The following is a 57,671-nucleotide window of genomic DNA, read 5'->3' on the forward strand; positions in this document are numbered from 1 at the left end:
GTCACGGTTTTGCCTAAGGCCGACTTGATGGTCGCCGTCGGGGCAGCCGACGGGCCGCTGCCGACGGTTGTCACCGCGATATTCCAGCGCGCGCCTGTCGGCGTAAGCGTCAGGGTGGCGGTGCCAAGGTTCACCGTGCCGGTTGTGGTCGTGGCGGTCGCCGTGATGCTATTGCCCGTGCCACGGGAGGTGGTGCCGGACAGGACCCAATACCAGCGGCTGCTGCTGCGGGCGGTGACGGTGGCGCTGGTAACGATCAGGTTCTCGACGACCCCTGCCGAGACCGCCACGGACACCGTCGCCGGTGGCGATTCCGCGTTCCTGGCATCGCTGGCCCTATAGGAGAAGGTCGCGGTGAACGGCGCGGGGACCGTGGCCGGTGGTGTGTAGATCACGCGCAGACCGTCGGTGCTGACCACGCCCTTGCCGGAGTCCGGTTGCTCCAGTCCCACCACTTTGAGTGGCACGTTACCGTCAGGGTCGGTGTCGTTGGCCAGCACGTTGATGATCACCGGTTGGCCGGTGTTACTGATGGCGCTGTCGGGGTTGGCAATCGGTTTTTGGTTATCGCCGTCCTCTTCACGTCTATCGCCAGTGCGGAAGGTCGGCAGCGCAGCGGAATTGACGTAGGTGACGCCGTCCCATCCGGGCAGGGGGGTTGGCATCAACTGGAACTGGCCGGGGTGCTCGACATCCCAGCGCAGCAGCATGGAGGTGTCCTCGTGCTGGGTGTTGTGGCAGTGCTCCAGGTAGGTCCCGGCAAACTCGCGGAAGCGGATCGCAATGTCCACGGCCTCCGTACTGTCGATGCCTTCGCCGATGAGATAGACGTCCTTGCGCGCCCATTTTTCCCATTCCGGCGGCGCCTTGCCGTCACGGTTAAGAATGACGCCTTCTTCGAAATGCACGTGCACCGGGTGGCTCCAGCCGTTGCCGCCGTTCCTGATTTTCCACACTTCCAGGGTGCCGTCGCCGGAGAATCCGGCAGGGGTCGGACCGGTGGCCAGTTGCGGAGCGGCGCTGATGATCCGAGGGTCCATCTGGAAGCCCAGACCGCCGTCGGTCTTGATGGTCCAGGGTTCTTCGTCGGTACCGTCGGAACGGCCGAAGATGAACTCGCGATGCCGCGCGGCGTTGAGCTTGGCCTGCACCACCGGGTCGTCACGGTTGAGGGGCAGCGGGATCATGCTTTTACCCGCCGGCTTGCCCGGCTTGGTGGGTTCGAAGTCGGCGGGGTTCATGCTCACGTCCTGGCCGGCATAAGGCTGGACCACCATCTGCATGAACTTGCCCACCGCCGGGTCGCCGTTCTCCCATTGCAAGCCGTTACTGCCCAGCTTGAGCACCGCCTTGTACTTGCCGGACAGGACATCGGCCAGGCTCAGCGGCAGACTTTCCGGCCCCTTGCCGTCGTGGTGCTCCATCAGGTTGACGAAGTACAGCTTGTCGCCAGTCCTGATCCCGTATTTCGAGAAGTTGACGATGATGTCGAAACGTTCGGCGATACCCATGGAGGGCAGGATGGCGTTGTGGTCCTGCAGGTCGCCGTCAGCGTCCAGATCCATGCTGCCGTCGAACGGCACGGCATGTTCCATGAGGTTGCCGTCGTTGGCGATCAAGTGGAACGGCACGCGGGTGTAAGACAGGCCGGAACCTGTGGGGCCAGGGAATTCGCCACCGGTGCCGATGATTTCACGCACCAGTGCGATCCTGAAGAAACGTGACACCGAGCCGTTGAGGATGCGGAAGCGATAGCTGCGCGCCCGCACGTTCAGGCGCGGCTGGTACTGCCAGTTGACCAGCATCTGGTCACCGAGAAAACCATCGGTGTTGAAGGGGTTGAACCACAGTTGGCCGTTCTGATCCCAGGCCTTGTCGGCCACAACCAGGTTCACATCGTAGTCGCGGTTGCCCCAGGGCAAGGCCGAGCCGCTGGGCAGGCGCAGATTGACGCCGTCTACAAACGCTTCGTTACCGCGATCCAGGGCGCTGTAGTAGTTCATCATCGTCGCGCTGCCCTTGTAGACGTTCTGCGCGGTGAAATCGAGCATGTGGTCGTGGAACCAGTGGGTGCTCATGGTTTCGCGCCAGTCGCCACGAATCTTGATGGTGCCGTTGTTGCAGGTCTTGAGGCCCGGCGTGGCATCGTTGACATACAGGGTTTCCCCCGGGGAACAGGGGAACGCCGCGCGGGGATCCTGGGCGCTGGTATTGATGCTGTCGTAACCAGCCAACTGGATCGGCCAGCGATAGTCGTAGTACTGCCCCGGAAAGAAAAACGCATTGGCAAAGCCGTCGCTTTCGGCGGGGGAGTGGCCGTTGTGTTCGTGGGTACTGAGGGTGTGCAGGCCAAACCCCATGTTGGCCGATGGATCGATCGGCAGGGCGTTATAGTGACGCATCAGCACCGCTTGGCCGTAGCGCACCATCAACAGTTTTGGCGGAAAGGTACCGTCGAAGGTCCAGAGCGCCTTGTGATTCTGGATCGGCATGTTGGGATGAAAGCGCGTGTCGATGCCTTTGGTGGTGCCCGCGATGATCGGGTTGTCCGAGGTCTGGTTGTAGAGTCCGCCTGGCCCGAACTCACCGACCGCATAGTTGTGCAATTGCCGACGGTCGCGCATGCCGCCGTTGAGCTTGGCGCCTGCTTGGGCGGTCTTGAAGGCGACCTGTGGGTAGAACTCGTTCCAGCGCTGGTGCGACCAGCCTTTTCCTGGCGGACGCCCCTCGGCCGGCGAGCCGACCGGATGGCGGTTGAGGAAGGCTTCGATCTGCGCTTTCCACGGGTTGCGGTCCAGCACGTTGGAAAACTGCGACGGAAACGGGTACAGCCCGGGCTGGCGCATGAAGGCTTCGAGCGCCGCGGCCGAAGGACCACTGCGGGCGATATTGTTCGGATCCTGCTGGGGCGCCGGACCGACGATCGGTACCGGGAAGGTCAGGGTAGGCGGCGGCAGCGTGGGGTCGAGTTTTTCCGTGCCGAACTCTTCGAACAGCAGCAATTGCTGAGTGTACGGCTGCGCCCCGAACAACGGGCTGGGCTTGCCGTTGGTGGGGATTTTGAACGAGGTCTGCAGGTTTGGCGGCAGTACGTTGTCGACCGTTGGCGTGGTGCGAGTGCCAAAAACGCCATTGGGCAGGGCAAAGGCGCCCGTGTTGGCGGGTGGCATGGCCTCTATGGCTTCCAGCGCGGCCTTGGGGTCGGCCGGTGGGTTGGTAAACGCCGAGGGGTCTGTCGGTGGTGGCGGGCCGAAATCATCCAGCGGCGCGGCTTCTGCCATGGCCAGGGTAAGGAACATCGCACAAGGCAGGCTTGATTTGCGCAGTAAGCCGAAGGAATCGCAAGGTGGAGTCGCGCGTTTCATTTTTCACCCCTCGCGTGATGTCCCGTCGTTTCAATGGCCGGGACGAACTGTTGCGGGTATCAGGGGGTGTGCAACTAATGAGCCACTACCTTGGGATAAAGAAAAAGTTCAATGCAATTAACAGGCAGTTTTTGTGTGTTTTCAAGCCAGAGAAGGGGAGTGGGGAATATTCCTCAGGTTTGGTGGTAAACGCCCGGCTGGGTGGGTGTAGTGCCCCATTTATGGCGGTAGCAGGGGCCCGGTTTCCCTTAAAATAGCCTGGTGATTTCATTCAGGATCCGATCCTGGGTTTGAGTACTTGGCCTGTGGCGATAAGCTACTGCGAGAAAAGCAACGCCTTCGTAGTCGCAGCGAATCGCAAAAGTCATGCCTTCACGCAACCCATAGACTGATCTGTCTCCGGCTTCAACAAAATACCTCGCTTTTGTAAGCGCCGCTCTGGCGTGCTGAAGGCAACCCGTTTGGCTAAGTGAGTGTTGCAGCCAACTGGTTGTGATTCGCACAGACGACGTCTCGCTGTCATCGACAGGTGGTCGAGTAATTTCTTTGGTCGCTGCAGTCATGTTCTCGTCGCTGGTGCAAGCGGTCAGCCCCATTGAGATAACACCCAGTAAAAAACCAGAACGAACTCTTGAATGCTTGAGTGGATTTCGCATGGTGGGGCGTACCTGTGATGATCTGCAATGAATGAAGTGTCAGGCCGCATTTGCCGGTTTCAGTGCTGCCCTCAGGACTGCGGGTCGAACCCGAAGACGCGCAGTTCCTGGTCGCCCAAGGATGGCCGCCCATTGCAACCGCGCCGTCAGCAGAGACGAGTATGGGCGGTACGTCGTCGATTCCGCCGCCGAAGACGTAGAGACCGGCGTTTTTCGCTTCATCAATCACAGCGCGTTTAAAGGCTAGCGCATTGGGCCACCGCAAGGCTGCCGCTTGTCGGCGACAGCGCCTGGCCGAAAGCTGCCCGTTGCGAAGGGCTGTTCGGCATGCCTCCCGATGTGGTCTGGCAATGGCTCGAAGCTAAAAATGAAAATTACGTCAATATTGAAATATTCATCAATATTGCATACCTTGACCCTGCCTGACGATGAGACCTGTGCGCCTCACGACTTCAATCACAACAAGGGCTCGAGATGAACAACAACAAGAAAGTTTGCGAATTGCCTTCCTCCACCGTCGATGTACTGATCGTCGGTAACGGTCCGGTAGGGGCGACAATCGCGGCGCTGCTCGGCCGCTACGGGGTTACGACCCTGGTGCTGGACAAGCTCCATGAAATCGTCCTGATGCCTCGTGCCATTGCTCTGGACAATGAGGCCCTGCGCATCCTGCAACTCGCCGGATTGTCGGAGGACGCTTTCGAGAAGATCGCTATCCCTGAAGTGAGGATGCACTCTCCGGTCCTCGGGCAATTCGGTCGAGCCGATACTCAAGGGTGCATCGATGGCCATCCCAAGCTTGTGACGTTCTATCAACCCGACCTCGAACGAGCGATGCGTGGCCAGGTTGCCCGACTCAAATCAGTGACCAGCCTGGGTGGTTTCGAGCTGGAGAGTCTGGTTGAGGAAGCGGACGGCGTGGTCGCCACCGTACGGGATGAAAATGGGCAGTCGCATGCCGTTCGCGCCCAGTACCTGATCGGAGCGGATGGTGCCAGCTCCAGGGTCAGGGCTCTGATCGGCCAGGAGTTCGAAGGGCAAACCTATGCAGAGGATTGGCTGATTGTCGATGCCAGGAACCGGCATCAGTCAGCCATCGATCACATCGAGTTTATCTGTGATCCACGACGGCCCACGCCGCACATGCCCGCCCCCGGTGGCAGGGAGCGCTGGGAATTCATGCTGCAGCCCGGCGAATCCCGGGAGGAGCTGGAAAGCCCGGAAAGCATCGCGCGGCTCATTGCGCCGTGGGTCGATCCGCAGGAACTGGAAATCGAGCGCCAGGCGGTCTATCGATTCCACGCGCGTTGCTGCAATAGATTCAGCAAGGGACGTACTTTCCTGGTCGGCGACGCCGCACACATCACCCCTCCTTTTGTGGGACAAGGTCTCGTAGCGGGCCTTCGTGACGGCGCCAACCTTGCCTGGAAACTGGCTTGGGTTCTTCGTGGCCATGCCGCGCCTGCGATACTCGATACCTATGATGCAGAGCGCCGCCCGCATGCCCGGGCCATGATCGATCTGGCAAAGCTCATGGGCCGCCTGGTGATGCCAAAGAACAGGATCGCCGCATTCTTCATCCACGGCCTGATGCGCACGCTGGCGTTGACCCCCGCTACCAGAAGGTACTTCGAGCAGTTGGACATCAAGCCGAAAAACATCTTCAAGCACGGCCTGTTCGTGCAGCATCGCAGGGGTGACAAGTTGGTCCGTGGCAGCCTGTTTCCCCAGGCTTGGGTTCGCACCCTGCAAAAGCAGATCAAGCTGAGCGACGATGCACTGGGAGACAACCTGACCCTGGTTGGATTCGGTGTTGACCCGTTGTCGCTGCTCACCACTGATCAGATCGTTTCCTGGGAAAAGATGGGGGGGCACTTCCTGGCGGTCAGACCCCGTGGTCAACGCTCCGGCGGCCGTTGTGACTTCATCGAAGACATGAACCATGACATCCTGCCGCTGGCTGCAAAAGGAACGCTGGTCGCCGTTCGCCCTGACCGTATCATCATGCATCACGTCCCTGGCACAGAGGCCAGTAGACTCCTAGGAGACTGTTGGGGTCTGCTGATGAGCGATGACGCCACGCCTGACCGCGTTTCCATTACTATCAATGAGCCCACCCGCTTGCGAGCTTGATCATGCCTTCCCCCACACTTTCTTTAGAAGATGCCGCGCCCCAACCTCTTACCAGGGGCTACAAGAAGCGTGAGCGCACCCGTCGCGGCCTGGTGGACGCGGCGTTGCGTCTGGTTGCACGCAAAGAGGTGGGGGAGATCGCACTGTTGGAGGTGGCCGCGGAAGCGGAGGTATCCAACGGGACCATCTACAACTATTTCCGCACGCGCGACGAAGTACTGGAGGCGGTGGGCATCGCCATGGCCGCCGAGTTCTCCGATGCCATTTCCGTGTTGACCTCGGACGTGCAGTGCGGCGCGCAGCGGCTTTCGATTGGTGTTCGCATGTTTATCTGTCGGGCCGCTACCGACCATCAATGGGCAAATGCGCTGCTGCGCATCATCCATTTCGATCAGGCAATGCGCTCGCGCCTGGCCACCCATGTCCTTGACGATTTGCGCGAGGGGCTGCGTGCGGGCACTTTCGCCTACGTGGACGAAGGCGTTGCCCTGGACATGGTCTTGTCATGCACCACTGGAGCAATGCGCGCGGTTGTCGAGGGCCGTGCAGCGCTGGAGCACGATCTGCGGGTCAGCGAAATGATTCTCCAGGCGCTGGGCGCAACACCTGCCAGAGCCAGGAGAATTGCCAGCAAACCGCTTCCCGCCTGATCGGATGTCATCCCGACGTTGCCAGTGACTATCAGGTCGAAGCCACTGCCCGAAAATGCTGAACATGCATGTTCATTTGCCTGCTGTGCGAAGAGCTCACTTTGAGCCTTTTATGGCTTCGTACACCCTGTTTTCAAGAGTTATAACGCTTTTCATGGGGATTGACGGATTTAATTCAAAAACCACTGTTGACGCCAATTGAACACGCGTGTTCAATTGGCGTCATAAAGGTAATCCTGGAGAGAGAACCGTGGAATCCCTGAATCCAACGCAACGCCGCCTTCATCAAGCCGCTTTTCGCCTGTTCGCGGAACGAGGTACCTCGCAAGTGAACATCCTGGACCTTGCACAAGAGGCCGGCGTGGCTCGCGGAACGGTCTATAGCAACATCGACAATATGGAAAGCCTGTTCGAGGCAGTTGCCGGGCAGCTTGCGGCGGAGATGCATGAGCGCGTCAGCAAGAGCTTCAACTCCCTGTCCGACCCCGCTCAGCGCCTTGCCAATGGCATCCGGTTCTTCATCCGTCGAGCGCATGAGGACTCCCAATGGGGGGCCTTTATCCATAAGTTCGCCATGAGCAACCCGGCATTGCGTGAAATGTTCAGCGGCCAGGCGACTACCGATCTTCTGAACGGACTTTCCAGTGGGCGTTACACCTTTCGCCAGGAGCAATTGCTCTCGATACTCACGCTGATATCGAGCAGCGTCCTCGGCTCGATTTTCCTGGTGCTGGAAGGGCATAGAACGTGGCGCGAAGCGGGCTCTGACACGGCCGAGCTGGTGCTGCGGGCATTAGGCATTCCACCGCAAGAGGCTCGTGCGCTGGCAACCTCGGAGTTGCCGGTACTGCCGTCTCCAGACTGATCACGTAACCCACTCGACCCGATAACACCCCCTGATTTTTCAGGGGGCGGGATAGCTTTGCCCTAAAAAACCGGGAAACAAAAACAATGACCCACAAGAAAGAACCGCACCGGCTGGCGACACCGCAACCGGCCCGGCATCCACAGCCGACAGTGAAGGCGCAGGATCTGACGCACCTGATCTTTCAACGGCCGGACCTGAACCAGGCGGCGTGCTTCCTGACGGACTTCGGCCTGACGGTCGGTCAGCAGGACGCCGACACGCTCTATCTACGCGCTACTGAAGCGAGTTCCTACTGCTACCGCGTCCAGCGTGCCGAGCAGGCACGGTTTGTCGGGTTCGGTCTGGCTGTCGAGTCTCTCGACGATCTGGAAAAGCTGACTCAAATCCCGGGTGCGTCATCGATCGAGAAGTCGGACCATCCTGGTGGCGGGTATTGCGTCCATCTGAAGGATCCTTCCGGTTTCATCGTGGAGGCTGTTTGCGACCGGACGCCAGCCAGACCTTTGAAACATCGGGCGCCTCTATCCTGGAACCTGGCGCAGCAGCAACCGCGAATCAACGCCACACAACGCCCGCCGATCGCTCCGCCTGAGGTACTCAAGCTCGGTCATATCGTTATTGAAGTGGCCGACTACCAGTCGACCTGTGCCTGGTACACCCGGCATTTCGGATTTATTCCCAGTGATGTGCAGGTACTGCCCGACGGCTCGCCTATCGTCGCCTTCATGCGCCTTGACCTCGGCGAAACGCCCGCCGCCCATCATACGCTCGCGATAGCGCAGGGGTTCATGGCTGCCTATAGCCATAGTGCCTTTGAGGTCGTCGATGCAGATGCGGTGGGCATGGGGCAGCGCGTCCTGCGGGAGCAGGGGTGGGAACACTCATGGGGGATCGGTCGGCACATTCTGGGCAGTCAGATCTTCGATTACTGGCAAGACCCATGGGGCGACAAGCACGAGCATTACTGCGACGGGGATGTGTTCACGGCCACTCGGCCTACGGGCATCCATCCCGTGAGCCCGGAAGCAATGGCGCAGTGGGGGCAGCGCATGCCCAAGCGTTTTACCAAACCCAAGATGAGCTTTAGCAACATGCGAGCGCTGGTCCGCAACCTGCGACGCAGCCCGGACTTGACGATTCGCAAGTTGATCACGCTGATGCGGATGTTCGGGTAGAGCGGCCGCCATGTCGGGCATCGCTACCCGGTATAGCCGGCGAGACCTACTCAAAGCCGGAGCCTTGATCGCCAGCGGCTCGTTGATCTACCGCGTCGCCAGCCCACTCTCAGAACAACACCACAGTTCTCGCGCCGTCGAGCGCGGGACAAACGCTGCCCCAGGAGTACCTTCAATGTCCGCTGTACACGTCGTCCGCTTTGAGTTTGAGAACGGTATCCACTGGGGCGTGCTGCGCCAAGACCGTATCACGATTGTCCCGGGCACTTTTGAGACCACGGGTGACTTCATCTGCCAGAACAGTATCGACGACCTCGCTCAACTCGAAGGTAAGCAGTTGGAGGCGCACGAAGTGAAGCTGCTGTCGCCGGTGACCCGCAACCAACAGTTCGTCTGCCAGGGAGCCAACTACCGGCAGCACATGATCGAGTCGGGCATGGACCCGGATGCGAAGAAATACAACATGATGTTCACCAAGGCGACCAGTTGCCTGGTGGCCGCAGACAGCGTTCTGATCAAGCCGCGCACCGTGCGTTTCCTTGACTATGAGATCGAACTCGGGCTGGTGATGAAACGCACAATCAGCGGCGCAGTGACCGTCAATGACGCCAACCTGCATGAGTTCGTTGCGGGTGTGGTCATTGTCAACGACTACTCGGCACGCGACATCCAGATCCCTCAGATGCAGTTCTACAAGGGCAAGAGCTTCCGTACTTTCGGCCCGGTCGGTCCGTATCTCTGCCTGCTGGATGCCCAGGACATGCATTACCTGAAAGCCTTGCAGTTGCGCCTGACGGTCAACGGCGAAGTCCGACAAAGCGACAGCACGGCCAACCTGGTGTATGGCCCCGCTGAAACCCTGACCGAACTCTCCACCGTCCAGGATCTCGCCCCCGGCGACCTGATCGCCACCGGTACGCCTGCGGGATGCGCACTGACCATCCCTTCGCCGGCCAAACAGCGCATTGCCGCCCTGATGCCCGAAGCCACCAAGTGGAAGCTATTCCTCAAGGCGCAGGAAGGACGGACGCAGTATCTCAAGGCAGGCGACGTGGTCGAGGCGCGCATTCGCAGTGCCGATGGCGTGATCGACCTGGGTGTGCAACGCAACCGAGTCGTAGAGGAGGCCTGAAAATGATGGTGCGATCTCTGGGCGACATTGAACGTATTGAGCAGGTCCCGCTGGCAGAGCGTGGCCTGGCTTCAAGCACTTATGAAGCACTGACCCGGACAGCCGGGCTTGGCCCCAACGCGCCGGCACTGAGTTTCTTCGCCGACGCTACCCGTTTCAGGAACACCCACCACTGGAGCTATGCCGAACTCGTCAAAGACATCACTCGCGCGGCGAATGCCTTCCACGACCTGGGCATTACCCCGGGTGAAGTGCTGGCCTTCATCCTGCCCAACCTGCCGGAAACCCACTTCACCATCTGGGGGGGTGAAGCGGCCGGTATCGTCATGGCGATCAATCCGCTGCAAGAGGCCAAACAGATAGCGACCTTGCTGCGGGCCGCGAACGCCAGCGTGGTGGTAACGCTCGCGCCGACTCCGGGCAGTGACCTGTGGCCCAAGCTGGCCTCAGAGCTTGATCAACTTCCCCAGATCAAGCACGTCGTGTGGGTTGGCATGGGGCCTTACGTTGATGCAGCTCAGCGTGAATCCCTTGAATCCCTGGCAGAAAAAGAACGTGAGTTGCACAAGGGCGCCACGATTCACGAACTACGCACGCTGATGGACGCTCAGCCAGGCACGCACTTGAAGAGTGCCCGGCTGTTCAGTCCGGAGGATCGTTCCTCTTACTTCTGCACCGGCGGCACCACCGGCCTGCCCAAGATAGCGATGCGTACCCATGGGGCGGAGGTGTTCAACGCGTGGGCCATGGACACGCACATGCAGCCACACGGGAGTGGCCAGGTCATTTTCTGTGGGTTGCCGCTGTTCCATGTCAATGCACAGCTGGTGACAGGCCTGATGCCTTGGAGCCAAGGTGATCATGTCATCCTCGGCACGCCGCAGGGTTATCGCGGTGAGGGTGTGATGCCACGCTTCTGGGAGATGGTTGAGTACTTCGGCATCAACTTCTTCTCCGGTGTTCCAACCGTCTATTGCGCACTGTTGCAAAACGAGCTGGAAGGCCGCGACCTGTCCAGCCTTCGTTATGCCATGTGTGGTGCCGCGCCGATGCCGGTCGAACTTTTCCGGGCGTTCGAAGGCCGGACCGGGGTGAAGATCCTCGAAGGTTATGGACTCACGGAGGGCGCGTGCGTGTCCTCGGTCAACCCGGCCCATGGCGAACGCTACATCGGCTCCATCGGGTTACGGATTGCCTATCAGGACATGCGCACAGTCATGCTCGATGACGCTGGAGAGTATCTGCGCGACGCTGACCCCAACGAAATTGGCGTGATCACCATCACGGGTCCGAACCTGTTCGAGGGCTACGTTGAGGAAAGCCATAACCGGGGTCTGTGGATTGAGATCAATGGTCAGCGCTGGCTGAACACGGGCGATCTGGGGCGCCAGGATGAAAATGGCTACTTCTGGCTGACCGGGCGTAAAAAGGAGCTGATTATCCGCGGCGGCCACAATATCGATCCCAAGCAAATCGAAGAGGCGCTGCAAGCCCACCCAGCGGTGGCGTTGGCGGCGGCCATCGGCAGCCCGGACGCCTATTCGGGCGAAGTGCCGGTCGCCTACGTGCAACTGCGACCAGGCCACGTCTGCAATATCGAAGAACTTGAGCAATTTGCTCAGCACCACATCAGTGAGCGGGCGGCCATTCCCAAGCGGATCGAAATCCTCGAAGCACTGCCATTGACGGCCGTTGGCAAAATCTTCAAGCCCGCCTTGCAGCAGCGCGAAATAACCCGAGTCGTTCGGCAGGAAGTGCAACGCATGTGTCTGAAGGACATTGCGGTCGAGGTCATCCAGCATGAACAACGTGGGTTAGTCGCATGCATCCGCGCCGGAACAGATCAAGCGTCTTTGGCCCTTCTTCTAGGTCGCTATAGCTTTCAGGTGGAGTGGCTCAAATGATCCCGGCTTCGTAAGTCCGGCGTCTCGGCCCTGGTAGTTGTCAGCCAGGGCCTTTCACAACTTCGATCAACGCCTGCCGGCACTGCCAAGTGCACCGGAAGGCGAAGCTTTGCCTGCACACCAATCAATAAAAACAATTCGAGGTGGGAAATGAAACTGAGCAAGCGTGCAACCCCGTGTCTCTCAGCTGTGCAAGAAGTGTCTTCCTGGATCAGATTCACAGGTGCCGCGGTAATACTCAGCGTTTCAACAAGCGCAAGCGCCAATGGCATTGCCCTTAACGAACAAAGTGCAAGCAGTGCGGGAACTGCTTATGCGGGACGGTCATCTTCCGCGCTGGACGCCAGCACCATCTTTGGCAACCCAGCGGGCTTGACCAAACTGAAGCGCAGTGAGATTTCCGGCGGAGCCGCGGTTGTCTCGGTGAGCGATGACATCAGCGATGCGCAGAGCAGTGCTCCGGGAACGAACAAAGGGGACTCGGTACCGTTGGGCGTTGTGCCCTTCGCCTATATGTCGACGCCGCTGGATGATCGATTTTCGATTGGACTGGGTCTCTATGCTCCGAGTGGTCTGATCAATGATTACGAGAGCAGTTTTCAGGGCCGCTACCATGGCTCCTATAGCACGACCAGGGAAATAACCCTGCAGCCCACCATTGCCTGGCGGATCAATGATTACCTATCCATTGGTGGTGGACCGACCATCAACCGTTTCAATGCAAAACTTCAGAACTACCTGGCCACCGGCGCCCTGAACAACGGCGAGGACACACGGGTCACCATCAAAGGCGATGACACGGCACTTGGGTACAACGTCGGCCTCCTGGTTGACTTTACCGAGGCTACCCGTTGGGGGATTAACTATCACTCGAAGGTGGACTATGAACTCGAAGGGCATACTGAGATTTCCGGCTCCCCGAGCGTTGTCCCGCTGGACGGAAAGTATGACAACAAGATAGACCTCACGATGCCCGAATCCGTGGACACCTCTATCACCCATCATTTCAACAGTCGCTGGACGGGCTACCTGGGGACCACCTGGAAACGTTGGAGCCGGATCAAGAAGGTCGAGGCCGTCAACAGCGGTCTTACCCCCTTGGGCCAGGCGGCTGGCCTGGGGCATGTGATCGAAGAAATGAACTGGCGGGACACCTGGAGCACCGCCGTTGGCGCCTCGTATCAATTGAACCAACAATGGCTGCTGCGCGCGGGCTACGCCTATGATCCTTCGCCCATCAGAAATGCCGATCGCAGCGTGCGCGTTCCGGTTGGCAATCGCCAGGCCGTGACCCTGGGAGGTGCTTATTCGCCGAGTCCGGATCTGACGATAGACTTTGCTTATGGTTATCTCTGGGATTCCAAAGTCTCGGTGAGGCAGTCGAACAACTCCGGTCTTCAACCGCAATACAGTGCCAACTACCGCAATAGTGCGAATGGCATTTCAGTGCAGGCAACCTATCGGTACTAAGCGACACCAGGTTCCTTGCTGTCGGTGCACTCCGGTCATTCGGGGGGCAGGGCGGAGCGTTCGATTTCCCCTTGCAGCAACGCCAGGGCCCGATCGAAGTCGAAGCGCTCAAGCTGCTGCGCTACCCGGCTCAGACGCCTGGCCAATGCATCACCGAGAGACAGCCGCCGTAACTCATCAAGCGCCTCAATGGCTGCGGTGTCACTCTCGGCCAATAATTGCCCGAGCCGGGTGAGCCGGTCACTGAGCTCCGCCTCGGGCTGCGGCGGCTGCGCCCCTGAAGCCGTTTGCTCCTCGGGCAAAAGCGCCAGCGCGCTCAACACGGGTTTCAAACACCGCCTGACTTCGGTCAAGTGAGCTTGCACGCCATCGCTCGGCTCGCCAACCCGGCACGCTTGCTCCAGCCGTGCTGCAGCCTGTGCCAGCGCCCTGGCGCCGATGTTCCCCGCGTTACCACGCAACGTGTGAGCCATGCGAACAGCCGCCGTCGGATCGGCATCGGTGATTGCCGTTTTGAACTGTTCGACAAAGTTATTCTGGGTCGCATGGAATGTGCGCAACAGTCGCAAGTAAAGGGTCGTCTTGCCCGAACAGGCAGCCAGACCGGCGACCTGATCGATACCTGCAAGCTCGGCGGGCAACTGTCCGGATGTCTTGGCAACGGTCACCTCCCGCGCCCGGCCCCCGCGCCCGGGCCGTGGCTTGATCCACCTGGCCAGCGTGGCGAACATGCCGTCTACGTCCAATGGCTTGGACAGGTGGTCATTCATGCCGCAGGCCAGGGCGCGTTCGCGGTCCCCGGCCATGGCGTCGGCGGTCATGGCGATGATCGGCAACGCCGCGAGGTTCGATTGCTGGCGAATCCTGCGGGTCGCGGTATAGCCGTCCATCACCGGCATCTGGCAGTCCATCAGCACACCGTCGAAATCGCTGTCCCGGGCCAACCTGTCCAGTGCCTGTTGGCCATCATCTGCCAGCTCGAGCTCGATGCCTGCCTCTTGCAACAAGTCGCACGCCAGCTCCCTGTTCAGTTCGTTGTCCTCCACCAGCAACAGGCGCGCCCCCTTCAGGCGTGCCATGTTGTCAGCGCTCTGCTCGTTGCGCTCATGGGCGCGGGTACCGGTTTGCGGCACTTTGCCGAACACTGTGCCTATGGCTTCCAGCAAGGTGGACGGAGTGACCGGCTTGGTCAGCACCACCGGCAGATGGACGTCCTGGTGCCTGGCCTGTTCAAGTAACTCCTCGCGATCAAGGGCGGTGACCATGATGACTGACGGTGTGCGGGCCAGGTTGGCGCAGCGCATCTGGCGGACCGTCTCCACCCCATCCATGCCCGGCATCCGCCAGTCCATCAGGACCAGGTCGAAAGGCAGTGAATCTTTCTCGGCCTGCGCCAGCATGCGCAAGGCCATGCGACCACTTTCGGCGACGTCCACTTCGACACCGAAGCTGTGCGCCATGCCCGAAAGAATTTCCCGGGCACTGGCGTTGTCATCGACCACCAGCACGCGGATGCCCAGCAGCTCATCGGCGGTGAACATGCGTCGCGCAGGAGCATCTGCCTGCATGTCCAGACTCACGCAAAAGTGAAACGTCGAACCACTTCCCAGCACACTTTTGACCCAGATGCGGCCTCCCATCATCTCCACCAGGCGCTTGGAGATCGCCAGTCCCAGGCCGGTCCCTCCGTACTTGCGAGTGGTGGAACTATCGGCCTGGATGAACGACTGAAAAATTCTCTGGCATTGCTCTTCGCTCATGCCGATGCCCGTGTCGCGCACCCAGAAATGCAGCTCGGCCTTGCCCTCGTCACTCCCGAGGCGCTCGATACCCAGCACGATTTCACCCTGTTCGGTGAACTTCGTCGCGTTGTTGCCCAGGTTGGCCAGGACCTGGCCCAGCCGCAGCGGGTCGCCAATCAGTGCGGTCGGCAGATCGGCAACCGTGCTGTAGAGCAGCTCCAGGCCTTTATCCTCGGCCCTCAGGCCTACCACATTGGTGAAGTTCTCCAGCACGTCTTCCAGGCGGAACGGAATACGCTCCAGGTCCATCCTGCCGGCTTCGATCTTGGAGAAATCGAGGATGTCGTTGATGATCCCCAGCAGGTTCTCCGCCGAGCGATGCACTTTCACAATGTAGTTGCGTTGCCGGTTATCGAGGTGGGTGCGCAGCGCCAGGTGACTCATGCCGATAATGGCATTCATCGGCGTGCGGATTTCATGGCTCATGTTGGCGAGGAATTCGCTTTTGGCCCGTGTCGCCTCTTCGGCGATCTCCCGGGCGTGCTGTACTAGCGCCTCGGCGGCCTTGCGGTCGGTGAAGTCGTAATACCAACTGGCGCTGATGTTGCGCTCACCGAGTGTCAGGGGGACGGCCGAGAGCAAGACCTCGAAACGCTTTCCACCATCGCGCTGCAGGCTGGCCTCGAAGTTTAAAACCGCGCCCTTGGCGGCCGCGTCCAGGAAGCGGCCGCGCGCTTGTGCATCGCACCAGAAGCGACTCTCGTCCATCTCGCCAAGTTGCTCGCGGCTGACGCCGAACAGGCCCTCCAGCTCCGGGTTGCAGTAGCTCAGGCGGCCATCATCGCCACGGATCAGCATGGCCACCGGACTGCTGTCCAATACTGCACGCAACTGCGTTTCGCTGGATTTGAGTGCCGCTTGCATCTGCCGTCGCTCGCTGACATCGCGAACCGAAGCGCAGATACAGGTGCCTCGCCCCTCCAGAAGCGGCAAGTGCGACAGGCCGATCTCTACGGAAAACTGGCTGCCATCCTTGCGAAGGCCTTTGAGGTCGTCCAGTTTCGCGCCCATCTGCCGGGTGCTGCCATGGGCGATGAAACCATTGCGCAACGTCACATGCCGACCGCGCGCCGCATCAGGCACCAGCCGCTCGATGGTCTCGCCCACCAACTCACCCGTGGCATAACCGAACAGCGTGTCCAGTTGCGGGTTGGTCATCAGGATTTCGCCCTCGGCATTGATGACGATCATGCCGTCCGGTGCCGCCTCGAGGATCGCGCGATACCAGGCCTTGGTGGCACGCAACGCAGTCTGTTGTGCCTCCAGTTCCTTCGATTGCAGCTCAAGCCGCAAGGCCTGCTGACCCATTTCGTCGGCCTGGCGCCGGGTCTCGATCAGCAAGGATTGCACCGCCAGATGACGCTCCATCACCGCCAAGGCCCCGGCCAGGCGTGGCATGGCCTCCTGCAACAGCGACTGTTCACGGGCCCCCAGCGGTTGATGACCCGCCAGTTCGAGCACGCCGAGCAGACGTTCACCACGCAATACCGGCTGCACCAGCAGATAGCTGGCCGGCACTTCACCCAACTGCGAATGCAACCGTCCGAGCGACTGCGTCAGCCCCTGCAATTCACGGGGCGCACGATCCAGGGCGCATTGCCCTAGAAGGCCGGCTCCCAGAGCCACCGTCGGCGCTGGCGGGTAATCAGGATCGGTCGCGTAACCGCCAATCAGTTGCAGGCTTTCATCTTGCTCTTGCACGCTATAGAGCACGCCTCGGCAGATGCCGAGCATGCTCGCCATATGGCGCAAAAAGACCTGGGCCAGCTCCCGTGGCGTTTCCGCTTGTGGCAAGTCAGCCTGGAGTTGCTCGGTTTGCGCCTTGACCCAGCGTTGGCGTTCCAATTGTTGCGACTCGGTCTGCAGCGTCGCGATGGCACGCGCCAGATCACCGGTTTCATTTTGCAGATCGGTATGGGGAATCGTCCCGTCCAGTCGGCCGGCGGTCAGCTCGTCAACGGCGGCGCGAACCCGGTAAAGGGGCAGGCGAATCGAACGGCTGATCAACCAGCCCATCAACCACGCCAGTGCCAGGCCACCGAGCAGTAATTGATAAGTGAGCCGGGTGCTGCGCCCGGCAAATTCTGCGATCTGTTTGGCCGTGTCATGAATGGACGCCTGTTTGATTTGCGCCATCTGCTTGAGCAAGTTGTCCCCTCGCTCATCCACCCCCTGGAACCCGACGCTATTGATCAGCCGCAAGGCTTGCGCTTGCTCCCCTTCATCGGCCAGTTCCAGAGCTGTCTCACCGTCGTGCAGCAAACGCTTCAACAAAACCTCGAAGGTGGCGAATCGCTCTTGATTCTCCTCGCGCCAGAGGGTCGGTTGTGTTTGCAGCAACGCTTCTTGAAGATGTTGTCGAGCCTCACGAAATTGCTCGACGCCCTTGCTACGATCATCTTCGCTGTTGCTGCCGACGGCATGCTGCAATCCCTGCATGAGATGCGACATCTGCACCCGTGCTTCCTGCAAGGGTTCGATGCCCGCCAACTCATGCTCGTACAGCCTCTGCATGTCCGCTTTCAACAAATCCTGGGTACGCAGGCTCTGCACGCCGAGCACCAGAACCAGCGCCCCTGATGTCGCAAAACCGAGGATCAGCTTGATACGAAGAGGCAGACGTTCCAGCAGAGCGAGCACTCGGGTCATGGCCATTCCCGTTGATGAAAAACCGGCGTGTTGAACGTTCAGGGTTTCTGGGTAGTGCGATGCAGGTCGACCAGCCTGGCCATGTCCTGATCGCTGTCCGCAAAGCGCTCGGCAATGAGATGGAATTGCTCGGCATTGGCCAGGAACACATCACAGACGTCTGGATCGAAATGGCTCGCGCGCCCCTGCCGAATGATCTGCACGGCCTGGTCGTGCGGCATTCCTGCCTTGTACACACGACGACTGATCAGCGCGTCATAGACATCCGCCACCGCCATCAATCGGGCGCTCATGGGGATTTCTTCGCCAACCAGTCCCTGCGGGTAGCCGCTGCCATCCCACTTTTCCTGGTGGCTGTAGGCGATTTCCTTGGCCATGCGCAGAAAGTCCACCGAAAGGCCCAACTGATCCTCGGCACGCTGAATGGCATCGCGTCCCAGGGTGGTGTGGGTCTTCATGATTTCAAATTCTTCCGGGGTGAATCGCCCCGGTTTAAGCAGGATGTGATCAGGAATGCCGATCTTGCCGATATCGTGCAGCGGTGCCGACCTGAACAGCTGGCGGATGCTGTCATCGTTCAGAAATTGACTGAAACGCGGATGATCACGCAGCAGTTCGGCCAGCAGCCTGACGTAATGTTGGGTGCGACGGATATGGTTGCCCGTCTCGTTGTCGCGGGTTTCGGCCAGTGAAGCCATGGCCTGGATCGTGACGTCCTGAATGGCGATGACCTCACGGGTGCGGCGCTGGACTTCCTGTTCAAGGAAGTCGTTCTGATCGCGAAGGAAGTCAGCCGCGGCCTTGATCTTCAGTTGGGTCTGCACCCGGGCCAGAACCAGTGGCGGACTGATCGGCTTGGTGATGTAGTCGACCGCGCCCAGCTCCAGGCCCTGGATTTCGTTTTCCATTGACGCCAGTGCAGTGAGAAAAATGATCGGAATTTGGCGGGTGCGCGGATCTTGCTGCAGCAGCCGGGCGACGTCATGACCCGACAACCCCGGCATCATGATGTCGAGCAGGATCAGATCCGGCAGTGGATTGTTTTGCAGCACGCGCAACGCCGTTTCGCCGCTGTTGGCGGCCTTGACCCTATACCTGTCCTTGAGCAGGTCGGTCATCAGCATCAAGTTGTCTGGCGTGTCATCGACCACCAGAACGGTGGCCGCAGGATAAACATCCTGTTCAATTCCCATGTCTTTTGGCTCCGCTGCCCTATGAAGGACTGCGCAAAGTCCCTCCATTGCAGACAAGCGTAGCTCTATTCATGGCAATTGCTGATGGAGAACCAGGGCCGCTCAATAGCCGCCCCCGGAACACACGACACTACGAAACACCCGCTGAACGATTCAGCCAATCTGTTGCATCGACCGGTTGAACCCACAGCCAATAGCGACCGGTGAGTGTGAGCGTTCGCTTGAGCCATTCCCGGTACTAACGATGGTTGCGATAGCGTTCGGTCAAAGACTGCACGAGGGTGACGTAGGATTGCGTCTCGGCGTAGGGAGGCACCCCGTTGTACTCGACCACGGACGCTTCGCCGGCGTTGTAACCTGCCAACGCCAGCACCTGGTTGCCGTTGAAGCGCTTGAGCAGCCAGGCCAGGTAGCGCACGCCACCACGGATGTTCTGTCGTGCGTCGAACGGATCGTCGACGGCGAAGCGCTCTGCGGTGGCGGGCATCAACTGCATCAGCCCCTGGGCGCCGGCTTCGGAAATGGCGTAGGGGCGAAACGCCGATTCGGCATGTATCACGGCGCGGACCAGCGCCCGGTCGACACCATAAAGACCCGAGGCGGCTTCGATCTCCCGCCGATAGGATTGGGTGTCCAGGCGCAGTGAGGCGACCTTGAAATCCTTCGGTGCCCTGCACAGATAGCAGCCCTTGATGAAATAGAGATCAATGACATCGACCCGTGCGGAAATCCCGACGGGGCGCCGGCTCACATATTGACGAACACCCCTGTGGATGAAGGTGAACACCCGAACCCGCACCGCGCCTGAGTTGTCGTCCTGCACAAGCCGGGGCAGGGCCTTTGCCTTGGCGCCGATACCGGCGCCCGCCATGCCATTGAGACGAGTGCAGCGGGCGCTGGCGATGGCTTGGCTGGTGTAGCTGATGGCTCCGTCCCTGGCCTGGCATTTGTACATGGCGCTGGCGCACAGTGGAGCGACCAGCAAGGTCAGCCCGATGCAGCCAAGAAGGCTCTTGCGAGCCCATCGCCATGCACTGGATTTCATCACATCGCTCCGCGCCGCAGGCGCCAATCAGGCTTGGGGCGCCTGGCCCGGGCGCTGCCGTTGGAGGGCTTGTTCCGGGTGGCCCGCCTTTTGTTTTGATAGTTATACCCCTTGTTACCGGTCTTGGAACTTGCGTTGACGTACGGGCTGCTTGCGACCCAGGCTGACAATCACGATGCAATCCCACACCCGTTACGCAATAGCTGAAAGCGTATGATGGTGAGCCTTCATTACTGATAAGGCCTGCTCAGTAGTGCTTTCTTCCGTCATCCTCAGGCTGGGGTGCAACTGGTGAAGGGAACCATTGAAAAGGGAGAAGCACCAGGTCAAGCAGCCATGCAACCGGTTTCCTGCTGCTCAAGCATCAAACTGCGCCAAACGATCACTGGCGGTTCAATGAACACAACGTCCGGTTGCGGCTCTTGTTTTCGCGACTCTGGCGAGGTCACCTCGGATGATGACCGCTGAGGCAGTGAAAGTTGCTCAGCCCCTGCGGTTAGCTGACCGAGCGATCCGCGTTATTTACAGAATATGGAAGCTGGGACTGAATAAGTCCAAGCATCGGTGTCGATCAATGAACAATCTTCACTCTGCTCTAGCTTATTCACATGGCCCCGCTGAATCACGGGGCAATGCAGTTCATCGTTACTGTTTGATCAAATCACTGGGCTTCCAGCTTTGGTCGAAGAACGCTTGCTTGGGACCATACAAACGTACGATCACCAGGAAACCTTTGCCCGGTACGGTACGAATCCAATTCTTGCCCGTACCTGGTGATTCGGGGCCGAAGTAGAGGTCGGTCGAGCCATCGCTGTTCTGCGCCGGCTTGTCCATCTGGTTGAGCGACGGGAACGGCTGGCCGTTGTCCAGGCCCGATGCCGTCAGGTTGTCGTAGGCAGTCACCGACCAGAACAACGCCGCCGGCACATTGGCGGGCAGGTTGAGCTTGTAGGTGTGGGCGCCGTCGAGGAACTTGCCGTCGGCATCGCGGGTGGTGGCGGGATATTTGGCGCCGGCGCCGACCATGTTCATCACCATGCCCGGGCTGTCCGAGTAGGCAGAGGTGAAGAAAGCCACACGCTGCTCGAGGTTGGTGAACGTGCCGCTGGACTGGAACTCGGTGTTTTCCCCGGCGAAGGTGTTCACGTACTGGCGATCTGTGTAGTACAGGCCGCCCGGCTCTTTCATCAGCAGATGACTGGTGACCACCTTGCTCATCTTGAACGCGGTGCGTGCCGCCTCATCCAGCAGCTTGCGCCGCTGTGCATCCGGGGCGAAGGCCTTGCCCTTTTCGATGCCGATGGTGTGCAGGAAGCCGCGCATGTCCATGTCCGCCGGGTCGACCGCTTCGGCTTCAATGAAGCGCGACAGCAGATCGAAGTACCGGCCGTCCTCGGGGAACAGCATGTTGATCGGTGCGCCGGTGGCATCGGGGAACTGCATCGGCAGCGCCGAATCCTTCTTGCCCAGCGGATAGATCTTGGTGCGCTCGACCTCGGCCACCGGCACGCTCAGGTCTTTCGGGTCCTTGAAGAAGGTGCGCCAGAACAGGAACACGTTGTTGGTGCGCGAGCGGTAGACGAAACCTTCGGTGGGCTCCGGGCCGGTGTAGCCAGGCGGCAGCAGCACATAGGTGCCACCCTTGCCTTTGTCGGGGCCGGCCAGGCCGACGTCGCCGCGCCAGGTCTTGCCGTCAATGGTCGGACCGACAATCGGCCGCTGGAAGAAATCGTCGAACATGCCCTGCACGCCGGGCGGTGCTTCAACCACCAGCGGACCGTATTTCGCCAGGTCCAGATAGCTCATGGCGTAGACCAGGTCGGAGTTCGGCGTGGTCACCAAGGTCTTGGCGTTGATGCGCTTTTTCCAGGTCGGCAGGATGTTGTAGCCGGCGCCGAATTGTTTCTCCGACGCCTCCTTCATCGACCAGATGTTGATGGCTGGTAACGACCAGAGATACGACTGCACAGCACGCTGGAAAATCAGCTCGTCGATCAGGCTGCGGGCGGTGGCCTCGGTCGGGAAACCGTTTTCGAAGGGCTGGTTGGCCAGCTCTTCGTAACGCGTGGCGGCATCGGCGACGCCGCTCAGGGAGACCGCCACTGCCAGGGCGGTCAGGGTGTTACGCAAGCTGCTCATGGGATGTCCTTATGTGGCGCAGTTTGAAGATAAAACCCGGCGTGGTTTTCAGTTGAGCTTGACCACCGCTGGCGGCGTCCACTGGCCGTTCATCGCAGCGGCTTCAGGCCAATAGGCGCGTACGTAGAGGGAGAAGTCGGCGCCCTTGGGCGCGGGCAGCCAGTTGCTTTCCTTGTCGGCACCCGGGGATTCGCTCTGCACGTACAGCGTCAGCGAGCCGTCGGCATTGGGCTTGAGCGATTTGTTCTTGGTGCCCAGGGAATAACGGCCCAGCGGGTTATCTGCGAAGAAATGCTGCTCGTTATACAAAGTCAGCGACCAGAAACCCTTGACCGGCGGTAAGGCATCTTTAGGGAAGGTCACGCTGTAGCGCTGGCCGCCATTGAGGCGTGTTCCGGACTGATCCAGGTCCTGGTAAAAGTACTTGGTCTCGATCTGCTTGTTGACGAAGATGTTCGAGCGGGCCACCGCCGTGCGCAGGAAGTAGTCGGTGCCGAACGCGGCGCCGTTGTCGATGGTGCTCCAGTGATTGGGCAACTGCTTGCCATAGTTGCGGAACTGCAACAGCGGCTTGACCACCTCTGCATCAGACTTTTGCGCCTCGTCGATCATGGCCTTTTTCAGCTCCGGATCACGCTGGGCGATCTGTGCCAGTACCGACAACTGCGCATAGCGTGCTTCTTCGCCGGGCAATGGCTTGGCGTCCTTGAGGAGTGCCGGCAGTTCATCGAAGAATTTTTCCGGGAGCACCCAGCGGGTTTCTTCGGCACCTGCCGCTTCTGCCGGGAATTTCGGCGACTTGCTCCAGTCACGCTGCTTGAGCTTGCCGTCGTATTTGGACACCGGGTACATATCGATGCCGGACAGGTACGGCTGGATCGCCTTGCGATCCTCGGTTGTATCGTCCTGGAACACCCGTGGAATCACGAAACCGGTGTTGGTCTTTGCGCGGAAAACCTGAGTGATGCCCTCAGGCACCTTGCCGTTCCAGTCCGGGCCAACCAGCAGGTAGAAACCGGGTTTGGTGCCGTACATTTTGCCCAATTCGGCAAAACTGTCGGAGCGCAGATCCACAACCTGATACACCCAGAACCGGTCGCCGAAATCCGGTACCTGCAAGACCACCGGCTCCAGATCCAGCGCGATGCTGCCGGCGCCGTAGACCACGTCCTGGTTCGGGCAGGCCACCAGGCGTTCACCCGGCGAGATGTAATCGGTGAGCATCGACAGATGATTGATCGGCGCCACGGGCACGATGCCGCCCATCAGGCCGGCTTGCGGCAGATCCTTGAATTTTAGCCGCCGGTTATAGATGTTGGCCATCGGCCAACCCCAGAAATACGCTTCGCGCGCCATCATGCGCACATAGGTTTCGGTCACCTTCACATCGGCCTCAGGCCCGGACACCTGAGCCACCGGCTCACTCTGCGCCTGCACGGCAGTCGCGCCGAGCAACATCGCCGTTGCGAGCAGACAAAGGGTGAAAAGAGGGGGCTTGTTCATGAAGGCGCTTCCTTGCTTGGGCGTTTTATAGAGACGTGTTCTTCGCTGTAATCACATTTAGAGAAATCTATCAGACGAAAAGGGTGCGACCAAGAAGAGGCGTGAGCCAGGTCATGTTGTTCGCCGTTGCTGTCCGCAAGAAGATTATTGCCAAACTGGCGTGCTTCGAGCCTTCAAGCCGACCGGTTGAGCATTAGCAAACGTGCTGCCAGAGCAGTCATTACCGCAGCAAAGGTATAAGCGCCAAGGCGTTTAGAGATTATGCCCTCGCGGAGACGACCATGCAGTTGTCCACTGAAGAGTCCGAGCAGGGAGTGGAAGATCAGTGCGATCAGCGCAAGCAATAATCCTAAGAATATCAATTGCGAGGTAACGCTGCTGCCACCCACGGTGACGAACTGCGGCAGGAATACCATGAAGAACAACAGCGCTTTGGGGTTTAACAGACTGTTGAGCGTGGCTCTGGTAAAGATCTTGCGCATCGAAGCCTGTGTTGCTTGAGCATCCGTATCGACAGGAGGAGCCTTCAATGCTTGCCAGGCCAACCACATTAGATAACAAGCGCCTGCCCACCGCAGCAGGTCAAATGCAGGAGCCCAACTCATTACCAGTGCGCCAAGACCCGTGCTAACAATGATGGTCATCAACACATCGGCCAGGGTTATTCCCAGAGCTGCGGCAATACCCGCGCGCCAGCCGTGGGCAACTGCATGGCTGGTGACGATAGCCATGTTAGGGCCAGGCACTATCAGCAACAGCAAGGCTGCAACAACGAAAAGGTAGAGATTAGTGGCGTCCGGCATAAAAAATACGTCCTTCGGGAAGAAGTTATGCTAACCGGTGGTGGTTAGGCAGACGCAGGTACAGTGGGGGTAGATTTGGCCATAACAGTCAGACATGAAGAGAAGAGAAGAGAAGAGAATCTGAAAACATGTCGACTGGTTGAAAACAAAGTCAAAAACAGCCCTTGGGAGAGCGTCCGCTTTTGGCCGATTCTGTTGTCACGAAGGGCAGCTGTCGATTCATGGCTGCCCATCGCATAAGGTAAAAAACGGCCAGAAGCGGCCGCTCAAATATGTCTACAAATCTTGGGGCGATTCAGTTGAAGTTTAATGCAAACGTCTTGGGTTGTGCGGCTATAGGCAGCGCGCCGTCTCCTCCATAGGCTTCCCTGTCGCCATGATCTCCGGCCTGTCATAGACAGGGTGGGCCTTGCGAGTGAATTGAATTGCGAATACTGATGGGGAAAGTGATGGGACCATTAGCCGGGCTGAAAATCGTAGAGTTTGAAGGGATAGGGCCGGGGCCGCTGGCGGGAATGCTCCTGGCCGACATGGGCGCCGAAGTTACAGTGATTGCCCGTAAGGGTGGCGTCGCCCTCACAAAGCAATTGGGTGGGGACGTCGATTTCGAAATCCTCCAACGCGGGAAGCATCGGGTAGTCGTCGACCTCAAGCAGCCGGAAGGGGTCGCCCTGGCTCTGGATCTGTTGGGCGAGGCCGATGCCCTGATCGAGGGCAACCGTCCCGGTGTCATGGAGCGTCTGGGGCTCGGGCCTGAACAATGCCTGGCGAAGAATTCGCGCCTTATCTACGGTCGCTTGACTGGTTGGGGGCAGGACGGCCCCTTGGCCCAGGCCGCGGGTCATGATCTGAATTACATAGCACTGACCGGGTTGCTCGGTCTAACCGGTGGGCGCAGTGATCCGCAACGTCCCCCGGCGACCTTGGCTGGGGATGCCATTGGTGCTCTTGGCATGGCTTTCGGTATCGTTTCAGCAGCTTTTGAGGCGCGCAGTTCAGGCAAGGGGCAGGTCGTCGATGCAGCGATCGTCGATATGGTTGCGGTGCTCGGTTCAATTGCGCATTTCATTCATGCCGCTGGGCAGATCGGTGGTCCGCAACCCAGCGCGTTCTACGATTCGCCATTCTATGACCTGTTTCAGTGCGCCGACGGCGAGTGGGTCTCCTTGGCGCCGTTGGAGCCTCACTTCTATGCGCAGCTGATGGAGCGGTTGCAACTATCGGATGTCGTGGTCAAGGCTCAGTATGACGTTGCTCAGTGGCCAGCGCTCAAGGAGCGCCTGACCTCGATGTTCCGCAGCCAGCCGCGTGCGCACTGGTGCGCGTTGTTGGAAGGCAGTGATGTGTGCTTCGCTCCCGTGCTTTCACCCATGGAAGCGGCCGTTCATTCGCACAATGTTGCACGCAATATTTTTCAGACTCAGCCGATTGTCCAGGCCAACCCGGCGCCACGCTTTTCTCGTACCCCTGGTGCGATTCTTCAAATCGATCGTCAGGAACAAGCACCGCTTTTAGCGACGGTGGCAGTAGAGCGGCTGGAGCAACTGCGTCGGTCGGGAGTGTTGGCCTGAAGGCTGCCTTTCGGAGCAGGAGGAGGGAGGCAAGAACAATGGATGCCCGCTTCGATGAGCGGGCTTTTCATTCAAGAAAGTAAAAGGCGCAGCCGAGACCTACAGCTGACGAGCAATCAGGTCCTTCATGACTTCATTGGCACCGCCGTAGATCTTTTGTACGCGCGAATCGACAAACATCCGGGCGATAGGGTATTCGTCCATATACCCGTAACCACCGAACAGTTGCAGCAGTTCGTCGGTAACCTTGCACTGCATATCGCTGCACCACAACTTGGCCATGTAGGCGGCCTGAGGATCGAGCTTGCCGTCGAGCAAGCGCTGGGTACAGTCGTTGACGAATGTGCGGGCGATGTGGGTGATGGTGGCACACTCGGCCAGCTTGAATTTGGTGTTCTGCAGGTCGAACAGTTTCTGGCCGAACATCCGGCGTTCCTTGGCGTAGTCCGTGGCCAGTTCCAGCGCACGCTCCATGACCGCCACGGCGGGCACAGCCAGCAACATGCGTTCATAGCAAAGTTGGCTCATCAGCTGGATGAACCCGTTGCCTTCGACCGGGCCGAGCAGATTGGCGACCGGTACGCGCACGCTGTCGAAAAACATTTCGCATGTGTCCGAACCATGCAGGCCGATCTTTTTCAGCTTGTTGACGCTGTAGCCCTTGAGGTGCTCGGTCTCGATCACCACCAGTGAAATACCCTTGGCGCCATCGTCGGAAGTGCGCACGGCGATCACCACCAGGTTGCCGCTGTAGCCGTTGGTGATGAAGGTCTTGGAACCATCGATCACGTACTCGTCGCCATCACGGCGGGCGCGTGTGCGCAGGGTCTTGAGGTCGGAGCCGCAATCGGGTTCGGTCATGGCGATGGCGGCGAAGAGCTCGCCGCTGGCCAGGCGGGGAATCCATTTTTGCTTCTGCTCTTCGGTGCCGTAGTCGAGGATGTAGTGGGTGGCGATGGAGTGCACCGCAGTACTGGGCGGCATTCCGGCGCGAGCCAGTTCATCCAGGGCGACCAGTTGATAGGACAGCGGCGCGCCGGCACCGCCGTATTCCTCACTGATCTCCGGCAGCAGAAAACCCATCTCGCCAAGGCCCTGCCAGATCTCGCGCGGCACGTAGCCCTGTTCGCGCCAGGCATCGTTGTGCGGTGTCATCTCATTGGCGATGTAGCGACGTACCTGGTCGCGATAGGCCTCGATGTCGCTATCCATCCAGGAATGTTGGTGCAGTTGGGGCAGCATAAGCTCGGTCTCCGCAATTTTGGGCTTCGCCACCGATGGCAGCGTGCGAAATGCGAGCCTAGAACGAGGGGCCGTGCGCGCACATAGCCGCTGGCCCCAAAGCTGTTGCACTTGGCCTCAATCTGTCAGTTGCCCTTGCGAACCTGGCCCGGGGTCTGGCCGGTCCAGCGCTTGAAGGCGCGCTGGAAGCTGGCGCTGTCGGCGAAGCCAAGTTCCTCGGCCAGCACCGGTGTTGGCAGCTTGCTGGTTTTCAGTCGGTAGATCGCCCAGTCGCGGCGCAGGCTATCGCGGATGTTCTGGAAAGAGGCGCCTTCCTGAGCCAGGTGACGTTGCAATGAACTGGCCGAGCAGTGCAGGGCGGCACTGGTCTGTTCAAGGTCTGGCCAGCCGCTATGGCGCGCGCGTTCTTCACGCAGATAGACCCGCACCCGGTCGCTGACGCGTGCGGGTATGGCGGGCACCAGAAGGTCGAGCAGGGCCTTGGCCAGGTATTCATGCAGATGGGAACTGTCACGGCGCACGGGAGCCTGCAGTGCCTGGGAGTCGAACCAGATAGTCGAGAAGGCTGTGCCGAAGCGCAGTTCCGTAGGGAAGAGCTTGCGGTAGTCGCCAACCGATTCAGGTTGTGTGAATGCCACGTCGATACCGGCGGGGCGCAGGCTCCCGCCTTCCAGCCAGGCCATGACGCGCCAGATCAGTCGCAGAAACAGCACATGGGCGAAATCGCGGGACTCGACCTGAGTGGTGAGGAAGTGCAGTTCGACCCGTACGTGCCGACCGTCGTCCAGCAGCACCGGGTCAAGGTCGTCTTGCAGGAGCCGCAGGGTGTGGGTGAATTCCCGCAGGGCGCCGAACAGAGTGTCGCCGGTCAGGGCTGAACGCATCATCAGCATGAAGCTGCCGCGGCGCAATTTTCGCGAAAACAGCGCGATGCCTTCGTCATCGAGACCCTTGATGGTCTTGCGCAGCAGTGCAACGTACTGGTCGACGGTGACGTGGTGGTCCAGGTCCTGAGGCTGCTGTGGATCGATCCCTGCGTCGCGTAGAAAACCCTCGATCTCGTAGCCGCGATCACGGGCTGCAGCGAGCAGGGAGGAGACGAAAACGGAGGCGAAGGTAACGGGGGTTGGATTCGACATTGGTGGATTCTGCAAGTCATTTGCGGCGCCATGACATTGGCGGTTTTGCGCACGGCCATCACATTAAGCCCACAAAGTCACACCGTGCCGCAACTTAAATTCAGGAAAGCCGCTATGAGTCGCAATGTCTATGTGATTGGGGTCGGCATGATCCCTTTCGTCAAGCCGGGCGCCAACGCGCCCTATCCGCAAATGGCCGCTGCCGCCTTGCGTGCCGCGATGGTCGATGCCGGCGTGGGTTACGCGCAGGTAGAGCAGGCGTACGTCGGTTACGTCTATGGTGACTCCACTGCAGGCCAGCGCGCGCTATACGAAGTCGGCATGACCGGTATCCCGGTGGTCAACGTCAACAACAACTGCTCCACCGGTTCCAGCGCGCTGTTCCTGGCCAACCAGGCGGTCAGCGGCGGTTCGGCGGAATGTGCCCTGGCGCTGGGTTTTGAGCAAATGAGTCCGGGTGCGCTGGGCACGCTCTTTGGCGACCGCCCCAGCCCCTTCGAGCGCTTCGACCTGGCCACCGATGAGTTGGTCGGGCACGCCGGCATCCCGCTCGCGCTGCGCTACTTCGGTGGCGCTGGCCTGGCGCACATGCAGGAGTTCGGCACCCGCCTGGAAACCTTTGCCAAGATCCGCGCCAAAGCCAGCCGCCATGCCGCCAACAACCCGATGGCGTTGTTCCGTAACGTCGTCAGCGCCGAAGACGTGATGAACTCGCCCGCCGTCTGGCCCGGCGTGCTGACGCGCCTGATGGCTTGCCCGCCGACCTGCGGCGCCGGGGCGGCGATCCTCTGTTCGGAGGACTTCCTCAAGCGCCACGGCCTGAAGGGCGCAGTGCGCATTCGTGCGCAATCCATGACCACCGACACGTCCAGGACGTTCGACGCGAGAGACATGCGCGAAGTGGTCGGTTTCAGCATGACCCGCACGGCCGCGCAGAATGTCTACGAGGCGGCCGGTGTCGGTCCGCAAGATATCCAGGTCGTCGAGTTGCACGACTGTTTCGCACAGAACGAGCTGCTCTCCTACGAGTCGCTGGGCCTATGCCCGATCGGCGGGGCGGAGCGCTTTGTCGAGGACGGCGATAACACTTATGGCGGCAAGTTCGTCACCAATCCTTCCGGCGGGTTGCTCTCCAAGGGCCATCCACTGGGCGCCACCGGCCTGGCCCAGTGCACCGAGCTGGTCCAGCAGTTGCGTGGCGAGGCGGGTCCACGTCAGGTAGACGGCGCGCGTCTGGCTCTGCAACACAATCTCGGGTTGGGCGGCGCCTGCGTCGTCACCCTCTACGAAAAAGTCTGAGGGGCGACGGATGATCGACAAGAAGTGGATCGGCCACGAACTGGCCGCCACCACCATGACGCTTGAGCGCGGGCGTCTTTGCGCATTCGCCCGGACCATTGGCGAGACCGATCCGTTGTACACCGATCTCGCTGCCGCCCAAGGAGCCGGTTTCTGCGACGTGCTGGTCCCGCCGACATTCCTGTTCGGTGCCGAGCTGGATGCTGGCACCGTGGACAGCATGCTGGCGGATCTGGAAATCCCGATCGCGAAGATTCTTCACGGTGAACAGAGCTTCACCTATCACAAGCCGGTGTGCGCCGGGGAAACGGTCACCGTGAAGTCGCGGATCGCTGACATTTTCGACAAGAAAAACGGCGCGCTGGAGTTCCTGGTCAAGACCTCGCAAGTCCACAACGACAAAAACGAGCTGGTCGCCGAGTTGCGCACCGTGCTCGTGGTCCGCAACTGAGGAGTCCCGACCATGAGTCATTCACTGCAACACGTGAAGGTCGGTGACCGGCTGCCACCCCTGACGCTGGCGGCGGTCGACCGCACCACGCTGGCGCGGTTCGGTTGCGCCTCGGGCGACCTCAACCCGATTCATATCGACGTGGATTTCGCCCGCAAGGCCGGCATGCCGGACGTGTTTGCCCACGGCATGTTGAGTATGGCCTGGCTGGGTCGCCTGCTGACCCAGTGGGTGCCGCAAAGCCGGCTGCGCAGCTTTGGCGTGCGCTTCCAGGGCATCACTCACCTGGGGCACGTCATCACCTGCAAGGGCCAGGTAACCGAGATCGTCGACGTCAACGGCGAACGCTGCGCCAGGGTCGAGGTGGCCACGGTCAACCAATACGGCCAGGTCAAGATCGTCGGCGACGCGTTGATCGCCATCGCCATTGGCTAACCCCCTTTTTTCAACCTTTTGCGGAAGAGACAGATGAGCAAGAAACTCGAAGGTAAAGTTGCCCTGATTACCGGTTCCGGTCGTGGAATCGGCCGTGCCATCGCCCTGAAGCTGGCAGCCGATGGTGCCCGCGTGGTGGTCAATGACCTTGACGCCGAGCCGGCTCAGGAAGTGGTCGAGGCCATCAAGGCCATGGGCGGTGAAGCCGTCGCCTGTATCGGCAGCGTTTCGGCGCCTGACTTCGCCGAGCGCTTCGTCGGCACCGCGGTCGAGCATTACAAGGGGCTGGACATCATCGTCAACAACGCGGGCTACACCTGGGACAGCGTGATCCAGAAGATGACTGACGAGCAGTGGTACGCCATGCTCGATGTGCACCTTACCGCGCCTTTTCGCATCCTGCGCGCGGCGCAGCCGGTCATTCGCAGTCTGGTAAAGGCTGAACAGGACGCCGGCCTGCGTAACATTCGCAAAGTGGTGAACATTTCCTCCGTTGCCGGGCTGTTCGGTAATGCCGGTCAGGCCAATTACTCCACCGCCAAGGCCGGTATCACCGGCATGACCATGACGCTGGCCAAGGAGTGGGGGCGCCTGAACACCACCGTCAACTGCGTGGCCTACGGCTTTATCAAGACTCGTCTGACCGAAGCCACCGCCGACGGTAACGCCACCGCCGAGATCGAAGGTCGCGAGATCAAGGTCGGCATCAACCCTGACCTGATGACCATGCTCGAGCGCAGCATTCCGTTGGGGCGTGCCGGCACCCCGCAAGAAGCTGCCGGCTCGGTGTACATGTTCTGCATCCCCGAGTCCGACTATGTCAGTGGCCAGACGTTGATCTGTAGCGGCGGTCTGACCGGAATCTAAGCGCCACCGCTGTCCGGACAATCCGAAGCATTCAGTCAAAACAACAAGGACAAATCATGAAAGACAAGCGCGCGTGGTTGTCGCGGATGGCCCTGGTGGGCGTCTCGTTGATAGGCCTTTCGGCGACAGCCGGGGCGGCGGATAAACCCAATATTCTGGTGATCTTCGGCGACGATATCGGCCAGACCAACATCAGTGCCTATAGCCATGGCGTGGTCGGCTATAAGACACCGAACATCGATCGCATTGCCAACGAAGGCATGATGTTCACTGACTACTACGCGGAGAACAGTTGCACCGCAGGACGTTCTTCGTTCATCACCGGCCAGACGCCGTTGCGTACTGGCCTGACCAAAGTCGGAATGCCCGGGGCGCCAGTCGGCCTGCAGGCGCGCGACATTACCATTGCGCAGGCACTCAAGGCTCGGGGCTATTCGACCGGTCAGTTCGGCAAGAACCATCTGGGCGATCGCGATGAGTTCCTGCCAAGCAATCACGGTTTTGACGAGTTCTTCGGCAACCTGTACCACCTCAATGCCGAAGAAGAGCCCGAGCGTGCCAATTGGCCTAAAGATGATCCGGACTTTGTCAAGGCCGCCACACCGCGTGGGGTCATCCATTCCTATGCCGATGGCAAGATTGAAGACACCGGCGCACTGACCGCCAAGCGCATGGAAACCATCGACGACGAAACCACCGCCGCTGCTCAAGCGTTCATGGAGAGACAAGCCAAGGCAGACAAACCGTTTTTCGTGTGGATGAACACCACCCGCATGCACCTGTTTACCCATGTGCGCGACTCGATGAAAGGCCAGAGTGGCATGCCCGGCAACGAGTACGCGGACGGCATGCTCGAGCACGACGGTGACGTCGGCAAACTGCTGAAAACCCTCGATGACCTGAAAATCGCCGACAACACCATCGTCGTCTACACCACCGACAATGGTCCGAATCAGTTTTCCTGGCCGGACGCGGCAACCACACCGTTCCGCAACGAAAAAAACTCCAACTGGGAAGGCGGGTTCCGTGTGCCGGCGATGGTTCGTTGGCCGGGCAAGATCAAGGCTGGTGAAGTGTCCACTGAAATGTTCTCCGGTCTCGACTGGTTCCCGACCTTGCTGGCGGTAGCGGGTGATACCGACGTCAAGGAACGCCTGCTCAAGGGGGCGAATTTTGCGGGCAAGAACTTCAAGGTGCACCTGGACGGCTACAACCAGCTCGATTATTTGACCGGCAAGGCCAAGAGCGGTGCGCGCAAGGAGTTCTACTACTTCAACGACGACGGCGTGCTGGTCGCGTCGCGTTTCGGTGACTGGAAGGCGGTGTTCTGCGAGCAGCGCAAGCCAGGAGGATTCGAGGTCTGGAGCGAACCTTTCGTCTGTCTGCGGGCGCCGAAGATCTTCAATTTGCGCATGGACCCCTATGAAAGGGCGGACGTTGTTTCCAATCAGTACTACGACTGGATAATCAAGAACGCTTACCTGCTTGGAGTGGCCACGATGAAAGCCGCGAAGTTTCTGCAAACTTTCGTCGAGTACCCGCCCAGCCAGAAACCGGCCAGCTTCAGTATCGACCAGGTACGCAAGCGGGTGGATGCGCAGATCGAAGAGAACGCGCGGCAGCAGAAACAGCAGTAATCCATCGATGCCACCTCCGGGTGGCATCTTTGTTTGCGCGACGAAGATTTCACCCGCGTGTTGTGCCAGGCAAGGCGGCCAGCAACTGAGGTCAAGTGCAATAGCTTTGATGTCTTCGGCTATTTGAAGTCCACAGTGACGGCCATACCCTCTGCTCACGCAGCGATACCTGCAAGGTTGAACGCGACAGTGGGTGTTGGTGGTCTTCAGTTCAGAGGAATCAAGGCATGATCCAGGAAATGGCGGTTCAGCGAGTGGCCCGCGTGTTCAATACCCAGCGTGAGGCTTTTCGTGCTCAACCTCATTCCTCGCTGGCTGAGCGCCAGGCCAATCTGATCGCACTGCGCACCCAGCTACGGCGTTACCAGGACGCCATTGTCGCGGCGATGAGCGCCGATTTTGGCCATCGCTCCGCCGTCGACACCAAGTTCCTTGACCTGATGGGTTGCATCTTGCACATCAATCACACCCTCAAGCATCTGGGGAGCTGGATGAAGCCAAGCCGACGCTCCACAGAGCTGCTGTTCAAAGGCAATCAGTTGTGGGTGGAGTATCAGGCAAAAGGCGTGGTGGGGGTCATATCGGCATGGAATTTCCCGGTTTACATCGCCATTGCGGGTCTGGTCAGTGCGCTCGCCGCAGGCAACCGGGTGATGCTCAAGATGTCCGAGTTCAACCCGCACACCAACGAGGTACTCAAGCGTCTGCTGGCAGAGGTGTTCGACGACTCGCAAGTGGCCCTGGTCGGTGGTGAGCTTGAAGATCCGGGCTTTTTCTCTTCGCTGCCATTCGACCACATCATCTTCACCGGATCCCCCGGGGTCGGGCGTCTGGTCATGCGTGCCGCCGCAGCCAACCTGACACCGGTAACACTGGAGTTGGGTGGCAAGTCGCCTGCGGTGGTACTGGCTGACTACAACCTGAGCGATGCCGCGCGACGTATCGTTCACGGCAAGGGCACCAATGGCGGGCAGATCTGCATCGCACCGGACTACGCCCTGGTTCCCCAGGACGATATCGAGCGCTTCGTCGGCGAAGTCCGCGGCCAGTTTCAGGCGCTGTACGGCGCGCAGCCTGCCGCTAATGATGACTACAGTTCGATCATCGATGATCGTCAGTTTCAGCGCCTCCAGGGCCTGCTTGAAGATGCGCGGGCCAAGGGCGCCCGGATCATTGTCTGTGGCGAGGTTGCCCCGGGGCGCAGGATGCCGTTGCACATCCTGACGGGTGTGACGCCGGAAATGCGGGTGATGCAGGAAGAAATTTTCGGCCCGCTGCTGCCGGTATTGGGTTATGACAGCCTCACTGGTGTGGTGGCTCACATCAACAGCGGGCAACGTCCCCTGGCGCTGTACATTTTTTCAACCGACACGACGAGCATCGATCGATTGCTCAAACGGACCCATTCCGGTGGCGTGACCATCAACGATTGGGGCTGGCACGCTTTCAACCACGGTGCTCCTTTCGGTGGCACGGGTAATTCCGGTATGGGCAACTATCACGCAGAAGAAGGGTTTCGCGAGCTCAGTCACGCGCGAACTGTGTTCAAGAGGCGTACCTGGTTTCCCACCCATCTCTTCCATCCACCCTTTGGCGGCCGGCTGCAGAGCCTGGCGCTGGCGTTTTACCTGGGCAAGCCGGATGCGGATGTGAAGTCTTGAGGAAGATTGATATGAGTCAGAGTGTGTTCGATTACGTGGTGGTGGGTGGCGGCTCGGGTGGTTGTCCGGTGGCGGCGCGCCTCAGTGAAGATCCTCAGGTCAGTGTTTGCCTGCTCGAGGCCGGTGGCAGTGACAAGAAAGTGTTGATTCAGGCACCACCGGGCGTAGTGGTGATGATGCGCGAAGGTTTCCATAACTGGTCCTACGAAACCGTGCCCCAACCGGGGCTCAACGGGCGCAACGGCTACCAGCCGCGTGGCAAGGCGTTGGGCGGGTCCAGCTCGATCAACGGCATGGTCTACGTCCGCGGCCATCGCTGGGACTATGACCATTGGGAGAGCCTCGGCAACCCCGGTTGGAGTTATGAAGAGGTTCTTCCGTTTTTCAAGAAGTCGGAACACAACGAGCGCTTTGGCGAGAGCGAGTTCCATGGCGCTGGTGGCCCGCTGAATGTCGCTGAACTGAAGTCGCCGAGCCCTCTGTGCGAAGTCTTCATGAGCGCCGCCGAGGAGCAGGGCATCGCGCGTACTGACGACTACAACGGTCGCCAGCAGGACGGTTGTTTCCGCTACCAGGTGACCCAGAAGGACGGAGAACGCTGCAGCGCGGCCAAGGGCTACCTGTGGCCGATTCTTGATCGGAAAAATCTTCAGCTTTTCCTCAATGCTCCGTTCCACAGCCTGATCTTCGAGGGCAAGCGCTGCGTAGGTGTGCGTTACCACAACGGCAAGGATGTGCAGGAAGTGCGTGCCCGCCGTGAAGTGATTCTCGCCGCTGGCGCCTTTGGTACTCCACAGGCCCTGATGCTGTCGGGCATCGGGCCGGCCGGGGAGCTGTCCCGGCTGGGTATCCCGGTGCTGGTGGACCTGCCAGGCGTAGGCCAGAACCTGCAGGATCACATCGACTACACGGTGCCCTACAAGGTCAGTCATCCGGAGGGTTGCCTGGGCCTCACCGTGGGTTCCAGCGTCAAGCTGGCGGCTGCTGCCGTGGAGTGGGCGAGCAAGCGCAGCGGCATGCTGACCACCAATTTCGCCGAGGCCGGCGCCTTCCTGCGCTCCGATCCGGCGCTGGACAAGCCCGACCTGCAGATGGTCTTCGTGACCGCCGTGGTCGACGACCATGGTCGTCACCTGCATTGGGGTTATGGCTACAGCTGCCATATCGAGGTACTGCGCCCGAAAAGCACAGGCACCGTGACCTTGCGCAGCCGCGATCCGCTCGACGCGCCGGTCATCGATCCACGCTTTTTTGATCGGCGTGAAGACATCGAGTTGTTGATCCAGGCGGCGAAGACCCAGGCCCGGATCCTCGAGTCCACCCATTTCGCCCGTTTCGGGCCGCAACTGATCTATCCCGTCGACTGGAATGACGACCGGCAGATCGAGCAGGACATCCGCCGTCGCGCGGATACCCAGTATCACCCGGTAGGCAGCTGCAAGATGGGTCCTGACAGTGACCCCCTGGCCGTAGTCGATGCGCGTCTGCGAGTGCGCGGTGTCGAAGGCCTGCGGATTGCCGACGCCTCGATCATGCCGACCATTCCCGGGGGCAATACCAACGCGCCGACCATCATGATCGGTGAAAAGGCCGCCGCCATGCTCAAGGAAGACGCGCGTCACCTGTGAGCCTGTCTGTGATTCGAGTTACTTCCACGAAGCGATCAAGGCCCCGATCCACCAAGGGGCCTAGTGTCAAGCATGGGGTGTCACAATGGATAAAAATGATAAAGAGCTCTCCCTGCAAGCCGCCAAGCACACGCTTAGCCTGAATCCAGCGTTCGGCCCTCGCGGGCGCGACATACTCAGCAGCGCTCGCATGGTCCTGCAACAAGTGTTGAAGCAACCCGTGCACAGCGCCCGACACATGGCTGCGTTCGGCATGGAACTGAAAAACATCCTGCTCGACCGTTCGGAACTCAAGCCGGCGGCGGGGGACAAGCGTTTCGATGAGCCAGCCTGGCAGGGCAACCCGCTGTATCGTCGTTACATGCGGGCTTACCTGGCCTGGTGTCGGGAAATGAACGACTGGATCAGTAGCAGCAACCTCAGCGATCAGGATGCCAGCCGTGGCCAGTTCGTCATCAACCTGCTGGCCGAGGCGATGGCGCCGACCAACACCCTGGCCAACCCTGCGGCCCTCAAGCGTTTCTTTGAAACCGGTGGCAAGAGCATTCTGGATGGATTCGCGCACTTGACCCGTGATCTGATTGAAAACGGTGGCATGCCCAGTCAGGTGGACAAGACGGCTTTCGAGGTGGGCGGCAATCTGGGCACGACGCCTGGCGCGGTGGTGTTTCGAAACGAGGTGCTGGAGCTGATTCAGTACAAACCTCGCAGCGAGCAGGTGCTGGAACGCCCGTTGCTGGTGGTGCCGCCCCAGATCAACAAGTTCTATCTGTTTGATTTGGCGCCGCAGAAGAGCCTGATTGGTTTCCTTCTCGACAGTGGCATCCAGACCTTTGCCGTCAGCTGGCGCAATCCGGGCAAGGCGCAGCGCGAGTGGGGCTTGTCCACCTATGTCGAAGCCCTGAAAGAGGCGGTTGACGCAGTGCTGGCGATTACCGGCAGCACTGATCTGAACACCTTTGGAGCGTGCTCCGGAGGCAGTACCATGTCATCGCTTTTGGGCCACTACGCGGCACTGGGCGAGAGCAAGGTGAATGCCTTCACCCTGGTGGTCAGCATGCTCGATATTCGCCCCGACACCCAGGTCTCGCTGTTCGCTGATGAGAAAACCCTGGAGGCGGCCAAGCGCCGTTCTTATCAAGCGGGTGTGCTGGAAGGTCGTGAGCTGGCAAAAGTCTTCGCCTGGATGCGCCCCAATGACCTGATCTGGAGTTACTGGATCAACAACTACCTGCTCGGTAACGAGCCGCCTGCATTCGATGTCCTCTACTGGAACAACGACACCACCAACCTGCCGGCCGCGCTGCACGGCGAATTCATCGAGATGTACCAGACCAACCCGTTGGCCCGTGCCGGCGCCCTGGAGGTCTGTGGCACTCCAATAGATCTCAAGCAGGTCACCAGCGATTTCTATTGCATGGCGGGCCTGACCGACCACATCACCCCATGGGATGCCTGCTACCGCTCGATGCACCTGTTCGGCGGCCAAGGTGAGTTCGTGGTGTCCAACAGCGGGCATATCCAGAGCATCCTCAACCCGCCGGGTAACCCCAAGGCCCGCTTCATGACCGGCAGCAGCTTGCCGGTTGATGCCCAGGATTGGCTGGAAGGTTCCACTAAAGAGACCGGCTCCTGGTGGACTCACTGGCTGGCCTGGTTGCAAGCACGCTCCGGTCAGAGCAGGAAGGCCCCCGTCAAACTTGGCAATAAGGCTTATGTCGCGGCTGAAGCGGCTCCTGGCACCTACGTGCACGTGCGCTGACTCGCTGTAGCCGGACGGGCGCTTGCGTCCCGTCCTGTCCACGTTCCAGATCCCTTGGCCCGGCGCCGCAGAAGGAACCTCCGTAACATGTCACAGCCCTTTGTCTATCGCACCATCGAACTGGAGGGCGGGCATCTGCGCGTTGCCATTCGTCCAGGCAAGGCCGATCTGCCGCCGTTGCTAGTTTTCAATGGCATTGGCGCCAACCTGGAGCTTTTGTTTCCATTCGTCCGGGCGCTTGATCCGGACATGGAAGTGATCGCCTTCGACGTGCCCGGCGTCGGCGGCTCCTCCCTGCCGAGCTTGCCTTACCGGTTTTCTGACCTGGCGAAGCTGGTTTCTCGCATGCTCGATTATCTGGACGTTGGCCAGGTCAACGTGATCGGCGTGTCCTGGGGCGGAGCGCTGGCACAACAGTTCGCCCACGATTTTCCGCAGCGTTGCAAGAAACTGATCCTGGCCGCCACGTGCGCGGGTATGGCCATGCTGCCGGCCAAACCCAAAGTGCTCTGGAGGATGGCCACTCCGCGCCGTTACATCCAGCCGTCCTACGGCGCGCGGATCGCGCCGGACATCTATGGCGGCGCTTTTCGCCATGACCCGGCACTGGCACAAGCGTTCGCCAGCAAGGTGCGCTCCGGCGGCAGGCGCGGTTACTACCTGCAACTGCTGGCAGGCCTGGGCTGGACCAGCATCCACTGGCTGCATCGGATCCATCAGCCGACCCTGATTCTGGCCGGCGATGACGACCCGATCATTCCGTTGCCCAACATGCGCCTGTTGGCCAGGCGCATTCCCAATTCGCAGTTGCATGTGATCGGCGATGGCCATCTGTTCCTGGTGGCCCGGGCGCAAACCGTTGCACCGATCATCTCGTCCTTCCTCGCGCAGGAACGGCAGCGCGCTAGAATTCATCAAGCGTGACATGAGCAGTTCATTGGTTCGTTAGCCTTATGAAATCCTCCAACACGATACTCATCCGCACCAAATGGTCGCCGCCCCGAATCGATCCCCGGTCGCTGCCGCGCGAGCGTCTGCTGGAACTGATCGAGGCAGGGCGCGAGCGCAAGTTGACCTTGATCCTGGGACCTGCGGGCAGTGGCAAGAGCACGCTGGCGGCGCAATGGCGCCAGCGCTTGATCGGTGCGGGGCTGGACGTCGCCTGGTTCAACCTGGGTGCCGACGACGAGACGCTCTGGGCGGCGTATCTGGTCGCCAGTCTGGGGGCCGCGGGCCTGGCTGTCGGCGACGACATCATTGGCCTGAGCGAGCGCACTGACCAGCGTTCGCTGGAGGTGTTGCTGTCACTGCTGGTCAACGCGCTCTACGAGCATCCTCGATCCATTTATCTGTTCCTCGAAGACCTGCATTTCCTCTCTGCGCAGCCGGCATTGGCGATGATCCAGCGCCTGATCGATCTGGCACCGGACAATTTCCATCTGGTGATTACCACACGCCAGCGTCCGGCGCTCAATCTGTTGGCGATCGGCATCAAGGGGCAGTTGACCCAGATTGATTTTGCCGACTTGCGCCTGACGGCCGAGGAGCAGTTCAGTCTGCTTGAACTCAATGGTCTCGAAAAGCTGTCCGGCGAGCAGCAACAACGTCTGTATGAGCTGACGGACGGTTGGGCCGCGGGCCTGCAGATCGGAGTCCTGTCACTTCGCCACAGCGGTAACTTTGAACAGAGCCTGCGAGCCTGTGGCGGCATGGTCATGGCGATCGATGAATCAGGTCTCGATGCCTACCTGGATGACTGCATCAGTCGTGTGCTTTCTGCCGGGCAAATCGCTGCCATGGTCCAGGTTTCGACCTGCCGACGATTCAATCGCGAGCTGTGCGTTGCATTGACGGGCAGCCCGGAGAACGCGGCGGTGCTTGACATATTGCTCGAGCAGAACCTGTTCCTGTTGCCGATCGACCTCGAGGGTCGCCTGCAGTGGTTCCGTTTCCACCAGATGTTTTCCGGGTATCTGCAACGGCGCCGCAATGAGCTGCCGGTTGTGGAGGTGATTCGGGTCAATCATGCCGCCAGCCAATGGTTTGCTGACCACGGTTTGTACGTCGAGGCGATTCGTCATGCTCAGGCAGCCCAGGACCTTGAGGGCAGCGTGCAGTTGCTGGCACGGGCGGCGAGGTCGCTGATCGGTGACGCGCATTTTGCACAATTGCTGCAGTTGGCCGACGAGTTGCCGCGTGAAGCCTGGTCCAAGCAGATTGACCTGCTCCTGGCGGTTGCCTGGGCAGAACTCACCTGCAATCGCATGGAGAGATTCGAGCTCACACTCGCCTCGATCGAAGCTCACCCGGAAGTCAGCCGGCCGGAAATAGACACTGAATTGCAATTGCTGAGGGCCATGTACCTTCTCAGGAGGGACGATACGACAGCTGTACTGGCGCTGCTCGAGCCCTTGATGGCACAGCCGCCCAGCCAGCGCCACTTTCACCTGCTGATGCTCTATACCCTTGGCGGCGTGGCATTGCTCAAGGCGGGTCGAACAGTGTTTGTACGGGATCTGGTCTACAGCACGCGAGGTCTGCTCCGGCGCGCGCAAGGCCCTCGGGCCCGGCCGTTTTTCGATGCGCTGTGTGGCCTCAGTTTTTTTGTCCAGGGCGATATGAACCAGGCCCGGCGCGATCTCGAAGGTGTCCTGGTGCAAGTGACGCGCAACGAGTCACTGGCGCAGGATGTCGCCATCTTCATCAAGTCTACCCTGGCCTTGACCTGCTATCACTTGAACAGCCTGGAAGCCGCCGGGGATTACGTTGAAGGCTGCTTCGGGGTCGCCGAGGTCCTGGGGACCTCTGACTGCATTTTGTATACCTACCTTGCCCAGGCGCATTTGCAGTGTGCTGCGGGCAGGCTGGAGGCGGCCCACGCCACCCTCGATCGATTGGGCGAGATCGCCGAAAGCATTGGCCTTGATCGCCTGCAGGCGTGGCGTTTTGCCGAGCAGATACGTATCGCCTGCCATCAGCACGATCTGGCCCGTGCGCGCGAGGCGTTTCGCAGATTGCGCGCGCTGGCCATGCCTTATCAGGGCAAGCGCGGTTGTGCCTGGGCGGAGATCCCCCTGGCCTGTGCAATGGCACACACGGCCTTGGCCCTGGCCGAAGGCGACTATCGATGCGCGGTCGAAGTAGGAGAAAGCTGGGCACTGGTCTGTCAGGAGTGGGGGCAGTTACAACCAGCTACCGTGCTGCGAATTCGTGTCGCTATTGCCAGGACAGCGCTCCATGAACCACAAGAGGCCCAGCGCCACATGTCCACGGCACTGCGCAATGCCTGCGAATACGGGATGTTCCGGGTGTTTCTTGATGAAGGAGCGGCGGGGCTGCGCCTGCTGCAATCGCTCAGTGTCGATGCGCTGACAGCGCTGGAGCGTGACTACATTCAACACTGTCTGATGCACGGCGCCGACTCGCAGAGTCTCTCGAGCGGGACAGGTGAGGGTGGTCGGGCGCCTGCGCCTGGCAGCGATATCCTCTCGCCCCGTGAGCTTGAAGTGGTCGAACATCTGGCCCGTGGACTGTCAACCAAGAGCATCGCCAAGGCCCTCGATCTTTCGCCTGGAACCATCAAGTGGCACCTGAAGAATATCTTCGGCAAGTTGGGTGCCTTTTCTCGCGAGGATGCAGTGAGCAAGGCACGGCAAGTCGGCTTGCTTAACTAACGCAGCATCGCCTTGGCACCCTCGCAAAAGTCCAGGTATTGAACCGGCGAACCGCGCCACCACCCCTCCCTAGATGGGAGGGTTACCAGCATTCACCTTCGAGTAGGGTGCCGGGTAACGGTGGTGAAACCGTGCATGCAGGGTTCATGTGAGCGCAGATGGCTCCAGACCTGCAATGCTCCTGCACCCACGCTGTGAGCGCCCGGCATTGCCGTCTCCTGCCGTCAAGGCACGGACAATAACAATAGCTGCAACTTCAGGAGAGACCATGTACTTCACTCAGCCCTTGCACCGTAATCTACAGTGCGCGCCCGAGCGATTAATGACGATCTACGGCGATCGCAGTCGCACTCTGCAGCAGTTTGTCGAGCGTGTTGCGAGACTGGCCGGAGCGTTGCGTGAGCTTGGCGTACAGAGTGGCGATTGCGTCGCCATGCTGGGTTTGAACTCTGATCGTTACCTCGAATATTGCTTCGCCGTGCCCTGGGCCGATGCCGTTCTCAATCTTTGCAACACACGCTGGAGTGCGGAGGAGAACGCTTATGCCCTGACCGATTCGCAAACCTCGGTACTGTTGGTTGACGAGACCTTCAAGGACATTGGTCTGCGGTTATCCAGGCAGGTTCCTTCGTTGCGTCATGTCATCTACGTCGGTGACGGCACCACGCCGGATGCGATGCTGGATTACGAAACGCTGATTGCCCAGGCCTCGCCCATGGAGGATGCCCGCCGTGGCGGCGATTCACTCCTTGGTGTGTTCTATACCGGCGGCACCACGGGTTTTCCCAAGGGCGTGATGATCAGTCATACGGCCTTCTGGAGCAGCCAGATTGCGCTGGATGTCGAGGGCCTGGTACCGCCTGATTCGGTCATGCTGCGCGCAGCACCGATGTTCCATCTTGCGGACATGTCCACCGGTTATGTCGGTGTGCTCGAAGGCGCGACGCACGTCATACTGCCGGCGTTCCAGCCGGCCGAAGCGATGGCGGCGATTCAGCGTCACGGCATTCAGGTGGCCATGCTGGTGCCGACCATGATTCAGTTGTTGATCAATCATCCCGAGGTGGGCAATTACGACCTGTCCTCCTTGCAGCACCTGGTGTATGGCGCTTCGCCCATTCAGGAGCAGACGCTGTGGAGCCTGCAGGCCATGCTGCCGCAACTGCAGCTGTTCCAGGCTTATGGCCAGACGGAGATGTCGCCCATTGTTTCGCTGCTCGGCCCGGCTCAGCACACCGCGGCGGCCGCCGCTGCCGGCATGCTGCGCTCCTGTGGTCGTGCCACCCGGGCGGTGGAAGTCAAGATCGTCGACGACGATGGCTGTGAGGTGCCACGTGGCAGCATCGGTGAAATCGTCGTTCGGGGTCCGAATGCAATGAGCGGGTACCTGAACAAACCCGAGCAAACCCTGGCGGCTCTGCCTGGCGATGGCTGGTTGCGTACGGGGGACGGGGCCAGGATGGACGAAAATGGCTACATCTTCATTGTCGACCGCCTCAAGGACATGATCGTCACCGGTGGCGAAAACGTGTTCTCGGCGGAGGTCGAGAATGCCTTGTGCAGCCACCCGGATATCGCCATGTGCGCGGTGATCGGGATCCCTAGCGAGCAATGGGGCGAGGCGGTGCATGCCGTGGTGGTACTCAAGCCTGGCGCCGAACCGAATGGCGAAGAATTGATCGCCCATTGCAAGCGTCAGATCGCTGGCTACAAGGCGCCGAAAAGCGTGGAGTTCCGTGCTGCGTTACCGCTGTCGGGCGCTGGCAAGGTGCTCAAGAGTGAACTGCGTGAACCGTTCTGGCAGGGCAGTTCACGGCGTGTTGGTTGAGCGATCCATCTCCGGGTGCAATCGACCATGGATGACTTGAGCTGGCCACTGCCAAGTCATTGATGAGCTCTTGTGGACGGGCTTTGCGCCCCGGTTGTTTCTCCCTTCCTGCTTGATTCGCCCCGGCTGTTGTGCGCAACAGCCGGCAGCGGCGTGCGCCTGCATTCCCCATTCGCCAGTGCGGTGTGACTCCCTTTCCTGTCTCCCTCCCAACCCCCTCCCATCTCGGGAGGGTTAAGCGCTGCGCAGTCAATGTTTACTTGTCCGGCCAGTCTCTGGCGGCCGGGTGGTTGGGGAGGGAGGTTTTTTCACAGGGAATCCAAGAGCCAAAGAGTGGTGGGTTGAACCGTAGCGTCGGGATTATTTAGGAATGTGAACAATGATAAGAATAAGTTCGCCACAAACAGGCTTTGTCCGGCATCAGCTTGGTCAGGCAGTCGTGCTTGGAATTCTCGGAGTGGGCGCCGGCAATGCCCAGGCATTCAATTTTGATACCGAGAGCGGTTGGTCGGGGAGCCTCGACACCACACTTTCCGTTGGTAGCAGCTGGCGCGCCGAAGGGCGTGATAACGAGTTGTACAGTCGACTCGACGGACAGGTGATCGGCAAGACCGACGGCCTGGGCGGTTCCAATACCGATGGCGGCAACCTCAACTACGATCGCGGCGACCGGTTTTCTACCATCGGCAAGTTCCTCACCGAACTGAACCTGCACAACGGCGACATGGGCGGCATGCTGCGCGTGAAGGGCTGGTACGACCAGGCGCTGGAAGACGAAGACGTGCACTTTGGCAACCAGGCCAATGGTTACCAGAAAAAGCCATTGTCCGATAACGGCTTTGACGACCTGCAAAGGAACAAAGGCGTTTACCTGCTCGACGCCTACGTCTACGACACCTACCACCTGGACGATCACCCGCTGCAGGTGCGCCTGGGTCGCCAGGTGCTGAACTGGGGCGAGAGCATCTTTGTTCAGGGGCTCAACCAGATCAACCCGATCGACGTTCCTTCACTGCGCCGTCCGGGCACCGAGGTCAAGGAAGCGTTGCTGCCGGTGTGGATGATTTCCAGCAGCTTCGGCTTGAGTGACGGGCTGTCGCTGGATGCGTTCTACCAGTTCAAGTGGGAGCCTACTGCCGTTGAGGGCTGTGGCAACTACTGGTCGACCACCGAAACCATCATTTCGACTCATCCGGGTGGTTGCACCATGGCCACGTCGCTGCCTAACGTCAGCAACCCGGTCGGCTTTCGCAATGGCATGAACGTCCCACTGAGCACTGGCGATGAAGCCCGGGATTCGGGGCAATGGGGGGTGGCGCTGCACTATCTGGTCGAATCGATCGACACGGAGCTTGGTGCCTACGCCATGACCATCCACTCGCGTACGCCAATCATTTCCGCCCAAAGCGGCGATTGGGGCCGAATTCCCGCCGGGGCGCGAGCACCCTTCCTCAACCCGGTGCAGGTCCATGAAAATCTGCCGTTCGGTGCGACCTCGACGACTGCCTTCTGGGAGTATCCCGAAGACATCCACCTGTATGGCCTGAGCGCCGCCACCACGCTGGCCAGTTGGTCGGTCGGTGCGGAACTGAGCTACTCGCCAAACACGCCGGTACAACGTAACGGCAACGACCTGCTTGCCGCCGCTGCCCAAGGGGTGGGGCCGCAAGGTGCGGGCGCGCGAGCCGCTGGCCCGAATGCCTATATCACCGGGTATGACCGCTTCGACAAAACCCAGCTGCAGATCAACGGCATCAACCTGTTCCCCAACGTTCTGGGCGCATCGAGCCTGCAGGTGGCCGGTGAAGTGGCCTTCCAGTGGAACGACATCCCTCAGGGTGACAGCGACATTCGTTACGGTCGCGGTTTCATCTTTGGCCCGGGTTCGGCGCCCAGCTATGGCGGGAACCTCTGCGGCACTGCGACCAACCCGCAACCCGACGGCTGCAAGAACGACGGTTACATCACCGACTTCGCCTGGGGCTACAGATTGCGAGGGCAACTGGAGTACCCGGACCTGTTGGGCGTAGGCGTCAGCACTTACCCGAGTTTGTTTCTGGGGCAGGACGTGGAAGGGGTTTCGATGGACGGTCAGTTCAACGAAGGCCGGTTTACCGTCGGTGCCGGCGTTCGTTTCGACTACCTGAAGGCCCACAGCCTGGAGTTCAACTATGTGACGTACAACAACGACGCCAAGTACGACCCGTTGCGTGACCGGGACTACTACTCGATGAATTACAGCTACAAGTTCTGATGAGGAACAAGGCATGAAAACAATAAAGACTTGCCACACCCCGCGTGCCCTGGCTATTGCCATCGCACTGTTGCTTGGCGGGAACGACGCTTTCGCCAAATTGACCGACGCAGAGGCTGCGCGCCTTGGTAACGACCTCACTCCGGTTGGCGCCGAGAAGGCCGGCAATGCCGATGGCAGCATTCCAGCCTGGCAGGGCGGCCTGACGGCTCCTCCGGCAGGCTGGAGTCCGGAGAAGGGCTACGTTGATCCGTTCCCGCAAGACAAGCCGCAGATGGTGATCACCGCGGCCAATGCCGATCAATACAAAGACAAGCTGTCGCCCGGCACCCTGGCTTTGTTGAAGAAGTATGACAACTTCAAGATGCCGATCTACCAGACCCGGCGCACCGCCGCACTGCCGGCTGAAGTCACCGCCAAAGCCAAGACTCAGTCCACTCAGGTCGAGTTGCAGGGTTTCGGTCTGAGCAACCTCAATGGCTCGAACATACCGTTCCCGATCCCGAAGAACGGTCAGGAAGCAATCTGGAACCACTTGGTTCGCTACTTGGGCGGTGGCTTCGAGCGGACCTATCACTGGTTCCCGGTACGTAGCAGCGGCGAGTTCTACAAGGTCGGTTTCCGCGAGAACCGCGTGTTCGACCAGAACATGGATCGCAGTATGGACAACCACCTGTTTTCCTTCCTGGGCTACTTCCTCGAACCGGCCACGTTGCAGGGCACGGTCTACCTGGTGCGCGAACCGGTGGACCAGGTCAAGGAAGCGCGCTCGGCCTGGATCTACAACGCCGGTGCCCGTCGTGTGCGCCGCGCGCCGGACCTGGCGTATGACAACGTCAGCGATGGCACCGAGAGCATGCGGGTGACCGACCAGTACGACGGCTATAACGGCGCGCCCGACCGCTATGACTGGAAACTGGTCGGCAAGCAGGAAATTTATGTTCCGTACAACGACTACAAGCTGTCCGACAAGTCGCTGAAATACGAAAACATCCTGCAAAAAGGCACCGTCAATGCCGACCTGATGCGCTACGAACTCCACCGTACGTGGGTCGTCGAGGGCACGCTCAAGGCCGGGCAGAAGCATATCTACGGCAAGCGCGTGATGTATCTCGACGAGGACAGCTGGACCGTGTTGCTCGAAGACGCCTACGACACTCGCGGCCAGCTATGGCGCATTGGCGTGCACCCGACGATCCAGTTCTACGACGTCGGTGTACCGTGGTACCGCGCCAACATCTTCCATGACCTGAGCAACGGCAACTACATGGTCTCGGGCCTGGACAATGAGGTCAAGCAACCCTGGAAGTTCGGCGTCAAGGGACGTCAGGCCGACTTCCAGCCCGATGCCCTGCGTCGCGCGGGTCACTAAGCCCTCAGGCAGTCTCAAGGCGACCCGATTGCGGGTCGTCTATTACAAATACAAGAGAGGAGCGGCCAATGGCTATTTTGGGCAAGTCCGTTCACAGGGTGTTGTGGGCGGCACTCATCGCGGCATCTGCTGTACATGCCGAGACGCCTGGCTCGATCCAGACCGGGATCAATTCACAGCGAATCATCCTGCTCGATATCCAGCGCGTGGGCAGTCAACTGTTCAGTGCCGGCGAGCGCGGCTGGATCCTGCGTTCCGCGGATGAAGGGCAACATTGGCAGGGCATTCATACGCCAGCCGATCGAACGCTGACCGGGCTTGCGTTCGCCAACGACCGACTGGGCATCGCCGTTGGACATGGCGCGACCCTGTTGCGCACCACCGATGGCGGTCAGCAATGGACAGCCGTAGGGGTGGACGGTATCGGTCATGATTCGCTGTTCGGTGTCACCTACCTGGGCGGCCAGCATTTCGTCGCCTATGGCGCATTCGGTCACTATCTGGAATCCGTCGACGCTGGCTTGAGCTGGAGCAAGAAAACGGTGATGGGGGAGGACTTTGATCGGCACATCGCCAAAGTGCTGAAGGTCGGTTGTGACCTGTTTCTTTTCGGCGAGTCCGGCACCTTGCTGCGCTCGCGTGACCTGGGGCTGAACTGGGACGCGTTGCAATCCCCTTACGAGGGTTCTTTTTTTGGCGGACTGCAGACGCCAAGTGGTGCGCTGTTGGCTTTCGGCATGCGCGGCAATCTGTATCGCTCAAACGATCAGGGAGATACCTGGCAGCTGATTCCCCTGGACGCCAAGGTTGCACTGCAAGGGGGGCAGGTTTTGCCTGACGGGCGTATCGCCCTGGTCGGCAATGCCGGGCTGCTGGCACTGAGTAACGACGATGGCAAAAGCTTTGAGCTGAGTCACACCGCCCGTGGCGGGCTCTCGCAGATCGTTGCGGTGACCGGCGGTGCCCTGGCCGTGGGCGATGCCGGTGTTCAGTCTCTGAGCTTGACGCAAGCGACAGCCAATTGAGGTTTCTATGAGTAAGTACCACGACAATCAGGGGCTCGAGCTTGTGGGCGACGTTCAGGTGCTCGACCGCCACCACTTCTCCCGTAGTCTGGTCGGTCAGGTGTCCTGGTGGATTTTTCACTGGCGTCGCCCGCTTCTGATTTTTTTCATTCTATTGACGCTGCTGTTTACCTTCACCGCCACACGGCTGCGTGTGGAGGCGGGCTTTTCCAAGATGATCCCGCTGCAGCATGAGTACATGCAGTCCTTTCTCAAGTATCAGTCGGTTTTCGGCGGCGCCAACAAAGTATTGCTGGCGTTGAAGAACGAAAAGGGCGAGATCTTCGACCCCGGATTCATGGAGAGCTTGCATCAGGTCACCGAGGAAGTTTTCTACATCAAGGGCGTCGAGCGTAGCTCGGTCACTTCGTTGTTCACCTCCAATGTGCGCTACAACGAGGTGGTAGAAGACGGCTTCAGGGGCGGCAACATTGTTGCGGCCGACTTCTCCGGTACTCCAGAGCAACTGAAGGCGGTGCGCGAAAATGTGCTGAAGTCCGATTGGGTCGGCCGTATCGTCTCCAATGACTTGAGCGCCGCCATGGTGGTGGCGAACTTGCAGGAAGTGGACCCGGAGACCGGCTTGCGCCTGGATCTGCAAGCGGTCAGCCAGTCCCTGGAGGCGATTCGCGCCAAGCACGAAAAAGATGGCGTCAGCGTGCACATCATTGGTTTCGCCAAGTCGACCGGGGATATCGCAGACGGTGCCGCCGGGGTGCTGCTGTTCTTCGCCGTGGCCTTCGTGATCACCGCACTGTTGCTTTATTGGTATTGCGGTTCGCTGATGCTGACGTCCTGGGCATTGGTTTGCGCCATGGTCCCGGTGGTATGGCTACTGGGTCTACTGCCGCTGTTGGGGTTGGCCCTCGACCCCATGTCGATTTTGGTGCCGTTCCTGATTTTCTCCATTGGTGTCTCCCATGCGGTGCAGATGACCAACGCCTGGAAACTGGAGGTGTTGCATGGTCACGACAGCATTACCGCTTCGCGCAATTGCTTCCAGAAACTCTTCATTCCAGGTGCCATGGCGCTGCTGGCCAATGCACTGGGTTTTCTGGTAATCGCCTTCGTGCAGATCGAGATGGTGCGGGAACTGGCCATCACCGCGACCTTGGGGGTCAGCCTGATGATCCTCACCAACAAACTGCTGTTGCCGATCCTGCTGTCTTACATGCGCATTTCGGCCAAGGATGCCGAGCGCCTGCGGGGCAAGGAAACCTCTGGGGACTGGTTGTGGGAGCACCTGGGGGGATTGGCAACCCGCAAGGGCAGTGTGCCGGTCATCCTGATTGCGATGGTTCTGCTCGGCGTCGGCATGTGGCAGGCGGGAAAGTTGAAGGTGGGAGACACGGGGCAGGGTGTCCCGGAGCTGCGTGCCGATTCGCGTTATAACCAGGACGTGGCGATGGTCACCCGTAACTTCGCCATCGGCGTTGACCTGTTGCAGGTGGTGGTTGAGGCAAAGGGCAACGAGTCGCCCTGTGTTGATCGCAACATTCTGGGCAAAGTCGAAGATTTCGAATTCGAGATGAAGCAGACCCCAGGTGTCGGTACGGTGCGAGGGCTGGCGGGCTATGTCGGGCAGATCACCCAGGGCTACGCGGAAACCTTCATCAAATGGCGCACCATTCCCGAGGAGCAGGCGCAAATTGCCCAAGGCGTGGGGTTCGCTACGCGCCTTGGCAATGAACTGATGAACTCCACCTGCAGTGCCATGCCGATCTCGTTGTACACCGAAGATCACCAGGCCTCGACTATCAGCAACATCATCGAACGGATCAAGGCGTTCAAGGTAACCCACGACGGCGATGACCTCCGTTTTCAACTGGCCAGTGGCAATGTCGGGGTAATGGCCGCGACCAATGAGGCGGTCGAGGCGGCGGACAAGTGGGTGAATCTCGCGCTTTTCGGCTCGGTGACCTTACTCTGCCTGCTGAGCTTTCGCTCGCTGCGTATCACCCTGTGCATCATCCTTCCACTGGCGCTGGTCACGGTGCTGTGCAACGGGTTGATGGCATGGCTGGGTATTGGTCTGAAGGTCAACACGCTACCGGTGGTGGCTCTGGGCGTCGGGGTCGGCGTGGATTACGGCATTTACTTGTTCGAGCGGATCAAGCACGAAATGCATTCACGTCATTCGGACCTGCGTCAGGCGTTTGTCGAAGCGCTAAAGCAGCGTGGCACTGCCTCGTTGTTCACCGCCATGACAATGACGGTGTCCGTGTCCACGTGGGTGTTTTCCACCCTCAAGTTCCAGGCCGACATGGGCGTGCTGTTGGCGTTCATGTTCCTGGTCAATGTCTGGGGCGCCATCCTGTTGCTACCGGCACTGGCGGCATGGCTGCTACCGCCGGTGCAGGCTGGCAAGCATCCTGAACAGCCACCCGCAAACTAACTCCATGCAGTACTTTGGCGGCCTTCGGGCCGTCTTTTTTTTGGGTGGAGTCAGGGGGGCTATGCTTGTATCGATACGCTTGGGCATCGGCCAGTTTGCTGCAAAGGAGTGGAGATGTCGCCCCGTAAGAAAAAGCCAGCCAACGTAACAGTCAACAAACTCACCGCCACAATAAATGAACCCGTTTTTCGCTCGCGTAAAGAGCGTATGAGCGCTGGTGAGCGATTGAGATAGAGCCTGCCGTATTCGTTACACGCCGAATGGAAACTGCGCGTAAGCATCATGACCCCAATGAAACGTTGGAAGAGTCAAACCGTTACCGGCAACCCAATCTGGTACCTCTACGCTACGGGCGCATGCTGCGTAGCCCCCTAAATAGACCAGCAACCCTACGGATTGAGAAAACCAGTCAGAAAGCCCTTCGCCACTAAGTCTTTTGACGGGCGCTTGATCCAGTCTCATATGTCCGGAAAGTAAGGCCAAGGCCAGTAATCTGGAGGCCAGGTACATCAGAATGATCACACCGCTGACCATACCTAAGCATCTTCAGCGCACATTTGAGCGGCTGGCCAGTCGCTCAAATGGTGAGTTGTGCCAATAGCGCCCCTTATTTCAGATTGCCGCTGAGGAACTGCTGCAGGCGTTCGCTTTTTGGGTTGCCCAATACGTCCTCGGGCGCCCCCTGTTCTTCGACCCGCCCCTGGTGCAGGAACAGCACCTGGTTCGACACTTTGCGCGCAAAGCTCATTTCGTGGGTCACCATGATCATGGTGCGGCCTTCTTCGGCCAGGCCCTGGATCACTTTGAGCACTTCGCCCACCAGTTCCGGGTCCAGGGCCGAAGTCGGTTCGTCGAACAGCATGATCTCCGGTTCCATGCTCAGGGCACGGGCAATGGCGACCCGCTGTTGCTGGCCACCCGAGAGGAACGCGGGGTATTGGTCGGCCACCCGCGACGGCAGGCCCACCTTGTCCAGGTAGCGCCGGGCGCGTTCCTCTGCATCTTTCTTGCTGACGCCCAGCACCCGGCGTGGGGCCATGGTGATGTTTTCCAGCACCGTCATGTGGCTCCACAGGTTGAAGTGCTGGAACACCATCGCCAGGCGAGTACGGAGGCGTTGCAGTTCATTGGCGTCGGCCACCCGCATGCCGTGGCGGTCATGGACCATTTGAATCGGCTGGTTGTCCAGGCTCATGGCGCCGTCGTCGGGCGTTTCCAGGAAGTTGATGCAGCGCAGAAAGGTGCTCTTGCCCGAACCACTGGCGCCGATCAGGCTGATGACGTCGCCGGTCTTGGCGTTTAGCGAAACGCCCTTGAGGACTTCATGGTTGCCGTAGCTTTTGTGCAGGTTTTCAACGGTCAGTTTGTACATGAACAAGCATCCTGAATTAGTGAGCCGGGCCGAGGAAAGACAACCAGCGGCGTTCTGCCAGGCGGAACAGGCCGACCAGAGAGAAAGTGACGGCCAGGTAGATCAACGCGGCAATGCCGAACGACTGGAAGGTCAGGAAGGTCGCCGAGTTGGCGTCCCGTGCGACTTTCAGGATGTCCGGGATGGTCGCGGTGAAGGCCACGGTGGTCGAGTGCAGCATCAGAATCACTTCGTTGCTGTAGTAAGGCAGCGAACGACGCAGGGCCGATGGCATGATCACATAGGCATACAGCTTCCAGCCGGTCAGGCCGTAAGCCTTGGCGGCCTCGACTTCGCCGTGGTTCATGCTGCGAATGGCCCCGGCGAAGATCTCCGTGGTGTAGGCGCAGGTGTTCAGGGCGAAGGCCAGGATGGTGCAGTTCATTGCATCGCGAAAGAACGCATCCAGTACTGGCTGAGCGCGCACGGCGGCCAGGCTGTAAATGCCGGTGTAGCAAATCAGCAGCTGAATATAGAGTGGCGTACCCCGAAACAGATAGGTGTAGAACTGCACCGGCCAGCGCACCCAGACATTGGTTGAGACCCGGGCAATCGACAGCGGGATCGACATCACGAAGCCGAAGAAGATCGAGGCGCTGAGCAGCCAGAGGGTCATGGCCAGCCCGGTGATGTGATTGCCGTCCTGGAACAGGAACGGTTTCCAGTATTCCTGCAGTAGCTCGATCATCGCACGGCCTCCCGGGTGCCTGCGGCGTAGAAGATTTCCATCCGGCGCAAGACGTAGTTCGAAACGGTGGTTATCACCAGATAGATCAGGGCGGCCAGCAGCAGGAAGAAGAACAGTTGATAGGAGCTCTTGCCCGCGTCCTGAGCCACCTTGACCAGATCAGCCAGGCCAATGATCGACACCAGCGCGGTGGCCTTGAGAATCACCATCCAGTTGTTGCCGATGCCCGGCAGGGCAAAGCGCATCATTTGCGGGAACACCACTAAGCGAAAGCGCTGGGCTCGGGTCAGGCCGTAGGCGGTGGCCGCTTCCATCTGCCCTCGCGGTACGGCGAGGATGGCGCCGCGGAAGGTTTCAGTGAAATACGCCCCGTAGATGAAACCCAGGGTAATGACCCCGGCGCTGAAGGGGTTGATCTCGATGTATTCCCATTCCATGAAATCGGTGAACGAGGTCAGCCAGGTTTGCAGGCTGTAGAAAATCAGCAGCATCAGCACCAGGTCCGGCACTCCGCGGATCAGCGTGGTGTAGGCCTGCGCAGGGACGCGTAGCAGTGCCGATCTTGAAAGCTTGGCACTGGCGCCGATCAGGCCCAGGCCAACGCTTACCAGCAAGCACAGAAAGGATAATTTGACAGTCATCCACGAGCCTTGCAGCAGCAGCGGGCCGAAGCCCTTGAGGCTGAAGCCTGACAGCCCCAGAATCGTCAACAGGTTTTCTAGCATTGGGCAGCCCTACATCAATCAAAAAAGGACCCATCCGCAAATGGGCGCAGGGTCATTATTTGCCGCTGTACAGATTCAGATCGCCAAAGTGCTTCTGTTGGACGGCCGCATAGGTGCCATTCTCGTGCAGGGCCTTGATACCTTTGTTCAGCAAGGCCTGGAGCTCGGCGTTGCCTTTGGTCAGGCCCACGGCGGTTTTGGCTGGCAGTAGCGGGCTTTCGACCGGCTCGCTGACCTGGAAGTCGACGCCTGGTGGCGACTTCAGGAAACCCAGCTCGGCTTGCAGCATGTCCTGGATCGAGGCATCGAGACGTCCGGAGATCAGGTCAGCGTAGACCTGGTCCTGGTTGGCGTACGCCTGGGTTTCTACCCCGGCCTTGTCCAACACCGCCTTGGCGTAGGCTTCCTGGATGGTGCCTTGCTCGTAGCCGACTTTCTTGCCCTTGAGGGAGGCCGGATCGGTGCCGACGGCCGCACCTTTCTTGAATACCAGCGCGGTCGGGCCAGAGAACAGCTCGCTCGAGAAGTCGATGACCTTCTCACGCGCCGGGGTAACGGTCATGGAGGAGATCACGCCGTCGAACTTGTTGGCCTTGAGGCCGGGAATCATGCCGTCGAAGTCGCTTTCGACCCACTTGCACTTGACCTTCAGCTCAGCGCAGATCGCGTTGCCCAAGTCGATATCGAAACCCACCAGGCTGCCATCGGCAGCCTTGGATTCGAACGGCGCATAAGAAGGGTCGACGCCAAAACGCAACTCCTTGTACTCCTTCGCCAGTGCAGAACCGGCAGTCACACACAAAGCCAATGCAGAAAAGGTCAGAAATGTTTTTTTCATTGTTTTTATTCCTAAGGACCAAAATAAGCGCTTGTGGCACATGAGCACGGCTATGGATCTCACTTTGGAAAAAGCAATACCCAACAGCTCGCGCTCTTGGCGAACAAGGAGCTAGTGCACCCGGGGAGAGGAGTCTAGAGGCAATCGTGTACGACAATAAGACGCAGAATGCGTTGATTTGACGAGTTATTGGTCATTATGACGAGCAATAGTGAACATATGACGCTTTGGCTGGTGCCACTGCAGAAAAACCACCCCAATAAAGGCTATGTTGCCGACTAACGAGAAACACCCTCCGAAAAAGGGTCAGAGCGTCCGAAGCAACTCAACCGGCGTACCGGCGTTGCGTAGCCTTCAACAAATTCAGTCCATTTGCCCAACGATTGCTGTTAGCTGGGAGTTGCCCAAAGGCAGACCGTCTGCTTTTGGCCGTTCTCCATCACATACAACAGCGACACGATGGAGTCGGTGGGACAGTGTGCGAGTCAGGATACTTTGCATGAATTCCTTCGTACGACCCGCGCCGGGCAGGTCGCTTGTGGAATGAAGGCGGTTCTACGCCAGGCCAGGTGTGCGGGGCATTGCGCCGCCGGGCGCTGCATTCCACCGACGAGTGTGGATGATTCATCGCGGTGAAGTCTGTTCGCTAGCGAACATAGGCCATGTCAAACGCGGGGGCTGGGTCACTCAAGGTGGACAGTCGCTCAGGACTCCTGCGCTAAACCTGCTACGGCCTGCAAGAGTCTGGGCATGTTTTCCAGGGCTTTTTTTCTGGCTTCAGTAAATCGGTTCAACACTGCAAGCTTTTCAGGATCCCCCTCCTGCAGGCTTCTCAACACGGTTGGCAAAAGGTGCAAGTGGCACTGCGCAAGCCAGTTGGACAGCCCCGCATGGTGCTTCCATTGCCGTTGATTGCCAAGATAAGCGGCCCACATCCTGACCCAGTCCACCGGTGAGCGTGGCAATGGGACAAACCCGCATAGTTTGTTCATCTGCATCTGATCGTCGAGGTGGCTTTCCACGTAGGCGATGACTGCGGCACTGAACAGGATCTGATAACTGCTGACTGTCACCAGGTTGATACGATTGCCATCAAACGCTTTCACGCTTCCCTCAGGAATAATCGGGACAGCGCTGGCGCTGCAGTCGATATAAAGGGCGTCGGGATCTGCAGCGATGCTGCCCCTTTCGAGGGATATACGGCTGGCTTCAATCGCGCAAACCCGCCCCAGGCGCACGACATTGCTTATGCGCCGCAGCGCACGCAATTCCCCCTGTGAAATGGTCGCAGCGCGGAAGGCGGTGGGCTCGACGGCTTGATCGATGCGCAACAGTTCGCCGGCACTTTCGAGTCTGAGGAAGAGGTCCGGGATCGAATCTGCAGCACCTATCGCTTCGAACTGGTTCGCGAGACTGCCGATCGTTCGTACAACATTCTCCTGGCCGGGTTGAAAGTTGGCGCGATCCAACAGCCAGGGGGCGTTTGGAACGATCCATTGAATCCTGCCGGGTGCCACGCCATTTTGCAGCAGCCACAGGCAGGCATCGATACCGGTCTTTCCTCCCCCCACCACCACGTAACGCGAGCAAGGCTGTCCGACCTTTGGCAAGTCGTTGAGTGGTATGCACCGTATACCGGGCTCGACCCGGTAATGCGGTGGATGGGTCGAAGGAACGGCTGTCTGTGCCATAGTCGCATCCACCAGCTTCCTTCGTACCCGGACAGCCTTGCTTTCGCCGGTAAGCAAGGAGGTGATGCAATGACTATCGCTGCGATCACCTTCGTAGTTGTGCATCGGAAAATAGTGCACCCGACCTGATGGCAAGAATCGATGCTGCATGAGCTGATCGAAGTAACTGACAACCTCGCTGCCTGAGGCCAATTCATATAAGCCACCGCCCCATTCGGATTCGTCCTTTTGCCCGGACCCCAACTCGCAGGAGTTGACACCATAGAAGGCAGACGGCTGGTGCAAGCGGACGAACGAGTAGGCATCGTTCCAGTGTCCACCCGGTTGAGCGTGTCGATCCACCATCAGCACACTTGCATCCGATTGATCGAGCAACGTATCGACGAAGGCCATGGCGGTTGCCCCCGCGCCAACAACCAGATAGTCCGTCTCCAGGGTGGTTGTGTTCATTGGAATGCCCTAACGAAGGTTGAAAGTACTCCTCCATCGAATCAGGCTAGTTCTTTTCGCTCGTCGTAAAAGAACAGTTGCTCCTTGTCTACATAGCCAACAGGTTTAAAGATTCTCCAGCACCCATGACACTTAATCTGCCTGTTGGTCAAAGGGGCGTATTGGAAGAACCCACAGCCGCAAGCAGACGTTCATTGCCCCGTCACTCAGGCAAATGCAGCCTCTACAAATGCCTCTAGCGCCTTGTCTTCCAGGATTTCGATTGAGAAGTGCCCGAAGCGCTTGGGCAACCAGATGATGCGTGTCCCGGACGGGGATTGCAGGTTCGCGCGGGCCAATGGCTTGCCGTTTTCATCTTCTGGCTGAACACCGGCGACCATCAATTCGTCATAGGCCTTCTCGATGTCGGGGGTCGAATAGCAGTGGCGATAAATCATCCCTTCACCCGAGGCGTCCAGTAGCTCCCTCAGGTTCCCGGCCAGCGGCTGTACCAGCATGAAACGCTCTTGACCGATCAGCGCAATCGCGTAGCGCACGTGCAGGCCACCTCGTTCCCAGACGAGTGTCTTGGAGATCCTGGCGTTCAGTATCTGCGCGTAGTAGGCACAGGCTTCGTCGAGATTCTTGACCAGTACATCGATGTGACTGAACTTCAGTTCCATTGCATGCCTCCTGCTGCCCCGGCGTCCTGGTGTCCCAATGATGAAAAGCTGTCTATGCCTGGCCTTGGCTTGACCGACCCTGCCAATCGCGCAGCCATTGCAAGCCCTTGGAGGTGTCGCCGCGCGGCCTGTACTCGCAACCCACCCAACCGGTGTACCCCAGTTGATCGATCAGCTTGAACAGGTAGGGATAGTTCAGCTCGTTGTTCATGTCCGGTTCGTGGCGATCCGGCACGCCCGCGATCTGGATATGGCCGATGCCGGCGATATCCCGTCGCAGCTTCGTCGCCACGTCGCCCTCGACGATCTGGCAATGGTAGACGTCGAACTGGACCTTGAGGTTCGCCTGGCCGACCGCTTTGCAGACGGCCTGGGCCTGATGTTGGTGGTTGAGGAAGAACCCCGGCATGTCGCGGGTGTTGATCGGCTCCAGCAATACG

At 59.6% G+C, this 57,671-nt stretch carries 40 protein-coding genes (1 of these 40 running past the window's edge); 23 read left to right on the top strand and 17 right to left on the bottom strand.

Features of this window, described 5'->3' with window-relative positions:
• A partial coding sequence (locus tag AC3WN7_RS19900; RefSeq protein ID WP_492575357.1) for an Ig-like domain-containing protein occupies window positions 1–3,365 on the bottom strand: 3,365 nt, incomplete at its 3' end.
• A gap of 248 nt (window positions 3,366–3,613) precedes the next feature.
• A complete protein-coding gene (locus AC3WN7_RS19905) occupies window positions 3,614–4,021 on the bottom strand; it encodes a hypothetical protein (protein WP_172435749.1) in 408 nt (135 codons plus the stop codon).
• A gap of 474 nt (window positions 4,022–4,495) precedes the next feature.
• Here AC3WN7_RS19905 and mhpA point away from each other — a divergent pair, with 474 nt between their 5' ends.
• The 7 genes from mhpA to AC3WN7_RS19940 all read left to right on the top strand — a co-directional run bounded on the left by mhpA (window position 4,496) and on the right by AC3WN7_RS19940 (window position 13,353).
• The gene (mhpA, locus tag AC3WN7_RS19910) at window positions 4,496–6,154 is read left to right on the top strand and encodes a bifunctional 3-(3-hydroxy-phenyl)propionate/3-hydroxycinnamic acid hydroxylase MhpA (RefSeq protein WP_102674720.1); all 1,659 of its coding nucleotides are present in this window, start codon (window positions 4,496–4,498) and stop codon (window positions 6,152–6,154) included.
• A 2-nt stretch (window positions 6,155–6,156) separates the two neighbouring features.
• Window positions 6,157–6,804 (top strand): TetR/AcrR family transcriptional regulator, encoded by a 648-nt coding sequence (locus AC3WN7_RS19915; RefSeq protein WP_102674721.1) that lies wholly within the window; start codon window positions 6,157–6,159, stop codon window positions 6,802–6,804.
• Between the two features lie 250 nt (window positions 6,805–7,054).
• Entirely contained in the window at window positions 7,055–7,669 is a 615-nt protein-coding gene (locus tag AC3WN7_RS19920; protein ID WP_095967171.1) for a TetR/AcrR family transcriptional regulator, read from the top strand.
• An 86-nt stretch (window positions 7,670–7,755) separates the two neighbouring features.
• Window positions 7,756–8,847 (top strand): VOC family protein, encoded by a 1,092-nt coding sequence (locus AC3WN7_RS19925; protein WP_102674722.1) that lies wholly within the window; start codon window positions 7,756–7,758, stop codon window positions 8,845–8,847.
• A 175-nt stretch (window positions 8,848–9,022) separates the two neighbouring features.
• Window positions 9,023–9,979 (top strand): fumarylacetoacetate hydrolase family protein, encoded by a 957-nt coding sequence (locus AC3WN7_RS19930; RefSeq protein ID WP_095967169.1) that lies wholly within the window; start codon window positions 9,023–9,025, stop codon window positions 9,977–9,979.
• Between the two features lie 2 nt (window positions 9,980–9,981).
• A complete protein-coding gene (locus tag AC3WN7_RS19935) occupies window positions 9,982–11,883 on the top strand; it encodes an acyl-CoA synthetase (protein ID WP_102674723.1) in 1,902 nt (633 codons plus the stop codon).
• Window positions 11,884–12,033: 150 nt separating this feature from the next.
• Window positions 12,034–13,353: an OmpP1/FadL family transporter gene (locus tag AC3WN7_RS19940; protein ID WP_102674724.1), complete on the top strand. Its 1,320-nt coding sequence runs from the start codon at window positions 12,034–12,036 to the stop codon at window positions 13,351–13,353.
• 35 nt (window positions 13,354–13,388) lie between these two features.
• On the opposite strand, the gene AC3WN7_RS19945 is transcribed toward AC3WN7_RS19940, so the two are convergent.
• The 6 genes from AC3WN7_RS19945 to AC3WN7_RS19970 all read right to left on the bottom strand — a co-directional run bounded on the left by AC3WN7_RS19945 (window position 13,389) and on the right by AC3WN7_RS19970 (window position 24,487).
• Window positions 13,389–17,804: a response regulator gene (locus AC3WN7_RS19945; RefSeq protein ID WP_102674725.1), complete on the bottom strand. Its 4,416-nt coding sequence runs from the start codon at window positions 17,802–17,804 to the stop codon at window positions 13,389–13,391.
• A 38-nt stretch (window positions 17,805–17,842) separates the two neighbouring features.
• A complete protein-coding gene (locus AC3WN7_RS19950; RefSeq protein WP_102674726.1) occupies window positions 17,843–18,997 on the bottom strand; it encodes a response regulator in 1,155 nt (384 codons plus the stop codon).
• A gap of 238 nt (window positions 18,998–19,235) precedes the next feature.
• Complete coding sequence (locus AC3WN7_RS19955; RefSeq protein WP_102674727.1) at window positions 19,236–20,042, bottom strand: lytic transglycosylase domain-containing protein; 807 nt, start codon at window positions 20,040–20,042, stop codon at window positions 19,236–19,238.
• Between the two features lie 645 nt (window positions 20,043–20,687).
• Entirely contained in the window at window positions 20,688–22,181 is a 1,494-nt protein-coding gene (locus AC3WN7_RS19960; protein WP_102674728.1) for a DUF1254 domain-containing protein, read from the bottom strand.
• 48 nt (window positions 22,182–22,229) lie between these two features.
• Window positions 22,230–23,684 carry a DUF1254 domain-containing protein gene (locus tag AC3WN7_RS19965; RefSeq protein ID WP_102674729.1) on the bottom strand — a complete coding sequence of 485 codons (1,455 nt, stop codon included), beginning with the start codon at window positions 23,682–23,684 and terminating at the stop codon, window positions 22,230–22,232.
• A 173-nt stretch (window positions 23,685–23,857) separates the two neighbouring features.
• Window positions 23,858–24,487 (bottom strand): LysE family translocator, encoded by a 630-nt coding sequence (locus AC3WN7_RS19970; protein ID WP_095967161.1) that lies wholly within the window; start codon window positions 24,485–24,487, stop codon window positions 23,858–23,860.
• Between the two features lie 449 nt (window positions 24,488–24,936).
• Between AC3WN7_RS19970 and AC3WN7_RS19975 the strand changes: the two genes are divergently transcribed.
• Window positions 24,937–26,058: a CaiB/BaiF CoA transferase family protein gene (locus AC3WN7_RS19975; protein WP_102674751.1), complete on the top strand. Its 1,122-nt coding sequence runs from the start codon at window positions 24,937–24,939 to the stop codon at window positions 26,056–26,058.
• 99 nt (window positions 26,059–26,157) lie between these two features.
• Here AC3WN7_RS19975 and AC3WN7_RS19980 read toward each other — a convergent pair whose 3' ends face one another.
• On the bottom strand, window positions 26,158–27,300 hold the full coding sequence (locus tag AC3WN7_RS19980; protein WP_102674730.1) for an acyl-CoA dehydrogenase family protein: 1,143 nt from the start codon (window positions 27,298–27,300) through the stop codon (window positions 26,158–26,160).
• Window positions 27,301–27,425: 125 nt separating this feature from the next.
• Window positions 27,426–28,439, bottom strand: coding sequence for an AraC family transcriptional regulator (locus AC3WN7_RS19985; RefSeq protein ID WP_007973383.1), 1,014 nt, complete (start codon window positions 28,437–28,439; stop codon window positions 27,426–27,428).
• Window positions 28,440–28,553: 114 nt separating this feature from the next.
• Between AC3WN7_RS19985 and AC3WN7_RS19990 the strand changes: the two genes are divergently transcribed.
• From AC3WN7_RS19990 to AC3WN7_RS20060, 15 genes are all read left to right on the top strand, one after another.
• A complete protein-coding gene (locus tag AC3WN7_RS19990; protein ID WP_095967155.1) occupies window positions 28,554–29,738 on the top strand; it encodes a lipid-transfer protein in 1,185 nt (394 codons plus the stop codon).
• Between the two features lie 10 nt (window positions 29,739–29,748).
• The gene (locus AC3WN7_RS19995) at window positions 29,749–30,189 is read left to right on the top strand and encodes a MaoC family dehydratase N-terminal domain-containing protein (RefSeq protein ID WP_095967154.1); all 441 of its coding nucleotides are present in this window, start codon (window positions 29,749–29,751) and stop codon (window positions 30,187–30,189) included.
• A 12-nt stretch (window positions 30,190–30,201) separates the two neighbouring features.
• Window positions 30,202–30,624, top strand: a complete 423-nt coding sequence (locus AC3WN7_RS20000) for a MaoC family dehydratase (protein ID WP_102674731.1) — start codon at window positions 30,202–30,204, stop codon at window positions 30,622–30,624.
• Window positions 30,625–30,657: 33 nt separating this feature from the next.
• The gene (locus AC3WN7_RS20005) at window positions 30,658–31,491 is read left to right on the top strand and encodes an SDR family NAD(P)-dependent oxidoreductase (protein ID WP_008059174.1); all 834 of its coding nucleotides are present in this window, start codon (window positions 30,658–30,660) and stop codon (window positions 31,489–31,491) included.
• A gap of 56 nt (window positions 31,492–31,547) precedes the next feature.
• On the top strand, window positions 31,548–33,128 hold the full coding sequence (locus AC3WN7_RS20010) for an arylsulfatase (protein ID WP_102674732.1): 1,581 nt from the start codon (window positions 31,548–31,550) through the stop codon (window positions 33,126–33,128).
• A 227-nt stretch (window positions 33,129–33,355) separates the two neighbouring features.
• Window positions 33,356–34,789 carry a coniferyl aldehyde dehydrogenase gene (locus AC3WN7_RS20015; RefSeq protein ID WP_102674733.1) on the top strand — a complete coding sequence of 478 codons (1,434 nt, stop codon included), beginning with the start codon at window positions 33,356–33,358 and terminating at the stop codon, window positions 34,787–34,789.
• A gap of 11 nt (window positions 34,790–34,800) precedes the next feature.
• Entirely contained in the window at window positions 34,801–36,417 is a 1,617-nt protein-coding gene (locus tag AC3WN7_RS20020) for a GMC family oxidoreductase (RefSeq protein WP_095967151.1), read from the top strand.
• Between the two features lie 85 nt (window positions 36,418–36,502).
• Window positions 36,503–38,179: a class II poly(R)-hydroxyalkanoic acid synthase gene (gene phaC / locus AC3WN7_RS20025; RefSeq protein WP_095967150.1), complete on the top strand. Its 1,677-nt coding sequence runs from the start codon at window positions 36,503–36,505 to the stop codon at window positions 38,177–38,179.
• An 87-nt stretch (window positions 38,180–38,266) separates the two neighbouring features.
• Window positions 38,267–39,103, top strand: coding sequence for a poly(3-hydroxyalkanoate) depolymerase (gene phaZ, locus AC3WN7_RS20030; protein ID WP_095967149.1), 837 nt, complete (start codon window positions 38,267–38,269; stop codon window positions 39,101–39,103).
• A 29-nt stretch (window positions 39,104–39,132) separates the two neighbouring features.
• Complete coding sequence (locus AC3WN7_RS20035; RefSeq protein WP_102674734.1) at window positions 39,133–41,853, top strand: LuxR C-terminal-related transcriptional regulator; 2,721 nt, start codon at window positions 39,133–39,135, stop codon at window positions 41,851–41,853.
• Between the two features lie 268 nt (window positions 41,854–42,121).
• Window positions 42,122–43,681, top strand: coding sequence for an acyl-CoA synthetase (locus AC3WN7_RS20040; protein WP_102674735.1), 1,560 nt, complete (start codon window positions 42,122–42,124; stop codon window positions 43,679–43,681).
• A 439-nt stretch (window positions 43,682–44,120) separates the two neighbouring features.
• Window positions 44,121–45,935 (top strand): DUF1302 domain-containing protein, encoded by a 1,815-nt coding sequence (locus AC3WN7_RS20045; protein ID WP_256585695.1) that lies wholly within the window; start codon window positions 44,121–44,123, stop codon window positions 45,933–45,935.
• 13 nt (window positions 45,936–45,948) lie between these two features.
• Complete coding sequence (locus tag AC3WN7_RS20050) at window positions 45,949–47,307, top strand: DUF1329 domain-containing protein (RefSeq protein ID WP_102674736.1); 1,359 nt, start codon at window positions 45,949–45,951, stop codon at window positions 47,305–47,307.
• A 68-nt stretch (window positions 47,308–47,375) separates the two neighbouring features.
• Window positions 47,376–48,332: a WD40/YVTN/BNR-like repeat-containing protein gene (locus AC3WN7_RS20055; RefSeq protein ID WP_102674737.1), complete on the top strand. Its 957-nt coding sequence runs from the start codon at window positions 47,376–47,378 to the stop codon at window positions 48,330–48,332.
• A 7-nt stretch (window positions 48,333–48,339) separates the two neighbouring features.
• Window positions 48,340–50,766 carry an efflux RND transporter permease subunit gene (locus AC3WN7_RS20060; protein ID WP_095967143.1) on the top strand — a complete coding sequence of 809 codons (2,427 nt, stop codon included), beginning with the start codon at window positions 48,340–48,342 and terminating at the stop codon, window positions 50,764–50,766.
• Between the two features lie 607 nt (window positions 50,767–51,373).
• Here AC3WN7_RS20060 and AC3WN7_RS20065 read toward each other — a convergent pair.
• The 7 genes from AC3WN7_RS20065 to otnI all read right to left on the bottom strand — a co-directional run.
• Window positions 51,374–52,138 (bottom strand): ABC transporter ATP-binding protein, encoded by a 765-nt coding sequence (locus AC3WN7_RS20065; RefSeq protein ID WP_095967142.1) that lies wholly within the window; start codon window positions 52,136–52,138, stop codon window positions 51,374–51,376.
• A gap of 16 nt (window positions 52,139–52,154) precedes the next feature.
• Complete coding sequence (locus AC3WN7_RS20070) at window positions 52,155–52,865, bottom strand: ABC transporter permease (RefSeq protein ID WP_007994172.1); 711 nt, start codon at window positions 52,863–52,865, stop codon at window positions 52,155–52,157.
• Window positions 52,862–53,590 (bottom strand): ABC transporter permease, encoded by a 729-nt coding sequence (locus AC3WN7_RS20075; protein ID WP_095967141.1) that lies wholly within the window; start codon window positions 53,588–53,590, stop codon window positions 52,862–52,864. The genes AC3WN7_RS20070 and AC3WN7_RS20075 overlap by 4 nt, the downstream gene beginning before the upstream one ends.
• Before the next feature lie 55 nt (window positions 53,591–53,645).
• Entirely contained in the window at window positions 53,646–54,428 is a 783-nt protein-coding gene (locus tag AC3WN7_RS20080) for a transporter substrate-binding domain-containing protein (protein WP_102674738.1), read from the bottom strand.
• A 704-nt stretch (window positions 54,429–55,132) separates the two neighbouring features.
• A complete protein-coding gene (locus tag AC3WN7_RS20085) occupies window positions 55,133–56,569 on the bottom strand; it encodes an NAD(P)-binding protein (RefSeq protein ID WP_095967139.1) in 1,437 nt (478 codons plus the stop codon).
• A 206-nt stretch (window positions 56,570–56,775) separates the two neighbouring features.
• Entirely contained in the window at window positions 56,776–57,231 is a 456-nt protein-coding gene (locus AC3WN7_RS20090; RefSeq protein WP_095967138.1) for a VOC family protein, read from the bottom strand.
• Window positions 57,232–57,283: 52 nt separating this feature from the next.
• A protein-coding gene (gene otnI, locus AC3WN7_RS20095; RefSeq protein WP_102674739.1) for a 2-oxo-tetronate isomerase crosses the window boundary here: on the bottom strand, window positions 57,284–57,671 show its final stretch. Its footprint extends 416 nt past the window's final position; only the last 388 of its 804 coding nucleotides appear in the window; its start codon lies beyond the right edge, outside the window; the stop codon is at window positions 57,284–57,286.

Source organism: Pseudomonas sp. FW305-70, from assembly GCF_058783925.1.

What these genes read in the sequence shown, in the direction of transcription:
- AC3WN7_RS19905 (WP_172435749.1), bottom strand. Translation starts at nt 4,021, where the DNA reads ATGCGAAATCCACTCAAGCATTCAAGAGTTCGTTCTGGTTTTTTACTG.
- mhpA (WP_102674720.1), top strand. Translation starts at nt 4,496, where the DNA reads ATGAACAACAACAAGAAAGTTTGCGAATTGCCTTCCTCCACCGTCGAT.
- AC3WN7_RS19915 (WP_102674721.1), top strand. Translation starts at nt 6,157, where the DNA reads ATGCCTTCCCCCACACTTTCTTTAGAAGATGCCGCGCCCCAACCTCTT.
- AC3WN7_RS19925 (WP_102674722.1), top strand. Translation starts at nt 7,756, where the DNA reads ATGACCCACAAGAAAGAACCGCACCGGCTGGCGACACCGCAACCGGCC.
- AC3WN7_RS19930 (WP_095967169.1), top strand. Translation starts at nt 9,023, where the DNA reads ATGTCCGCTGTACACGTCGTCCGCTTTGAGTTTGAGAACGGTATCCAC.
- AC3WN7_RS19935 (WP_102674723.1), top strand. Translation starts at nt 9,982, where the DNA reads ATGATGGTGCGATCTCTGGGCGACATTGAACGTATTGAGCAGGTCCCG.
- AC3WN7_RS19940 (WP_102674724.1), top strand. Translation starts at nt 12,034, where the DNA reads ATGAAACTGAGCAAGCGTGCAACCCCGTGTCTCTCAGCTGTGCAAGAA.
- AC3WN7_RS19945 (WP_102674725.1), bottom strand. Translation starts at nt 17,804, where the DNA reads ATGACCCGAGTGCTCGCTCTGCTGGAACGTCTGCCTCTTCGTATCAAG.
- AC3WN7_RS19950 (WP_102674726.1), bottom strand. Translation starts at nt 18,997, where the DNA reads ATGGGAATTGAACAGGATGTTTATCCTGCGGCCACCGTTCTGGTGGTC.
- AC3WN7_RS19955 (WP_102674727.1), bottom strand. Translation starts at nt 20,042, where the DNA reads ATGAAATCCAGTGCATGGCGATGGGCTCGCAAGAGCCTTCTTGGCTGC.
- AC3WN7_RS19960 (WP_102674728.1), bottom strand. Translation starts at nt 22,181, where the DNA reads ATGAGCAGCTTGCGTAACACCCTGACCGCCCTGGCAGTGGCGGTCTCC.
- AC3WN7_RS19965 (WP_102674729.1), bottom strand. Translation starts at nt 23,684, where the DNA reads ATGAACAAGCCCCCTCTTTTCACCCTTTGTCTGCTCGCAACGGCGATG.
- AC3WN7_RS19970 (WP_095967161.1), bottom strand. Translation starts at nt 24,487, where the DNA reads ATGCCGGACGCCACTAATCTCTACCTTTTCGTTGTTGCAGCCTTGCTG.
- AC3WN7_RS19975 (WP_102674751.1), top strand. Translation starts at nt 24,937, where the DNA reads ATGGGACCATTAGCCGGGCTGAAAATCGTAGAGTTTGAAGGGATAGGG.
- AC3WN7_RS19980 (WP_102674730.1), bottom strand. Translation starts at nt 27,300, where the DNA reads ATGCTGCCCCAACTGCACCAACATTCCTGGATGGATAGCGACATCGAG.
- AC3WN7_RS19985 (WP_007973383.1), bottom strand. Translation starts at nt 28,439, where the DNA reads ATGTCGAATCCAACCCCCGTTACCTTCGCCTCCGTTTTCGTCTCCTCC.
- AC3WN7_RS19990 (WP_095967155.1), top strand. Translation starts at nt 28,554, where the DNA reads ATGAGTCGCAATGTCTATGTGATTGGGGTCGGCATGATCCCTTTCGTC.
- AC3WN7_RS19995 (WP_095967154.1), top strand. Translation starts at nt 29,749, where the DNA reads ATGATCGACAAGAAGTGGATCGGCCACGAACTGGCCGCCACCACCATG.
- AC3WN7_RS20000 (WP_102674731.1), top strand. Translation starts at nt 30,202, where the DNA reads ATGAGTCATTCACTGCAACACGTGAAGGTCGGTGACCGGCTGCCACCC.
- AC3WN7_RS20005 (WP_008059174.1), top strand. Translation starts at nt 30,658, where the DNA reads ATGAGCAAGAAACTCGAAGGTAAAGTTGCCCTGATTACCGGTTCCGGT.
- AC3WN7_RS20010 (WP_102674732.1), top strand. Translation starts at nt 31,548, where the DNA reads ATGAAAGACAAGCGCGCGTGGTTGTCGCGGATGGCCCTGGTGGGCGTC.
- AC3WN7_RS20015 (WP_102674733.1), top strand. Translation starts at nt 33,356, where the DNA reads ATGATCCAGGAAATGGCGGTTCAGCGAGTGGCCCGCGTGTTCAATACC.
- AC3WN7_RS20020 (WP_095967151.1), top strand. Translation starts at nt 34,801, where the DNA reads ATGAGTCAGAGTGTGTTCGATTACGTGGTGGTGGGTGGCGGCTCGGGT.
- phaC (WP_095967150.1), top strand. Translation starts at nt 36,503, where the DNA reads ATGGATAAAAATGATAAAGAGCTCTCCCTGCAAGCCGCCAAGCACACG.
- phaZ (WP_095967149.1), top strand. Translation starts at nt 38,267, where the DNA reads ATGTCACAGCCCTTTGTCTATCGCACCATCGAACTGGAGGGCGGGCAT.
- AC3WN7_RS20035 (WP_102674734.1), top strand. Translation starts at nt 39,133, where the DNA reads ATGAAATCCTCCAACACGATACTCATCCGCACCAAATGGTCGCCGCCC.
- AC3WN7_RS20040 (WP_102674735.1), top strand. Translation starts at nt 42,122, where the DNA reads ATGTACTTCACTCAGCCCTTGCACCGTAATCTACAGTGCGCGCCCGAG.
- AC3WN7_RS20050 (WP_102674736.1), top strand. Translation starts at nt 45,949, where the DNA reads ATGAAAACAATAAAGACTTGCCACACCCCGCGTGCCCTGGCTATTGCC.
- AC3WN7_RS20055 (WP_102674737.1), top strand. Translation starts at nt 47,376, where the DNA reads ATGGCTATTTTGGGCAAGTCCGTTCACAGGGTGTTGTGGGCGGCACTC.
- AC3WN7_RS20060 (WP_095967143.1), top strand. Translation starts at nt 48,340, where the DNA reads ATGAGTAAGTACCACGACAATCAGGGGCTCGAGCTTGTGGGCGACGTT.
- AC3WN7_RS20065 (WP_095967142.1), bottom strand. Translation starts at nt 52,138, where the DNA reads ATGTACAAACTGACCGTTGAAAACCTGCACAAAAGCTACGGCAACCAT.
- AC3WN7_RS20070 (WP_007994172.1), bottom strand. Translation starts at nt 52,865, where the DNA reads ATGATCGAGCTACTGCAGGAATACTGGAAACCGTTCCTGTTCCAGGAC.
- AC3WN7_RS20075 (WP_095967141.1), bottom strand. Translation starts at nt 53,590, where the DNA reads ATGCTAGAAAACCTGTTGACGATTCTGGGGCTGTCAGGCTTCAGCCTC.
- AC3WN7_RS20080 (WP_102674738.1), bottom strand. Translation starts at nt 54,428, where the DNA reads ATGAAAAAAACATTTCTGACCTTTTCTGCATTGGCTTTGTGTGTGACT.
- AC3WN7_RS20085 (WP_095967139.1), bottom strand. Translation starts at nt 56,569, where the DNA reads ATGAACACAACCACCCTGGAGACGGACTATCTGGTTGTTGGCGCGGGG.
- AC3WN7_RS20090 (WP_095967138.1), bottom strand. Translation starts at nt 57,231, where the DNA reads ATGGAACTGAAGTTCAGTCACATCGATGTACTGGTCAAGAATCTCGAC.